Below are 57,671 nucleotides of genomic sequence, written 5' to 3'. Positions count from 1 at the left end.
TCCCAGCAGCCGGCGCCAGCACCAGGCGAAGACCACCGACCCGGCGGCCAGCAGCCCGACCAGCGCCCAGGAGCCGGGCGGGCGGCCGGTCACCTCGGCGAGGGCCCACAGCAGCAGCACCTGGGCGGTGTAGAGGGTCAGCGGCATGGCGCCGGCCGCCGCCAGCGGCGCGAGCAGCCGGCCCAGCCGCGGCACCACGGTGGTGAGCGCCACCAGCAGCAGCGCGCAGGCCAGACCCACCGCGACGTTGCCGGCCACGGTCAGGGAGGTGGCCACCGCGAGCCGCGGGACGCCCCGGGCGGCGGAGCCGACGGCCACCTCGGTCGGGGTGGCGAGCTGGGCCCCGGCAACCAGCCCGAGCACCGCGACCGCTGCCGCTCCCGCGGCGAGCCGGCCCACCCGCCGCACCCGGGTCAGGTCGAGCCGGGTCACCGCGACGCCGAGCAGCAGCACCGGGACCCAGACGGCCAGCGGGTAGGACCCGGTCACCGCCCACTCGACGAGGACGCCCCAGGGCTCCAGCCGCAGCGACCGCACGGCCGGGACGGTCGCCAGCGCGGCGGCCGCTCCGGGCAGCACCAGCACGCCGGCCAGCGCCAGCACCAGCAGCAGGCGGGTGGGCAGGAAGACCAGCGGCAGCACCAGCCAGAAGGCGAGGCCGTACTCGTCGAGGATCACCCGCACCGGCGGGTCGAGCAGGGTGAGCAGCGACCCCAGCACGAGCAGCAGCAGACCCCGGGCCGCGACGCGGTCGCGCAGCCGGCGACGGTCGTCGCGCCGGACGGCGCCGCCGGTCAGCAGCCCGAGACCCAGCCCGGCCGTGACGGCGAAGAGCAGCCGCGACCGCTCCGAGGCCGCCACCAGCAGCCAGGAGTCCCAGCCGTCGGCGGCTCCGCGCGGTGCCGCGTGGGCCACCACCATGCCGAGCAGCGCCACCGCCCGCGCCACGTCGACCCCCACCACCCGCGGGCGCGGCGGCGGCGTCCCCCCTCCTGCCGCTGCTGCCACGAGCCCCACTCTGCCCGCACGGAGCCACCGGCGCCCCACCCTCCGGAGCCGGCCGCGGCAGGGCCTTGAGCGGGAGCGACTCGGGGCATACCCTAGGGGGGTATCCATCGAGGAGGTTCCACGGATGAACGCACGCAACGCCATGGCCGCCAGCGCGACCCTGCACTGCCTCACCGGCTGCGCCATCGGCGAGATCACCGGGATGGTGGTCGGCACCGCGCTCGGGCTGGGCACCGCGGCCACCATCGCGCTCGCGGTCGGTCTGGCCTTCCTGTTCGGCTACACGCTCTCGACCTGGCCGCTGGTGCGGACGGGGCTGCGCTTCGGCGCCGCGCTCCGGCTCGTGCTGGCCGCCGACACCCTGTCCATCGCGGTGATGGAGGTCGTCGACAACCTGGTGATGGCGGTGGTCCCCGGCGCGATGCACGCCGGTCTGGTCAACCCGGTGTTCTGGATCGCGATGATCCTCGCCCTCGCCGCGGCCTTCGCCGCCGCCTTCCCGGTCAACCGGTACCTGATCGACCGGGGCCGGGGCCACGCGCTGACCCACCGCCACCACGCCGGGCACCACGGCCCGGACGAGCACGAGCACGCCGGGCACCAGCACCCGGACGAGCAGGGGCAGCCGGCCGACCCCGGGCACCCGGCCGACCCCGGGCACCCGGCCGACCACAGGCACCCGCACGACCACCAGCCGGACGGCCACGCCGCCCACCGACCCGAGGAGCACTGATGGACACCAAGACCCTGGCCGCCGCGCTGATCGGCTTCCTGCTGGGCGGGCTGACCGTCTCGGTCGCCGCCCAGCTGGAGGACGCCCCCGCGCCCGCCCACCAGACGGTCGACGCGCTGCGCCTCGGCGGCTGAGCGGCCGGCCCACCCGCCCACGTCCCCGCACCCCTCCGGGTGCGGGGACTCCGGGATCAGGCCGGCGGCCAGGTCAGCGTCGTGGCTGCCGCGCCCGTCGCGGAGGCCTCGGCCACCGGCTCGCCGCCCGCGCCGAGCACGACGACCCGCCAGGGCTGCTGGGTACCCCGGGCCGTCACGGTCAGCGCGCCGCCGGTGCGGGTGAGCACCCAGCGGGCGGCGTCCTCGCCGGTGGGGACGTCGACCACGGCCTGCTCGCCGTCGGCGAGCTCGCGCACCTCGAGGGTGAGGCCGTCGACGTGGTCGTAGTCGGGACGGTCGAGCACGGCCCCGCGCGGCAGCACCGCACCGGGACGGACGAACACCGGCAGCGAGTCGTTGCCGTACTGCTCGCGGTGCCAGCCCGGGCCCTGCCGCTTCTCACCGGTCAGCAGGTGGGTCCAGGTGCCGGCGGGCAGGTAGTAGTCGGCCCAGCCGTCGGCGTCGAACACCGGTGCCACCAGCACGTCGTCGCCGAGCATGTACTGGGTGTCGACGGTGACCGCGGCCTTGTCGTGCGGGTACTGCAGCACCATCGCCCGCATCATCGGCAGCCCGTCGGTCTGGGCCTCGCGGGCCAGTCGGGAGAGGTAGGGCATCAGCGACATCTTCAGCCGGGTGAAGCGGCGGGTGACGTCGACCGCCTCCTCGTCGAAGGCCCAGGGCACCCGGTAGGAGCTCGAGCCGTGCAGCCGCGAGTGCGAGGACAGCAGCCCGAAGGCCACCCACCGCTTGAACACGGTCGGGTCGGGCGTGCCCTCGAAGCCGCCGATGTCGTGCGACCAGTAGCCGAAGCCGGACAGCCCCAGCGACAGCCCGCCGCGCAGCGACTCCGCCATCGAGACGAAGGTCGACTCGCAGTCCCCGCCCCAGTGCACCGGGAACCGCTGGCCGCCGGCGGTGGCGGAGCGGGCGAAGAGCACCGCCTGGTCCTTGCCCCGCTGGCGCTCCAGCAGCTCGTGCACCGCCTGGTTGTACAGCTGGGCGTACCAGTTGTGCATCCGCTGCGGGTCCGAGCCGTCGTGCCAGCGCACCCCCTCGGTGGGGATCCGCTCGCCGAAGTCGGTCTTGAAGGCGTCGACGCCCTGGTCGAGCAGGGTCTTGAGCTTGGAGGTGTACCACTCGACCGCGTCGGGGTTGGTGAAGTCGACCAGCCCCATCCCGGCCTGCCACATGTCCCACTGCCAGACGTCGCCCTCGGTGGTGCGCAGCAGGTAGCCGTTCTCGGCCCCCTCGGCGAACAGCTCCGAGCGCTGGGCGATGTAGGGGTTGATCCAGGCCGAGACCCGCAGCCCCTTCTCCCGCAGCCGGGCCAGCATCCCCGGCGGGTCGGGGAACGTCGCCGGGTCCCAGACGAAGTCGCACCAGTGGAACTGGCGCATCCAGAAGCAGTCGAAGTGGAACACGCTCAGCGGCAGCTCGCGCTCGCGCATGCCGTCGATGAAGGAGGTGACGGTGGCCTCGTCGTACTCGGTGGTGAACGAGGTCGACAGCCACAACCCGAACGACCAGTCCGGCACGGCGGCCGGACGTCCGGTCAGCCGGGTGTAGCGGCGCAGCACGTCGGCCGGCGTGGGTCCGGCCACCACGTAGTACTGCAGGTGCTGCCCCTCGACGGAGAACTGGGTGCGTGAGACGACCTCGGTCCCCACCTCGAACCCGACCCGCTCGGGGTGGGCCACGAAGACGCCGTAGCCGCGGTCGCTGAGGTAGAAGGGGACGTTCTTGTAGGCCTGGTCCGACGAGGTGCCGCCGTCGGCGTTCCAGGTGTCGACCGACTGCCCGTTGCGGACGAAGGGCCCGAACCGCTCCCCCAGCCCGAACAGGTGCTCGCCCACCCCGATCGTCAGCTGCTCGTGCACGTGGTGGCGGCCCTCGCCGTCGGTGACCAGCCCGATGCTGCGGGGGGTGGAGCTCGTCAGCACCCGGCCGTCGGCCAGGAAGTCCATCCCCCACTCCCCGCCCAGACCCACCCGGGCGCTGAGCGGGCCGGAGGTGAAGGTCAGCGTCTGCTCGTCCTGCTCGACGCTGGTGGCGACCTCGGGGTCGGTGACCAGCTCGAACTCCGGGTGGCGCGGCCGCAGCCCGGTGAAGTGCTCGATGCGCACGCCGAGCACCCCCTCGGCCGGGGAGGTCAGCGTGACCGTCACCACCGGCCGGTTCAGGGTGTCGCCGCGGTGGCGCAGCGGCCCCGTCGGGCAGTGCAGCCGGACCCGGCCGTCGCCGACCTCGACCTGCTCCACCACCTTCGGGCGCAGCACGGTCATGCCCGGCAGCAGCTGCCAGTAGCCGTCGGTGAATCTCACAGGTCCTCCTTGGTCAGGACGCGCACGGCGTCGGGTTCGAGCTCGATCGAGCCGGCGTGGCGGGCACCGGTCAGCCGGTCGGTCATGGGCTCGGCCAGCCGGTAGCGGCGCGGGCCGTCGGCGTGGTTGAGCAGCAGCAGGTCGCCACCCCTGCGGACCACCTCGACGCCGTCGGGGTGCCCGGGGTCCGTGGCCGCGCCGGCCAGCCCCAGGCAGCGGGTGAGCACGGCGGCCAGCAGGGCGTCGTCGGGGACGCAGCCCAGGTAGGTGACCCGGCCCCGTCCCCAGCCGCGGCTGACGACCGCCGGCCCGCCGTCGGCCGGTCCGCCGGCGAAGCGCAGCCACACCTCGGCCTGCTCGGCGCGCAGCCACTCCGCCCACAGCAGCGCCCGGCCGGCGGGCAGCTCCGTGCCCGGCTCGGGGTGCAGCTCGACGGCCGCGTCGTCGGGCAGCGGCAGGTGCTCCTCGACCCGTGCGCCGAGCGGCCCGGCCAGCCCGGCCGGCACCGGCTCCTGCCAGAGCCGGGTGTGCTCGTCGACCACCCCGCTGAACGGTCCCAGCACCAGGTGGGCACCGCCCTCCACCGCCGCGGTCAGCCGCTCCCGGGTGGCGGCGTCGAGCAGGAACGCGGTCGGGGCGAGCAGCGCCCGGTAGCCAGCCAGGTCGTCCCCGCCGCCGCGCAGGTCGACCGTGGTGCCCTGCCGCCAGCAGACCTCGTACCAGCGCCGCAGCTGCTCCAGCGGACGCAGCCGGGCGCTGGGCAGACCCGCCTCGCTGTGGGCCCACCAGCTGGGCCAGTCGAAGAGGACGGCCACCTCGGCCGGCACCGCGCCGGGCAGCCGGCCGAGTGCGGCCACCTCGGCGCCCAGGGCACGGACGGCCCGGTGCTGGCGGGTGTCGGGGCCGGCGGTCGGCAGCAGCGCGGAGTGGAACCGCTCGGGTCCGTCCGCGGCCTGGCGCCACTGGAACCAGCACAGCCCGTCGGCGCCGCGGGCCAGCGCCTGGAAGGCCTCACGGCGCATCCGGGCGGGGCTCTTGGCCACGTTGTGCTCGCGCCAGCTGACGGTGCTCCAGGCCTGCTCCATCAGCATCCAGGGCCTGCCGTCGGCCAGCCCGCGCATCAGGTCGGCGGTCATCGCGCTGCCCACCACCGACGCCGGGTCGGCGGGGTCGGGGTAGGAGTCGTCGCTGACCACGTCCAGGTGGGGCGTCCAGCGGCGGTAGTCCACCCCGGCGAAGAACCCCATCGCGTTGGTGGTGATGGGGGTCGTCGGGTCGGCGGCGCGGATCAGCTCCTTCTGCTCCAGGTAGAGCTCGAGCAGCGCGTCGGAGGTCCAGCGGCGGAAGTCGAGCCGCTGGGCGGGGTTGACGACGTAGGGCGCGGCCCGCGGGGGCAGCACCTCCTCCCAGGCGGCGTAGCCCTGGCTCCACACCGCCGTCCCCCAGGCCCGGTTCAGCGTGTCGAGGTCGCCGTGGCGGCGCTGCAGCCAGCGCCGGAAGGCCTCGGCGCACAGGTCGCAGAAGCAGACCTGGCCGTACTCGTTGCCGACGTGCCACAGCGCCACCGCCGGGTGCCCGGCGCAGCGGCGGACCAGCTCGGCCACCACCGCCCGGCAGCGCTCCCGGTAGACCGGGGAGGAGGGGCAGAAGTGGTTGCGGGAGCCGTGGCTGAGCCGGACGCCGGTCTCGGTGACCGTGCGCGTCTCGGGCCAGCGCACCCCCAGCCAGGGCGGCGGCGAGGCGGTCGGGGTGGCCAGGTCGGCGTCGATCCCGTGCTCGGCGAGCAGGTCCAGCACCTCCACCAGCCAGTCCAGGGTGTACTTCCCGGGACGGGGCTCCAGGCTCGACCAGCTGAACACCCCCACGGTGGCCAGGTTGACCCCGGCGGCCACCATCAGCTCCACGTCGGTGCGCCACACCTCGCGGTCCCACTGCTCGGGGTTCCAGTCGGCGCCGAACCAGGTGCGGCCCGCCGTCCGGGCCTCCCGCGCGGCGTTCACCGACGTCCTCCGCGGCAGGAGACCCGCGCCGGGGCACCGGGTGCGCCGATAGAGTGCGGCCGGTGAGGACGAGCGCTCCCGGTGAGGGAGCCACCATCGGCGACGTCGCCCGGGCGGCCGGCGTCTCGGTGTCCACGGTGTCCTACGCGCTCAGCGGCAAGCGCCCCATCTCCGCCGCCACCCGGGCGCGGATCCAGGCGGCCGTCGAGCAGCTCGGCTACCGCCCGCACGCCGGCGCCCGGGCGCTGGCCTCGCGGCGCACCGACGTGCTGGCGCTGGTCGCCCCGCTGCGGGTGGACGTGAACGTCAGCGTCATCCTGCAGTTCGTGGCCGGGGTGGTGACCCGGGCCCGCAGCCACGACCTGGACGTGCTGCTGCTGACCAACGAGGACCCGCACAGCCTGGACCGGGTGGCGTCGGGGTCGATGGTCGACGGGGCGGTCGTGATGGACGTCGAGCGCGACGACCCGCGGCTGCCCGAGCTGGCGGCCGTGCGCCAGCCCGTGGTGCTGATCGGGCTGCCGGACGAGCCGGGCCGGCTGGGCTGCGTCGACCTCGACTTCGAGGCCGCCGGCCGCGAGGGTGTGCGGCACCTGGCCGCCGCGGGCCGTCGCCGGGTCGGGCTGGTCGGCTCTCCGCCCGCGGTGATGGCGCGGCGGACGTCCTTCGCCGAGCGGCTGCTGCGCGGCTACACCCAGGAGGCGGCCTCCCAGGACGGCGGTCCGCTGAGCACCTCGGCGACCTCGACCCGGGCCGGCGGCATGGCCGCGGTGGCCGAGCTGCTGCACCGGGCCCCCGACCTCGACGGGCTGCTGGTCCACAACGAGGGCGCGCTGGGCGGCGTGGTCGAGGGTCTGCGGCAGGCCGGGCGCGAGGACGTCGCGCTGGTGGTGGTCTCCCCGGCCGACGTGGTGCAGGCCCTGCCGGTGGACTGCACCTGGATCGAGATCCCCGCGGCCCGGATCGGCGAGATCGCCGTCGACATGGTGATCGAGCGGCTGGCCGGCCAGCCCGGCCCGGAGGTCCGGCTGGTGGCGCCGGAGCTGCGCACCCACCGCGCCGGGGCCTGAGGCGCGCGCACCCGCGCCCGCCGGGGCGTCATCCCTTGATGGCACCGAAGATGACCCCCTTGGTGAAGTGGCGCTGGACGAACGGGTAGACCAGCAGGATCGGCACCACCGCCAGCACCACCACGGCCATCTTGATCGGCAGCCCGGCCACCGCGCCGCTGACCGAGGAGGTCGGGTCGCCACCGCCCGGCAGCGCCACCCCCTGCAGCACGTAGGAGCGCAGCACCAGCTGCAGCGGCCACTTGGCGTTGTCGTTGATGTAGAGCACGGCGTTGAAGAAGGCGTTGAAGTAGCCCACGCCGTAGAACAGCGCCACCACGGCCAGCACGGCGCCGGACAGCGGGATGACGATGCGCAGCAGGATGCGCCACTCCCCCGCCCCGTCGATGCGGGCGGCGTCCAGGATGGAGCCGTCGATGCCCATGAAGAAGTTGCGCAGGATCAGCACGTTGAACGCCGACACCGCCCCGGGCAGGATCAGCGCCCAGTAGCTGTCGATGAGCCCCAGCCCGCTGACCAGCAGGTAGGTGGGGATCAGCCCGGCCCCGAAGAACATGGTGACCAGGAAGACGAACAGCAGCGGGGTGTGCAGCAGCGACCCCGGCCGGGACAGCCCGTAGGCCGCCATCACCGACACCACCATGGACAGCACCGTGCCCACCGCGGTGATGCCGACGCTGACCACCGCGGCCCGGGTGACCACGCCGCCGGAGAGGATCTGGCGGTAGGCCTCCAGGGTCAGCTCGCCGGGGACCACGACCAGCCCGCCGGTGCGGATGGTCTCGGCCTGGGTGGAGAAGCTGGTCAGCACCACGGTGTACAGCGGGAAGGCGACCGCCAGCACCACCAGCACCAGGACCAGCCCCTTCAGGGCCAGACCCAGCCGGCTCGGCGGCTCCTCCCACACCGGGCGGCCGGCCGGACGCCGGCGGCGTCGCGGCGAGGACGGGCCGACCCCGGCCCGTCGTGCGGCGGCGGTGACCGCCGCGGGGGCGGTGGACTCGCTCGTGCCGGTGCTCATCGCTGGTACACCCCTGACTCCCCGAAGACGTGTGCGAGCTTGTTGGCGCCCATCACCAGCGCGAGGCTGACCAGGCCCTTGACCAGGCCGGCGGCCGCGGCGAAGCTCCAGTCGCCGTAGACCACGCCCTGGTAGTAGACGAAGGTGTCGACGACCTCCGAGACCTCCGCACCCACCGCCTCACGCTGCAGGATCAGCTGCTCGAAGCCGACGGTGAGGGCGTCGCCCAGCCGCAGGATCAGCAGCAGGACGACCACCGGGCGCAGCGCCGGCAGGGTGATGTGCCACATCCGGCGCCAGCGCCCGGCCCCGTCGGAGGCGGCGGCCTCGTGCAGCGCCGGGTCGACGGTGCTGAGGGCGGCCAGGAAGATGATGATCCCCCAGCCGGCGTCCTTCCAGATCGACTGCATGGTGATCAGCAGCAGGAAGGTGTCGGGGTTGGTCATCAGGTCGAACCCGGAGTAGCCGTGGGCCCGCAGCGTCTGCGACACCAGGCCGGCGCCGCCCAGGATCTGCTGGAACACCGTCACCACCAGCACCCAGCTGAAGAAGTGCGGCAGGTAGACCACCGACTGCACCAGCACCCGCACCCGCGGCGAGATGACGCTGTTCAGCAGCAGCGCCAGCACGATCGGGACCGGGAAGTAGAAGACCAGCTGGAAGACCGTGATCGTCAGCGTGTTCACCACGGAGTTGAGGAACGCCGGGTTGGTGAAGACCCGGGCGAAGTTGCTGAAGCCCACCAGCGGGCTCTGCAGGAAGCCGGCGTAGGGCGAGTACTGCTGGAAGGCGGCGATGTTGCCCAGCATCGGCACGTAGGCGAACACCGCCAGCAGCGCCACCGCCGGCAGCGTCATGAGCACCAGCGAGCGGTCCCGGCGCCACCGGGTCCGCAGGGTGCGGCGCCGCTGCTGCGGGACCGGTGCGGAGCGGGCGCCCGGGCGCCGTCGCTGCGACGCGAGCTCCTCCTCGGCGCGGTCGACCTCGGCCGAGGCCTGCTCGAGGGAGGTGCTCACTGCTGGTCCAGCAGGTTCTGGTAGAAGGCGCGCAGCTCCTCACCGCCGGACGCCTTCCAGGTGGCGATGGCGTCGTCGAGGGCGCTGAGGGGCTTGCGGCCCCGCGGGATGTCGGCCTCGAGGTCGGTGAAGGGCTGGCCGATGGAGGCGTACTGGGCCGGCTCGGTGATCTGCATGCCGTACAGCGGCGGCTCCTGGGCGTGCTCGGCCACCTTCTGCATCCAGCCGCAGTACTCCTCGACGTAGCCGGGGTACTGCACCTTGGCCTCCACCACCGGCGGGTCGGCCAGGAAGATGTAGGTGGGCTGCAGCTCCTTGGGAGCCAGGTCGGTGGGCTTGGGCACCCCGCCCTCGCCGGCCTCCCAGTGCACGCCCTCGACGCCGTAGTTGATGGTCTGGAACTCCAGCGTGCCGAAAGGAGCGGCGAGCACGTCGGCGGCGGCCAGGATCTGCTCGATCATCGAGGTGTCGTCGGTCTTCTTGATGAAGGAGAACATCCCCGCGCCCGGCGACTTCCAGTACACGATCTCCCCGCCGGCGGTGGCCGGGAAGGGGTCGAAGGGGCGCTGGGAGTAGGTGGGGTTGCTGGCCAGGTTGTCGCGCAGCGCCTCGTGCCAGCCGCCGACGCCGTCGGGCATGATCAGCGAGCGGCCGGCCTGGAAGCGCTGCTTGGCCTCGCCGGTCTGACCGGCGACCGCGTCCGGGTGCACCGCGCCGGAGGCGAACAGCTTGGTCGTCCAGTCCAGGGCGGCACGGTACTGCTCGGTCTCGACCCGGTTGAGCAGCTTGCCGTCGACCAGCCCCCACTCCGGCACCACGCCGAACATCTGGGCGGCCGCGTTCCACATGTCCTCCGCACCCCAGCGGTTGCGGCTCGGGTCGGTCACCTCCTGGGCCAGCGCGAGCACGTCCTCGGCCGAGCCGACCGAGACGGTGATGCCGAGCTCCTCCATCAGGTCGTCGCGGTAGTAGATCGCGTCGCGGACGATGGAGTCGGGGTAGGGCAGGCCGTAGAGCTTGCCGTTGAAGACGCACATCTTCCAGGCGTCGGTGGGGATGTTGGCCAGGTGCGGGTACTTCTTCACCGCGTCGCCGGCCAGGTAGGGGGTCAGGTCGGCGAAGACGTTGCCGACGATCTCGGAGCCGAAGCGCGGCGGGAAGTTCCAGCCCGGGATGGACACCCAGTCCGGGACGTCGCGGGGCGAGGCCAGCACGGTGGCCAGCTTGTCGCCGTAGACGTTGCCGTCGGTGATCTGGAACTCGATCGTGTTCCCGATCAGCTCGTTGACGGCGGCGTAGTACTGGTTGCCCTCGGCGTCGGGGATGGTGCCCCACAGCGGCGTCATGGCCTTGATCGTGCGGCCGTCGCCGGGCGGGGTGGGCACGGCGCGGGTCACCGAGCTCGGCCAGGTGGTGTAGCCCGGGATCGAGCCCTTGACCGAGGGGATGTCGGGGGTGGCGTACTCCACCGGGACGTGGGTCGGCAGCACGGCCGAGCTCACCGAGGCCTCCTGCACCGGCACCGGCTCTGCCGAGCCGCACCCGCTGAGGCCGCCGACGGTGAGGGCGGAGGCTCCGACGCCCAGGGCACCGAGGAAGCCGCGACGACTGACGCCGCTCCGGACGAACGACGAGGATCCAGACATGCTCACTCCTTTGTGACGACCCGCGTCTCCGGGTCCGGACGGGCGCTCCGGGGTTGTCGTCGAAGCGCTTCGATGGTGGACTGTAACCCGCCGGCCGACACCCGGCAAGACCCTGCTCGACGAGGAGCCCCGAACGTGACCGAACCGTCTGCCCGCGTCCGCGCCGTGCTCGAGGCCCTCGACCCGGCCGGCCGGCTGCACCTGCTCCACCAGCGCGTCCCCGCCCTGGCGCAGGCTGACCTGGCCGCCTTCCACACCGGCAACGAGGCGCTGCACGGCGTCGCCTGGCTGGGCCGGGCCACCGTCTTCTGCCAGGCCGTCGGGCTCGGCGCCACCTGGGACGCCGCCCTGGTGCGCCGCGTCGGCGAGGCCGTGGGCACCGAGGCGCGCGCCATGCACAACGGCGACCCGGAGGTGGGGCTCAACGTCTGGGCGCCGGTGGTGGACCCGCTGCGCCACCCGGCCTGGGGCCGCAACGAAGAGGGCTACAGCGAGGACCCGCACCTCACCGCCGAGCTGGCCACCGCCTACGCCGCCGGCATGAAGGGCGACCACCCCCGCTGGTGGCGGGTCACCCCCACCCTCAAGCACCTGTGCGCCTACAACGTCGAGGACCACCGCGACGCCGTCTCGGTGCAGGTGCCGCCGCGGGTGCTGCACGAGTACGAGCTGCCGGCCTTCCTCGGCCCGCTCCGCGCCGGCGTGGTGGCGGCGGTGATGCCCTCCTACAACCTGGTCAACGGACGGGCGGCGCACCTGTCGGCCGACCTGCTCGACGCCGTCCGGGCGGCCTGCCCGCACCCGCTGGCCGTGGTCTCCGACGCCTACGCCCCCGGCAACGTGTTCCGGGTGCAGCGCCCCGAGCTGGACGAGGCAGAGGCGTTCGCGCTGGTGGTCCGTGCCGGGGTCGACTCGGTCACCGAGGACGACGCCCGCCCCGGGCCCACGCTGCGCCGGCTGGGCGAGGCCCTCGACCGCGGCCTGCTGGAGCAGGCCGACGTCGACCGCGCCGCGGCCCGGGTGCTGTCGCTGCGCGAGCTCACCGGCGAGCTCGACGAGGAGGACCCGTGGGCCGACCTCGGCGCCGAGCAGGTCGCCTCGGCCGAGCACGCCGCGCTGGCCCGCGAGGCCGCCACCGCGGCGGTGGTGGTGCTGAACGCCCCCGGCGGCACGCTGCCGCTGGATCCCGCCGCCCGCACCGGGGTGGTGGGACCGCTGGCCGACGAGGTGCTGACCGACTGGTACAGCGGCAGCCTGCCCTACCGGGTCTCCGTGGCCGACGCCGTCGCCGAGCTCGGCCCGCAGAACCCGCCGAGCGTCTCCGGCGACGACACCGTGCTGCTGCGGGTGGCCGGCTCTAAGCCGGCCCGCTGGCTGGGCACCGACCCGCGCTCGGCCGTCCGGGCCGTGCCGCGGGCCGCCGCGACGTCCTGGCAGCTGCGCGACTGGGGCCACGGGGTGCTCACCTTCCGGGCGCCGTCGGGGCTGCTGGGCTCCCCCGACGGCCGAGCCCTGCACGCCTCCGCGCAGCGGGTCGGCGGCTGGGAGGTGCAGGAGAGCTTCCGCGCCGAGCCGCACCCCGACGGCACGGTCTCGCTGCTGCACACCGGCACCGGACGCTGGGTGCACCTGCGCCCCGACGGGGTGGCCGAGGTCGGCGCCCGGACGGCGCAGACGGCGGCCCGCTTCGAGGTGGTGGTGCTGCGCTCCGGGCTGGACGAGGCCGCCCGGCTGGCCGAGCAGGTCGACACCGTGGTGGTGGCGCTGGGCAACGACCCGCACCTGAACGGGCGGGAGACGGCCGACCGTCCCGACCTGCGGCTGCCGCCCCGCCAGGTCGAGCTGGTCCGCACGCTGCGGGCCGGCGGCGCCCACGTGGTGGTCGTGGTCGTCTCCAGCTACCCCTACGTCCTCGACGACGACGTGGCGGAGCTGCCGCTGCTGTGGAGCAGCCACGGCGGCCAGGAGCTCGGCCACGCGGTGGTCGACGTGCTGACCGGCGCCGCCGAGCCACGTGGCCGGCTGCCGCAGCCGTGGCCCCGCCGGGCCGAGGACGCCGGCGACCGCTTCGACTACGACCTGGTGACCGCCCGGCAGACCTCGTGGTGGTCCCCGCACGCCCCCCGGTTCCCGCTGGGGCACGGGCTGCACTGGTCGGCCACCAGCTGGGCCGCGCCCGGCGTCGAGGTCGGCCCGGACGGGCTGCGGGTCCCGGTGCGGGTGGAGACGACCGGCGGGCGACCGGCACCGGAGGTGGTGCAGGTCTACGGCCGGGCGCTGGGCACCGAGGCGGCCCCGCGCCGGCTGCTCGGCCACGTCCGGGTCGACGTGGCGCCCGGGGGGTCCGCCGAGGTGACGGTGGAGGTGCCCTGGGAGCGGCTGGAGCTGTGGGACGTGACCAGCGACGGCTGGTGGCGCCCCGCCCGGCACCGGGTGGAGGTCGCCCGCTCGGCCACCGACGTGGTGGCTGCGTTCGAGGTGGAGGTGCCCGGACGCCCGCAGGGGCTGCACCGGCCCTCGGTCCGCCCGGTCCGGGCGGAGTGCTTCAGCAGCTGGTCCGGGCTGGAGCTGGTGGGCACCGGCGACCTCCGCGGCCACGCGCTCCGCGCGTCCGGGGCGGGCTCCGGCACGGTCCGCTACGACCGGCTCGACCTGACGGGGGCCCGGGCGCTGGTGCTGTGCCTGCGGCCCGGTTCGCCGCTGGTGCCCGGTCCGGCGTCGGTGAGGGCGCGGCTCGTCGACGCGCACGGCGAGGAGCGGGTCGCCGCCGCGACCGCCGAGCCGGGTGAGCTGGTGCTGGCGGTCGACGGCGGCGCGGGCCCGTACGAGCTGGTGGTGGAGCTGGCCGGGCCGCTGGAGCTGGTCGAGCTGGCCGCCCGCTGAGGCCGGCGGCGGGCGTCGGCTGCGGCGGGGGCGGAGGGGCCGGGCGGTCTAGGCTGGCCGGGTGAGCCGCCTCGTCCTGCTGCACCCGGTGGCGGCCGACGACCCGCAGCTGCCGGCCGCGCTGGCCGCGGCGCTGCGAGGCGGACGGCCGGTGGCCGTGCTGCCGGCCGAGGCAGCCGCCCGGGAGCGGTTCCTGGCCGTGCTGGCGCCCGAGGTGCCGGTCGGTGCCGACGTCGGCGTGGTGGTCGCCACCTCCGGCTCGACCGGTGAGCCGAAGGCGGTGGTGCTGCCCGTGTCGGCGCTGCAGGCGTCGGTGGCCGCGACCGCGGCACGGCTGGGCGGCCCGGGCAGCTGGACGCTGACGCTGCCGGCCTCCTCGGTGGCCGGGCTGATGGTGCTGGTGCGCGCCGTGGTCGGCGGCGGGGCGCTGCGCCGCCTCTCCTCCGACCTCTCCGACCCGGCTCTCGCCCCCGAGGGCGACGGCCCGCACTTCCTCTCCGTCGTCCCCACCCAGCTGCACCGGGTGGCCGACGACCCGGCCGCGGTGGAGCGGCTCGCCCGCTACGACACCGTGCTGGTCGGCGGCGCCGCCGCCGAGGACGGGCTGCTCGAGCGGTTCCGGGCCGGCGGCGTCCGGCTGGTCACCACCTACGGGATGAGCGAGACCTGCGGCGGCTGCGTCTACGACGGACGCCCGCTGGACGGCGTGCAGGTCTCGGTGGACCCGGCCGACCAGCGGATCACCCTCACCACGCCGACGGCCTTCGCCGGCTACCACCGCCGCCCCGAGCTGACCCGGGAGGTGCTCACCGGGCCCGGCCGGGTCCGCACCGCCGACCGCGGCCGCCTCGACGGGGGCCGGCTGACCGTGCTCGGCCGGGTCGACGACGTGGTGGTCTCCGGCGGCACCAACGTCGACCTCGCCCGGGTGGAGCGGCTGGTCCGTGCCGCGCTGGGCAGCGAGCAGGTCGCCGTCACCGCCCGGCCCGACGCGGAGTGGGGCGCCCGGGTGGTGCTGGTGCTGACCGCGGACGGCCCCGCTCCCACCCTGGCCGACGTCCGCGAGCTGCTGCGTCCCCGGGTCGAGCCGGCGGCGCTGCCGACCGAGGTGCTGCGGCTGCCGACGCTGCCGCTGCTGCCCGGCGGCAAGCTGGACCGGCTCTCGCTGCGCCGTGCCGCCGCGGACGTCCCCGCCACGACCGACCCCACCACGAGCGCCACCACGACCGGCCCCGCACTCCCGGAAGGACCTCGATGAGCAGCACCCCGACCTCCCCGGTGCCGGCCTCGGCGTGGGTGGCCGGTGCCCGTCCCCGCACCCTGCCCGCCGCGCTCGCCCCCGTGCTGGCCGGCACCGGCACCGCCCTGGCCGCCGGCTCGCCCCGCTGGGGGCTCGCCGCGCTGGCGCTGGTGGTGAGCCTGGCGCTGCAGGTCGGGGTGAACTACGCCAACGACTACTCCGACGGCATCCGCGGCACCGACGCCGACCGGGTCGGTCCGATGCGGCTGGTCGGCTCCGGCACCGCCCGCCCGGCCGCGGTGAAGCGGGCCGCGTTCGGCTGCTTCGCGGTGGCCGCCGTGGCCGGGCTCGTCCTGGTCGCGCTGTCGGGGCAGTGGTGGCTGCTGCTGGTCGGCGCCGCCTCCATCGCGGCCGCCTGGTACTACACCGGCGGCCGGCGGCCCTACGGCTACGCCGGCTGGGGCGAGGTGTTCGTCTTCGTCTTCTTCGGGCTGGTGGCGGTCTGCGGCACCACGCTGGTGCAGACCGGCGGCGTGGACGTCCCCACGGTGGCCGCGGCGGTGGCCGTCGGCGCGCTGGCCTGCGCGCTGCTGGTGGCCAACAACCTGCGCGACGTCCACGGCGACCGCGAGGTGGGCAAGCGGACGCTGGCCACGCGGCTGGGCGAGCGGGGGACCCGGCTGCTGTACCTGGGCCTGGTGCTGCTGGCGGTCGCCGGGGTGGTGGTCGTGGCGGCCACCACGACGTGGCTGGCGCTGCTGGGGCTGGGGTGCCTGGTGCTGCTGGTGCCGGCGCTGCGCGCCGTGCTCGGCGGCGCCACCGGTAGGGCCCTGGTGCCGGTGCTGCAGCGGACCGGGATGGCCGAGCTGCTGGCGGCGGTGGGGCTGTTCGCCGGGCTGGCGCTGGGCTGAACCCCGGACCGCGGCAGCGGTCGGGACTACACTTCGCCCATGGTGCGCTACCTGCCCGTCTTCATCGCGCTGGCGCTGATGGTCTACTGCATCGTGGACGTCGCCCAGACCCCCGGTGACGAGGTGCGCCGCGCGCCACGCTGGCTCTGGCTGACCGCCATCGTCATCGTCCCCGTGGTCGGACCCATCTGCTGGCTCGTGCTGGGTCGCCCCAGCGCCAGGGGCGGCGGCGGGTCGCCCAACCGTCCGCCGCGCTACCCCGACGACGACCCCGACTTCCTGCGCCGGCTCTGAGCCGCCCGCCCCGCACCCGCGCAGCACCCGCCAGGAGACGACGACACCCATGCTGGAGCCACTGGGGATCAGCACCGAGGCCGAGTCGCTGTACTCGCTGCTCGCACCCCTGGGCCAGGCCCGGCTGGACGAGCTCGGCGAGCGGGCGGGGCTGTCTCCCGCCCGGACCACCGCCGCGACCGCGGAGCTCGCCGCCCTGGGGCTGGTGGCCCCGCTGCCCGACGGGGAGCACCGGGCGCTGCCGCTGGGCATGGTGGTCACCGGGCTGCGGGAGGCCCGCCAGCACCAGCTGGACGCCGCCGTCCGCGCCGCGGAGGGGTTCGAGCAGCGCGTCACCGCCGCCCGGCTGTCGGCCGACGAGAACGGGTTCATCAGCGTGGTGGGCCGTGAGGCGATGCAGGCGGCCTCGGCCGACCTGTGCGACCGCGCCGTCCGCGAGATCTGCATCCTGGACCAGCCGCCCTACGCCACCGACGTCTCCCCCCACGAGGACGCCGCCGAGATGGAGCAGGAGTCCCCGGAGTTCCGGGCGCTGCGCCGCGGGGTCCGGATGCGGACGGTCTACCACCCGGGCTTCGACCCGCGCCGGATGGCGGTGATGCGCGAGTTCGCCGCCAACGGCGAGGAGGCGCGGATCGGCCGGGTGCCGTTGAAGATGCTGCTGATCGACGGCACCTACGCGATGATCCCGACGATGACCTCCTACACCGAGGAGGGCCCGGTCCGGGCGTCGGTGCTGAACAACCCGGCCCTGGCCGAGGCGCTGCAGTGGCTGTTCGAGCGGGCCTGGGAGGCGGCGGTCGTCGCGTTCTCCACGCCCACCTCCGAGGCCGGGGTGCAGGACCGCACCGAGCACCTGATCCAGCTGCTGATGACCGGCAGCACCGACCTGGCCATCGCCGGCCAGCTCGGGGTCAGCGAGCGGACGGTGCGCCGCTGGGTGTCGGAGCTGATGGACCAGCACGGCGTGCAGACCCGGCTGCAGCTCGGCGCCGCCCTGGTGCGGGCGGGCACCCGCGTCCCCTGAACCCGCGCCCTCCACCGGCCCGGGACGTGCGAGTGCCCCCGACCGGGGGAATCGGGGGCACTCGACTGGTGAGGGGGGCACCAGTCCGGACGACCGCGGCCGTTGCGGGACGGCTGCGGCGGGGGGTGTCCGGCTGGGGGGTGGTGCCCCCAGGTCTCAGCGGACCGGCAGCGCGGCCGCCACGGTGGCGTCCTCGGAGCCGGGGATGTCGGGGATGCCGGCCTCGCGACGGAGCTCGGCGACCATCTCGTTGGCCTCCTGCACCGACTCGGACTGCATCTTGAAGCCGCGCAGCTTGCCGTTCTTGTTCACGGTGCCGCCGACGTTGTAGGTGTAGATCTCACCCGGCAGCGGGACCCCCACGCAGGCGTTCCACTTCGACCGGGGCAGCTCGCCGTCCAGCAGCCAGGTCAGCGCCGGCTGGTCGACGCACTCGGTGCCGTAGGGGAACAGCCCGTGGCTGCCCTCGTTGTCGACCACGACGGCCTTCGAGCGGGTGAACTTGCGGATGGAGCGCTCGGCGCCCTCGTAGGCGGTGGCCGCGTCGAACTCCGACTGCAGGAAGAGCACGCCCGGCAGGTCCTTGTTCTTCAGCTCGGGGAAGCCCTCCTCCTGGGCGGGCCAGAAGGCGCACACCGGCACGGACTGGAACATCGCGGTCAGCGGCGCGTCCCGGAAGCCCTGCTCGAGCTTGGCCTCCCAGGTCTCGAGGTCGGTGGTCCACTGCCCGTCCTGGCAGCGGATGGCCTCGAAGGCGCCGGCGTCGGTGGCCAGCTGGGCCTCGGCGATCTGGCCCTCGGTGATCTGGCCCTCGCTGATCTGGCCCTCGGTGATCTGACCGTCCATGATCTGGCCGTCCAGGATCTGCCCGTCGAGGATCTGGCCGTCGATGATCTGGCCCTCGATCTGACCGTCGATCTGGCCGTCCGCGGCGTCGGCGTTGGTCACGTACTGCTGCAGCGCGTCGTCGAGCTCGGCCAGCACGGCCGCCTTGTCCTCGGCGGAGATGTCGAGGCCCTTCACGTGCTCCTCGATCTGGCCGAGGTAGTCCGGCACGGCCCGGACGGCGTCGGTGCCGTAGGGCAGCCGGAAGTCCTCGCGGACGCCGCCGGCGTTGACCTCGGCCAGCGCGGACAGCACCGCCGCGGCCTGCGGGTACAGCTCGGTGCTGTACATCGCGTTGATGACCGTGTTGAGCCCGATGATGATGTTGATGTAGTTGTCGAAGCCGCCGGCCTCCTCGAAGGCGCGACGGGCCTCCATCGCCGTGTCGCCCATGCCGTAGACGTCGTCGTGGCGGGCGATGTAGGGCATCAGCATGTCCTGCATCTGCCGGTCACGGGTGCCGGGCTGCAGGTCCCAGGTCTCCTCCAGCGTCCCCGAGGTCATGTCGGTGGCGGAGTCGAGGAGGAACCGGTCGGTCTTGGACGGGAAGGTGGCCGCGTAGCTGCCGCCCAGCCAGGTGCCGTAGGAGTAGCCGACGTAGCTCAGCTTCTTCTCACCCAGCAGGTAGCGGATGAAGTCCATGTCGAGCGTGGTCTGGCGGGTGGTGATGAACGGCGTCAGCGGGTTGCGCAGACAGCCCTCGGCGTAGTTGCGGGCGAACTCGACCTGGGTCTGGGCGGAGGCGTCGTACTCGCAGATCAGCTCGGTGCTCTCCCCCACCCCGCGGGGGTCGAAGCCGATGGTGTCGTAGACCTCGTGCACGTCGGGCGAGCGCAGCGCCATCGAGGCGCTCCAGGGCAGCCCCGAGCCGCCCGGTCCGCCCGGGTTGATCAGCATGACGCCACGGCGCCGGCTCTCGTCGGCCGCCGGCACCTTGGAGATCTCCACCTCGATGGTGTTGCCGTCCTTGGCGTGGTACCAGTCGCGCGGGACGACGACGGTGGCGCACTGCAGGCCCTCGACGGCCAGCAGGGTGCTGCGGGTGGGCTCGGCCACGTCGGGGAACTCGCAGTCCTCCCAGAGCAGCTGCTGCGTCCGCAGCGCGGCGGGGACCAGGTCCTGCACGACCGGTTCGGAGTGGACGGGGGGCTTGGCCTGGGCTGGCACGGCCAGGCCGGTGGCGCACAGCGCGCCGACCACCCCGGCTGCTGCCACGATCCTGCCGGTCCGGCGGATCGGTGACGGCAATGGAACCATGTGGACGAGGTCCTTTCTTGGGGCACGGAGTCCTGACGAACGGCCCGCCCCTGGGGGTGGGAGGGGCGGACCGTTCCCGAGATCCGGAGCGGAGACGCCGTTGTCCCGGCTCCTGTGAAAACCCAATCAGCCCTCGGGCGACCTTGCCAGGCAAAGGAGTGGCCGGAACCGGCCCTGGCCGGAACAGGACACCGCCTTGTGGAACACGCAGGGCCCCGGCACGCTGCCGGGGCCCTGCGGGTCGTGCTGGTCCAGCCGCGAGCTCAGCTGGCGGTGGTGGCGCTGTCCAGACCGGGACGCTCGGCGCGCGACCCGCGGTCGCCCTCCTCGCTGAAGCGGTCGACGATCCGGGTCAGGTCGACCCCGGTGCTGTTCTTGATCAGCTCCATCGCCTGGACGATGTTGCTGGTCACCTGCTTGGGCATCTCACCGGCGCCGTCGGTGCTGATGACGGTGAGCTTGTCGATGGAGGACATCGGCGCGGCCACCTCGCGGGCCACCTGCGGCAGCACCTCGATCAGCATCTGCAGCACGGCGGCGTCGTTGTACCGGGCGAAGGCGGCGGCCCGCTTGTCCATCGCCTCGGCCTCGGCCTGGCCCTTGGCCAGGATCGCGGCGGCCTCGGCCTCACCCTCGGCCCGGGTGGCCTCGGCCTCGGCGACACGGCGGGCCTTCTCGGCCTCACCGCGCTTGGCGCCCTCGATCGCCTCGGCCTCGGCCAGCGCCGAGCGCCGCGACTTGTCACCCTCACCGGTGAGCCGGGCCTTCTCGGCCTCGGCCTCGGCGGCGGCGATGGCGGCCTGGCGGCGGGCGTCGGCCTCGAGGATGGCCGACTGGCGGCGACCCTCGGCCTCGGTCTCCACCCGGTAGCGCTCGGCGTCGGCGGGCTTGCGGACCTCGGTGTCGAGCTGGCGGTCCTTCAGCGCCGCCTGCCGGACGGCCACCTTCTCCTGCTCGGTCAGGATGGCCTGGTCGCGGTCGGCCTGGGCCAGCGGACCGGCGGCCGCGGCCTGGGCGGCAGCGGCGTCGGTCTCGGCCTTGATCTCGGCCTGCTTCAGGTTCAGCGCGCGCTCGGAGATCGCGATCTCCTGCTCGGCGGCGAGGCGGGCCTGCTGGGCGGCCTGGGTGGCGTTGGCCTCGGCGATGGCCGCGACCTGCCCGACCCGGGCGGCCTCGGGACGTCCCAGGTCGGAGAGGTAGGTGCCGTCGTCGGTGATGTCCTGGATCTGGAAGGTGTCGAGCACCAGGCCCTGGCCGGTCAGCGAGGACTCCGACTCGTCGGCCACCCGCTGGGCGAAGGCGGCGCGGTCGCGGATGATCTGCTCCACCGACAGCGAGCCCACGATGGAGCGCAGCGAGCCGGCAAGCGTCTCCTGGGTGAAGGTCTCGATCTCCTCCTGCTGGCTCAGGAAGCGCTGCGCGGCGGCGCGGATGGAGTCCTCGTTGCCACCGACCTTGACGATGGCCACGCCGTCCAGGTTCAGCTTGACGCCCTGGCCGGAGACCGCGCCGCGGATCTGCACCATGATGCGGCGGCTGGAGAGGTCGAGGATGTGGAGCCGCTGCACGAACGGGATGACGAAGATGCCGCCGCCCATGACGACCTTCTGCCCGGACAGGTCGGTGGAGATCTCCCCGGTCTCGGGGTTCTTCACCTCCTTGCCCTTGCGCCCGGTGACGATGAAGGCCTCGTTGGGCCCGGCGACCTTGTAGCGGGTGGTGATCAGCAGGCCGATCAGCACCACCAGGACGATCAGTCCGATGATGGCGAGCAACGGCGTGCCCAGGAGATCGATCATGACTTCCTTCTCTGCGGCGCAGGCCCCAAGGACCTGCGCGCGGCGACGGAGCGGGAGGGGACGGTGGGGATCCTCTCATCTCCCGGGGTCGCCGGCCCCCGCCCGAGCCGGGGACCCGTCAGCGACGGTCCCCGTCGGGGTCCGGGTCGGCCCAGGGCGACCAGGTCGGGCCCGGCGGCGCGGTGAAGTCGGGGGCGCCCGAGGGACCGGGGGTGCCGTCCTGGGCGGCGGGCTCCGCGGCCGGTGACGGCGGGGGCGGCGGCACCTCGTCCAGGGCCACCTCGCTGGGCACCTGGGGCGCGACCGCGGTGGCCGGCTCGACCATCACCGCGGTGGCCGAGAGCACCTGGGTGATGGTGACGGTGGTGCCGGCCGGCAGCGGGGTGGCGGAGCGGGCGTTGAGCCGGGTGATGTGACCGGCGGCCACCAGGGTGATCTCGCCGAACCCGCCGGCGGGCACCGGCGTGCTGACCGAGCCGGCGCGGCCGACCAGGGAGGCCGTCCGGACGGTGGAGTCGTCGCTGCTGCGCTGCAGGAAGCGGGTCCCGAGCGCCACCAGCACGCCGATCAGCGCGCCGGCGCCGAGGCCGACCACCACGCCGACGGCCACGGACTCGCTCAGCTCGTAGGCCAGCGCCCCGGCGAAGCCGAAGGCGCCGATGAACCCGGCCAGGCCCGCCCCGGACAGCCACTCGCCGCCGATGCTGTCGAAGATCCCCTCGACCACCTCACCGGCGACCAGGGCCACCAGCAGCAGGGCCAGACCGACCACCCCGATGACGAAGAACGCGGTCATGTGTCCCCTCCTGTGGCTCGTCGCGGCAGTGTACCCACCTGCCGTGCCGGGAGGTGGTCCCCAGTTGTCCCCACGGGTTCCTGCGTTTCGTGGACGCCGTGAGGAGCGCTGCTCTACGGTGGGGACGGCTCGCCGCTCCACTCGGGGGAGGGGGCGGCGAGCCATCACCTGTCTGCTGGCCGGTCGTCGGCACCACATCTCCATGTCCCTGGCGCGGACCCACGGGTCCGCGGTGTCGGCCGTGCCCGTACGGCGCAGGAAGGCGGTCATGCGTCACATCTCCGGGGTCGTCACACCCGGACAGCTCCTCGCGATCATCATCGAGCACCCGCACCTGACCCGTGCCCAGCTGCTCGAGCTGACCGGCATCTCGCGGACCACCCTGCTCAGCCGGGTCGAGGCCCTCTTCAGCCTCGACCTGCTGGTGGAGGAGCCCAGCGGGGGCACCGGGCGCCCGGGCCGTCCGGCCGGCCAGCTGCGGGTCAAGGACGTGGAGCGCACCGTGCTGGTGGCCGACCTCGGCTCCACCCAGGCCCAGCTCGCGGTGACGACGGCGGCCGGCGAGGTGCTGGTGACCGAGGCCTACGACCACGACATCACCGACGGCCCCGACGTCGTGCTGGCCGAGGCGCTGGACCGGCTGGAGCGGATGCTCGCCGACTCCGGCCGCGGCGCGGACACCCTGTGCGGGATGGGCCTGGCCGTGCCGGGCCCGGTGTCGCCCACCACCCGGCGGGTCACCCGCAGCACCTGGCTGTCCAGCTGGAACGACGTGGACCTGACCGCCCTGGTGCAGCGGCGCTGGCCGGTCCCGCTGCTGGTCGACAACGACGCCAACGTGATGGCCGTCGGCGAGGTCGAGCTCAGCGGCTCCGACGCCCACGCGTCCGTGCTGCTCAAGGTCGGCAACGGCGTCGGTGCCGGCCTCGTGGTGGACGGGGAGCTGTACCACGGCGGCGCCTCGCTGGAGGGCGAGCTGGAGCACATCCGCGTCGACGGCTCCGACCGCGTCTGCGACTGCGGCCGGACGGGCTGCCTGTCGGCCCTGGTCAGCGGGCGCGCCCTGGCCGCCCTGCTGCGCGAGGACGGGCTCGACGCCCCCAACCCGCGGGCGGTCGCCGCCCACGTCCGCGACGGGAACGCCCTGGCGCGCCGGCTCGTGACCGAGGGCGGGGTCGCGCTCGGCCGGGCGCTGGCCACCGCGGTGGCCCTGCTGGACCCGGAGCGGGTGATGGTGGGCGGGGACCTCTCCGACACCGACGAGGTGCTCACCGACGCCATCCGCGAGGGTCTGCGGTGGGCGCTGCACACCCCCATGCACCGCGACATCGAGGTCTGGACCAGCAGCCAGGACGGCCGCTCGGCCATCCGCGGGGCGCTGCGGATGGTGCGTGCCGCGGTGTTCTCCCCCGACGCCGTGGACGCCGCCCTCGGCGAGCGGGACGCCGCCCCCGGCGGGTGAGACGCCTCCCCACGACCTTGCCCGGGCTTGCTTGACTGGCGTCGATGGCAGCCCCGCAGCACCGCGCCCGCACGGTCCTCGCCAGCGCCTTCGCGCTGGCGCTGCTCGCGCTCCCCTCGACCGCCACCGCCGAGGTCCCGCTGCTGCGCTGGCGCGAGACCGGCCCGCAGCCGTCGTCGGTGCTGGACGCCCCCTGCGCCGACCTGCTCTTCGTGGGCGCCCGCGGCTCCGGCGAGGCCACCCCCTACGGGGACACCGTCACCCGGGTCCGCGACGCCCTCGACGGCGCCGCACCGCCGGCCGGCGGCCGCACCCTGGACGTCCGCGAGGTGTGGCTGGACTTCCCCGCCGTCGACCCCCACACGCTGTCCTCGGTCGGGCTGGACCGGCTGCTGCTGGAGGAGGAGGTGCCTCCCACCGGCTACTTCCAGAGCGTCGGCATCGGCGTGCAGCAGCTGGGCCAGGTGCTCGACGACTCCGCCGCCCGCTGCCCCGGCGAGCGCTGGCTGCTCGCCGGGTTCTCCCAGGGCGCCCAGGTGGTGACCACCACGATGAGCCGCCGCGACGACGACTGGCGGCTGGCCGGCGCGGTGCTGGTCGGCGACCCCACCCTCCACCCTGGTCAGGCGGTGCGCCGGGAGGGCAGCGCACCGGAGACGTCGACGGGGCTGGTGGCCACCATGAGCTACGCCCGCGCCGCCGTCGCCGAGGCCCGCGGGAAGCCCGACGACCCGCGCGGGGTGCAGGCGATGGTGCGCTCGGTCTTCGAGATCGGCGCCGGGGAGCCCGACCCGACCCGGATGGCCGCGGCCGCCGCGGCCGACGACCTCGCGCTGACCGGCAACGGCGTCACCTTCTCCGTCTGCGACGCCGGCGACCTGGTGTGCGACGCCGGGCCCGGGCTCATCCGCGTGGCGACGGGCCAGAACGACCTGGCGCAGGAGTTCGAGCGCACCCGTCCGGTGCACGGCGGCTACCGGGCGAGCGACCTGGACCCGGTGGCGCAGGCCGTGGTCGCCGGGCTGCCCGGGCGGCTGCCGCCGCCGGAGCCGGTGCCGCCGGCGCCGGTGCTGGTGCGCGCCGACGCGGTCTGGTTCGTGGTGGCCGGCAGCTCGGCCCTGCTGGCCGGCGCGGGCGCCGGGGTGCTGTGGTGGTGGCGGCGCCGGTCGCGGCGCGAGGAGCGGGTCGGCCCGCCGGGCTCAGGCGTCGGCCTCCAGGGCGAGGTCGCGGCCGCGGGTCTCGGGCATCCGGATGGCGGTGACGAGCGTGACGGCCATGATCGCGGTCATGTACACGACCACGCCGATCCAGCCGGCGAACAGCTGCACCAGCAGCCCCGAGACGAAGGGCGCGATGCCGCCGCCGAGCACCGAGGAGAACTCGCGTCCCAGGGCCACGCCGGCGTAGCGGTGGCGCGAGCCGGACAGCTCGGCGAAGGCCGCCGCCTGCGACCCCACGGTGCCGTACGCGGCGAAGACGAAGCCCAGCACGATCACCAGCACGACCAGCGCCGGTCTGCCGGTGTCCAGCATCCAGAAGGCGGGCGCGGGTAGCACCAGCAGCACCGCGGCCACCGTGATGATCACCTGGCGCCGGCCGAAGCGGTCGGTCAGCGCACCGGTGACGAAGGCGGAGACGCAGCCGAACAGGGCCCCCACCAGCAGCGCCTGGGGCACCAGCTTGTCGTCCACCCCGACGGTGTTGATCAGGTAGCTGCCCATGAACACCTGGAAGATGTAGGAGTGGGTGTTGCCGCCGATGTTGAGCGCGAAGGTGCGCAGGAACGGCCGCAGCCCGGAGGTGAAGACGCTGGCGATCGGTGAGGGCAGGTGCTCGCGCTCGCGGGCCTGCTCCTCCTTGGCCCGCTCGAAGACGGGGGCGTCGCGGAGCTGGCGGCGCAGCAGGTAGGCGGCGAAGGTCACGAAGATGCTGGAGAAGAACACCGCCCGCCAGCCCCAGGAGAGCAGCTGGTCCTCGGGCAGCCGCTGGGCCAGGATCCACACCACCGCACCCAGCGCCGTCCCGGCCGAGGCGCCGACGAAGACCAGCGAGGCGTAGCGGCCACGGGCGTCCCGGGGCGCGACCTCGGTCAGCAGCACCACTCCCCCGGCCTGCTCCGCGCCCGCGCCGAAGCCCTGCAGCAGCCGGAGCACGACGAGCAGCGCCGGTGCCAGCAGCCCGGCCTGGTCGTAGGTGGGCAGGGCGCCGATCAGGAAGGTGGCGACACCCATCAGGAACAGGGTCGCCACCAGCACGAACTTGCGGCCCAGCCGGTCGCCGTACCGGGAGAAGAACAACCCGCCCAGCGGCCGGGCGGCGAACCCGACGGCGTAGGTGGCGAACCCGGCCAGCACCCCGACGGCCGGTGAGGCGCCGGTGAAGAAGATCTTGTTGAAGATGATCGCCGTCGCCGTGCCGTAGATGACGAAGTCGTACTGCTCCAGCGCCGTGCCCACCGTGCCGCCCCAGGCGGCGGTGTGCAGGTTGCGCCGGTCGACGGTGTTGCCGGAACCGTCGTCGAGCTGTGCCGGGGTCCGCTGCTCGCTCATCGGGTCGCCTCCTCGCGTGTCCGGGTTCCAGTCCTACACCGTCGCGGGCCGCCGGCGGCGGAGCGCGACGGTCGGCCGGTCGGCCGTGCCGGGTGGGAGAAAACCCGCACGACCGGAGAGCGCCCGCCCGCGGACCCGGGCGGGGAGCGGCCCGCGCGGGAGGCCGTGCGCGGTCGTGCGGGTTTTCTCCCGCCGGCCCCGCCCGCCCCCACCGGGTCCGCGGGCGGCTGCGATCATGGCCCTGCCGACCGGAGGAGCCCGCCGATGAGCCGCCCGCTGCAACCCCTGCTGCACGACGAGCTGGTGGTGCTCCGCGCGCCCGCCCAGGTCTGGTCCGGCCGCAGCGGCGAGGCCGGCCGGGCCACCGTCCACGGGGCCTACCTCGGCGACACCCGCTACCTGCGGGCGCTGTGGCTGCGGGTGGACGGGCTGCCCCCCGAGGCGGTCGCCGCGGTCCCCACCGGGGCGTCGGGGATCCGCTTCGAGGGCGTGCTGCGCACCCTGGGCGAAGGCGGCGGTCCGGACGTCCGGGTGCAGGTCGGCCGCGAGGTCGCCGAGGACGGCTTCGCCGAGCGGGTGCGGCTGGTGTCGCGGCTGCGGCGGCCGGTGGAGGTCGTGGTCGAGCTGTCGGTGGTCCCCGACGCGACGTCGATGGACCAGATCCGCGTCGGCGCGCCCGGGCCCGACGCCACTGACGTCGAGGTCGGCGGGGACGCGGCCCGCTGGCGGTCGGCCGGGATCGCCGTGTCGCTGCGGGCCGAGGGCGCCCGGGTCGACCTCGAGGTGGACACCGTGACCGCGCGCTGGGAGGTCACGGTGCCGGCCGGCGGGCAGGTGGAGGTCGGGATGGAGGTGCACGCCGACTCCCCCGGCGCCGTCGTGGTGGGTCCGGGCCGGCCGGCCCGGTTCGCCCGCCCGGAACCGGCGCCCGGCGACGACCGGCTGGCCCGCTGGCTCGACCGGGCGCTGGCCGACGTCGAGGCGCTGCGGCTGCGCCGCCCCGGCTCGGACGACGTCTTCGTGGCCGCCGGGGCGCCCTGGTTCCTCACCCTGTTCGGCCGCGACTCGCTGTGGACGGCCCGGTTCCTGCTGCCCCTGGACACCGACCTGGAGCTGGCCGGCGGGACGCTGCGCGTGCTGGCCGGTCTGCAGGGCACGCGGAGCGACCCCGCCACCGCCGAGCAGCCCGGCAAGATCATGCACGAGCTGCGCCAGCAGACGCTCACCGTGGCGGCCGAGGGTCTGCGCCTGCCGCCGCTGTACTACGGCACCGTCGACGCGACCGCGCTGTGGGTGTGCCTGCTGCACGACGCCTGGCGGTGGGGACTGCCCGAGGAGCAGGTGCAGGCGCTGCTGCCCGCCCTGGAGGCCGCGCTCACCTGGCTGCGCGAGCACGGCGACGCCGACGGGGACCAGCTGCTGGAGTACGTGGACGAGAGCGGGCACGGGCTGGCCAACCAGGGCTGGAAGGACAGCGCCGACAGCGTCCAGGACCGGGCGGGCAGGCTGGCCCGGGGACCCATCGCGCTGTGCGAGGTGCAGGCCTACGCCCACGAGGCTGCGGTGCACGGCGCCGACCTGCTGGACCGGTTCGGACGTCCCGGCGCGGCGGCGGCCCGGGAGTGGGCGGCGGCGCTGGCCGAGCGGTTCCGCTCCCGGTTCTGGGTCTCCGACGCCGAGGGCCGCTACCCCGCCATCGCCCTGGACGCCGCCAAGCGTCCGGTGGACGCGCTCAGCAGCAACATCGGGCACCTGCTGGGCACGGGGCTGCTGGACGCCGAGGAGGAACGGCTGGTGGCGCGGCGGCTGTTCAGCCCGGTGCTGGCGGACGGCTACGGGCTGCGGACGCTGGCCGCGGACGCCGCCGGCTTCTGGCCGCTGTCCTACCACTGCGGCTCGGTGTGGACCCACGACACCGCCATCGCCGTCGTCGGGCTGGCCCGGGCCGGGTTCGCCGCCGAGGCGGCGCAGCTCGCCGACGGGCTGCTGGCCGCGGCGCCCGCCTTCGACCACCGGATGCCCGAGCTGCACGGCGGTGACGCGCGGGCCGCCTCCTCCCGGCCGGTCCCCTACCCGGCGGCCTGCTTCCCGCAGGCCTGGTCGGCGGCCGCGGCGGTGGCCGTCTGGGCGGCCACGCACGGGGTGCGACCGCCCCGGGGCTAGGGTGCCCGGGTGGGTGAGCGGATCGCGGTGCTGTCGGACGTCCACGGGAACCTGACCGCCTACCGGGCGGTGCTGGACGACATAGAGCGCCGAGGCATCCGCCGGGTGCTCAACCTGGGCGACGTGGCGGGCAAGGGGCCGCGCGGTGCCGCCTGCGTCGAGCTCACCCGGGAGCGGTGCGAGACGACCGTGCGCGGCAACTGGGACACCTTCCTCACCGCCCCGGCCGAGGCGCTGTGGCCGTCGGCGCGGTGGTGGCGCGACGAGCTGGAGGCCGAGCAGCTGGCCTGGCTGGCCGCGCTGCCCGGCAGCACCGACCTGCTGCTGAGCGGGCGCCGGATCCGGCTGGTGCACGCCTCGGCCACCAGCGAGCTGGTCCGCGTGCACCGCGACCACAGCCCCGAGGAGTTCGAGGCCATGTTCGCCGTCACCGACTTCACCGCCGGCAGCCCGGTCCCCGACGTGGTCGGCTACGGCGACATCCACGAGGCCTACGTCGAGGTGCACGGCGAGCGGACGCTGTTCAACACCGGCAGCGTCGGGAACGCGCTGGACGAGCCCACCGCCGTCTACGCCGTGCTCGAGGGCGTGGCGGACTCCGCCGCGCCGGCGCCCTTCGCGCTCTCCTTCGTCCGCGTCCCCTACGACGTCGAGGCCGAGATCGCGGTGGCGGAGGCGCTCGGGATGCCCGAGACCGAGGCCTACGCGATCGAGCTGCGCACCGCGGTCTACCGCGGCCGGCACGCGGCGCTCGGTCTCACCGGCTGAGCCCGCCCGGAATAGTCCTCGCGGCCCTCCGGTTGGCCCGGACGTGCGAGCAGTGAGCTATTCGGAGTACGGAGACGTCGACGTCCTGACGGTGGGTGACCTGCCGGAGCCCAGGTTCGGCCCGAGCGAGGTCCTGGTGGAGGTGCGCCGCGCCTCGGTGAACCCGGTGGACTGGAAGCTGATGGCCGGTGGGCTGGACGCCATGATGGAGGTGCAGTTCCCCGTCGTGCCGGGCTGGGACGTGGCCGGTGTCGTCCGGGCGGTCGGCCCCGACACCCCGGAGTTCTCGGTCGGCGACGAGGTGCTGGCCTACGCCCGCAAGGACTGGGTCCACGGCGGCACCTTCGCCGAGCTGGTGACCGTGCCCGTGCGGGCGCTGGCCCGCAAGCCCGCCGAGCTGGGCTGGGACGCCGCCGCGGCGCTGCCGCTGGCCGGGCAGACCGCCTACCGGACCCTGAAGCGGCTGGGTGTGGGCAGCGGGGACACGGTGCTGGTGCACGCCGCGGCCGGCGGCGTCGGCCTGCTGGGGGTGCAGATCGCCCGCGAGCTGGGCGCCACCGTGATCGGCACCGCCTCGGAGGCCAACCACGACCGGCTACGCGAGCTCGGGGTGACGCCGGTGACCTACGGCGACGGGCTGGTCGAGCGGGTCCGGGAGCTCGCTCCCGACGGGGTCGACGCCGTGGCCGACTTCGTCGGCGGGGTGCGGGAGCAGACCCTGGCCGTGCTGGCCGACGGCGGCCGCCACGCCTCCGTGGCCGACCCCGGCGTGACCGAGCACGGCGGCACCTGGGTGTGGGTCCGCCCCGACGGGGCCGAGCTGCAGGAGCTGGCCGACCTGGCCGCCCGCGGCGCCCTGCAGGTCGACGTCGCGGGACGCTACGGGTTGGACGAGGTGGCCGACGCCTTCCGCCGCAGCCAGCAGGGCCACGTCCGCGGCAAGCTGGTCATCACCGTCAGCGACTGACCCGGTCGCTCTGGGCCGGGGCCGGCTGCCCGGCAGGAAGGAGCAGACGTGGTGGAGCCGTCCTCCGGCCGCTTCGTCGTGGTCGGGCAGGTCGCCCGCGACCTGGTGCTGCAGCTCGACGCCCTCCCCGGTCCCGGGCAGAGCACGACCGTCGACGGGCGCTCGGAGCTGCTCGGCGGCAAGGGCGCCAACATCGCCGTGGGGCTGGCCCAGCTCGGCGCCCCCGTCGACCTCGTCGGCGTGGTGGGCGAGGACACGGTGGGCCGCTGGCTGGTCGAGCAGGTGCGGCGGGACGGCATCGGCGCCGCGGCGTTCACCACCCGGGCCGGCACCGCGTCGGCGCTGATGGTGGACGCCGTGACCGGGGACGCCCAGCGCCACCAGCTCGAGTCGGTCCCGGACGAGGTGCTGCTCGACGTGGCGGACGTGGTCGCCGCCCGGCCCGTGCTGGCGGAGGCCACCACGCTGGTGCTGCAGCAGCAGCAGCCGGCGCAGGCCCTGCTGGCGGCCGCCGCGGCCGTGGACCGGGGACGCTGCCGGGTGGTGCTCGACGGGGTCGCCGAGGACGAGCGGCTCCGCGAGGAGCTGCTGGGCCGGGCCCACGTGGTGCGGATGGACGCCACCGAGACCGCGATCCTGGCCGGGCACCCGGTGGAGGACCCGGGCACGGCCCTCGACGTCGCCCGCCGGCTGCAGCGGCGCGGTCCGCGGGTGGTGGCCGTCGCGCTGGACGGGGTCGGCGACCTGGTCGTCGCCGACGACCGGGCCCACCTCGTCCCCTACGGCGACGCCACGGTGGTCGACACCACCGGCGCCGGTGACGCCTTCGTGGCCGCGCTCGCCTGGGCGCTCGCCGACGACCTGCCTGCCGAGCTGGCCGCCCGGACGGCCGCCGCGGCCGCCGGCCTCACCGTCGGTCACGCCGGAGGCCGGCCCCGGCTGTCCGCCGAGCGGGTGCGCCAGCAGGCCGACCGGCTGACCGCCCGGCAGCTGCGCTGACGCCGCGCCGGAGGCGCGACCGGGGCCGGAGCAGCCGTCATCGCGGCTCGGGCGGCGGTCCGCCGGTGCTCTCCCGCACGACCAGCCGGTGGCCGACGGTGAGCCCCTCGATCTCGCCGCCGTGCTCGATGCGGTGCAGCAGCCGGGTCACGGCGGCCTCGGCGACGGCGTCGACGTCGGGGGCCACCGAGGTGAGGGTCGGGTTGGCGTAGCGGCCGTCCTCGATGTCGTCCCAGCCCAGCACGGCGACGTCGTCGGGCACGCGCAGCCCGGCGAGCCGCAGCCCGTGCATCGCCCCCAGCGCCACGGTGTCGACGGCGCAGACCAGCGCGTCCACGTCGGTGCCGGCGGCGAGCAGCCGCCGCACGGCCGCCAGACCGCTGGCCCGGTCGTAGTGGTCGACGCCGACGACGTGCTCGGCGGGCACCTCCAGCCCGGCGGCGGCCATCGCGGCCCGGAAGCCCTGCTCGCGCAGGAACCCGGTGCCGTGCGGCCGGCCGGTGCTGCCGACGAAGGCCAGCCGGCGGCGTCCCTGCTGCAGCAGGTGCTCGACCGCCTCCCGGGCCGAGCCGGCGTTGTCGATCACCACCTGGTTGGCCTCCGAGCCGCCCTCGCGCTCGCCGATGAGGATGGTGGGGATGGCGCGGGCGCAGGAGCGCACCGTCTCGGGGTCGAGCGTGACCGGCATGAAGACGATCCCGTCGGCGAAGTGCAGCCGGGTCCCGCGCGCCACCTCCTCCTCCCGCTCCGGGTCCCCGCGGGTCTCCTGGATCACCACCAGGTGGTCGTGGCGACGGGCGTTCTCGATGATGCGGGTCGCCAGCTCGCCGAAGTAGGGCATGGTCGTCTCGGGGATGGCCAGGGCCAGCACCCGGGTCCGGCCCTCCTGCAGCTGGCGGGCGAACAGGTTGGTGCGGTAGCCGAGCGCGTCGATGGCCTCCTGCACCCGCGCCCTCGTCTGCGGCCGCACGTTGTCGCGGCCGTGGATGACGTTGGTGACGGTCTTCCAGGAGACCCCCGCCCGTTCGGCGACGTCCTTGATGCTGGGGCGTCCATGGGCTGCAGGCACCGTCACCTCCGTGGGGCTCGACTCGTCGGATTCTGCCGGACCTCTTGCGCACCGCAACCGGCTCCGTCATTCTAACGTTAGACGTTCTAACGTTAGACCTCACAAAGGAGTGACATGCAGATCACCCGCCGCACCCTGCTCGGGGTGGGCACCGGAACCGTCGCGGCCCTGGCTGCCGCAGGGTGCGGCGTGGGCGCCGCACCGAGCGCCTCCACCCCGGGCAGCCTGCGGGCGACCTGGTGGGGAGGCGACTCCGAGAACGGCGCGCTCAACGCCGCCCTCGACCGCTACACCGAGCGCACCGGCCTGCAGGTGCAGCGCGAGTCGCTGCCCTGGGACGGCTACTGGGACAAGCTGGCCACGCAGACCGCCGCCCGCAACGCGCCGGACCTGATCATGCAGGCCGGCAGCCAGATCCCCGACTACGCCGACCGCGGCGCCCTGCTCGACCTGTCCTCGCTGTCCGACCTCGACCCGTCGGTGGTGGACGAGGGCCTGCGCAGCTTCGGCGCGGTCGAGGACCAGCTGTTCGGGGTGGTCGCCGCCGCCAACGCCACCGGCCTGGTGAGCAGCGACGAGGTGGTCGAGGAGGCCGGGATCACCGTCCCCGAGCAGGCCTGGAGCTGGGACGAGCTGGCCGAGCTGGCGGACGAGGCCCACCGCGGTCTCGGCGACGACCGCTGGGGCGTGGCCGACGCGGGTGGGGACCTGATCGCCTTCATCCTCTACGTCCGCGACAGCGGCAAGGAGTTCTACGCCGACGACGGCACCCTGAACGCCACCCCCGAGGAGCTCACCGCCTGGCTGACGCTGTGGCACGAGCTGCGGGCCAGCGGCGGCGCGCCGCCCCCCGACGTCACCGCCGAGGGCGCCGGCTCGCTGCCCAGCAGCCCGCTGGGCCAGCACCGGGTGGCGATGGGGCTGGCCTGGACGCAGGACTTCGTCGCGCTGGCCGCGCTGGACGACCGCCCGCGCAGCATCTCGCTGCCCCCGCACAGCACCGAGAACCCGAGCCTGTGGATGAACGCGGCGAGCCTGTGGTCGGTCTCGGCCACGTCGCCCAGCAGCGCCGCCGCCGGCGAGCTGATCAGCTACCTGCTCACCGACACCGAGGCCATCACCGACCTCGGGGTGCGGCTGGGCATGCCGCCCACCCAGGCAGCCCGCGACCAGCTGGCCGGCAGCCTCGACCCCGCCCCGCAGGCCGCGATGGACTACATGAGCCTGGTCGCCACCACCTCCCGACCGCTGAACCGGCTGTGGCCCAGCGGCTTCGCCGAGCTGCGCACGCTGCTGTCGGAGATCAACGAGGCGGTGGCCTTCGAGAGCAGCAGCATCTCCGCCGGCGTGGAGCAGTTCTTCCAGGCGGCGGAGTCGGGCGAGTGAGCCTGGCCGTCCAGCGCGGGGCCCAGACCCCGGGGGCGTCGGCGGCCGGGCCCCGCCGGCGCCCCGTCGCGCGGCTCCGGCGCCGGCGGGAGGCCGTCACCGGCTACGCCTTCCTGCTCCCCTGGTTCGTCGGCCTGGTCGGGCTGGTGGTGGGACCGATGGCCATGTCGGCCTACCTGTCCTTCACCGAGTACGACCTGTTCACCGACGCCCGCTGGGTGGGGCTGGAGAACTACCGCCAGATCCTCACCGCCGACCCCGACTTCCGCCAGTCGCTCACCGTCACGGTGGTCTACGTGGTGGTGTCGGTGCCGCTGCGGCTGGCGCTCGCCCTCGGGCTGGCGCTGCTGATGAACCGGGCGCTGCGCGGCATCAGCGTCTACCGGGCGGTGATGTACCTGCCCTCGCTGCTGGGCGGCAGCGTCGCGGTGGCCCTGCTGTGGCGCCAGCTGTTCGGCCGCGACGGCGCGGTCAACCAGCTGCTCGCGCTGGTGGGCGTCGAGGGCCGGAACTGGATCGCCACCCCCGACACCGCCCTGAGCACCATCGTCGTGCTGGCCGTCTGGCAGTTCGGCTCGCCGATGATCATCTTCCTGGCCGGGCTGCAGAACCTGCCGCCGGAGCTGCACGAGGCGGCGACGGTGGACGGCGCCGGGCGGTGGCGACGCTTCCTCTGGATCACCCTGCCGCTGCTGACCCCGATCATCTTCTTCAACCTGATCATGCAGACGATCACCGCCTTCCAGGCCTTCACGCCGTCGTTCATCATCAGCAACGGCACCGGCGGGCCGGTCGGCTCGACCCTCTTCTACACGCTGTACCTGTACCAGCGGGCGTTCACCGAGTTCGACATGGGCTACGCCTCGGCGCTGGCCTGGATCCTGGTCGCGGTCATCGCCACCGTGACGGCGGTCAACTTCATCGCCTCCCGCCGCTGGGTCTTCTACTCCGACGAAGGACGATGACGATGGCCCTGCTGACGCGCCCCGGCCCGCTGCCCGTGACGGCTCCCACCGACCCGCCGCCGGAGCGGACCGCGGGCCGGACCTCCACCGTCCGACGGGTGCTGCTGCACCTGCTGCTGATCGCGGTCTGCGCGCTGACCGCCTACCCGCTGCTGTGGATGCTGCGGAGCAGCCTGGTGCCGACCGAGGAGATCTTCTCCAGCCCCTCGGTCGTCCCCACCACCGTGGACTGGGCGAACTACCCGGCCGGCTGGGAGGCCAACCCGCCCGGGATGGGACGGTTCCTGCTCAACTCGCTGGTGGTCTGCCTCGGGGCCGTGGTGGGCAACCTCGTGGCCTGCACGCTGACCGCCTACGCCTTCGCCCGGCTGCGCTTCCCGCTGCGCCGGCTGTGGTTCGCGCTGATGCTGGCCACCGTGATGCTGCCCGCGCACGCCACGCTGATCCCCCAGTACTCCCTGTTCACCGCCCTGGGGTGGGTGAACACCTACCTGCCGCTGATCGTGCCGAAGTTCCTGGCCACCGACGCCTTCTTCATCTTCCTGCTGGTCCAGTTCATGCGCAGCATCCCCCGCGAGCTGGACGAGGCGGCCGAGATCGACGGCTGCGGCCACGTCGGCATCTTCACCCGGATCATCCTGCCGCTGACCACCCCCGCCCTGGCCACCACGGCGGTGTTCACCTTCATCTGGACCTACGAGGACTTCATGGGCCCGCTCATCTACCTCAGCGACCTCAACAGCTACACGGTCCCGCTGGGGCTGCGGATGTTCGTCAACAGCATGGGCGAGTCCTCCTACGGCCAGCTGTTCGCGATGTCGGTGCTCAGCCTGGTGCCCGTCTTCGTCGTCTTCGTTCTCTTCCAGCGCCGGCTCATCGCCGGCATCGCCACCACCGGACTCAAGGGCTGACATGCACACCACCCCGACCACCACCCGTTCCGAGCACCACGACCTCGTCGTCTGCGGCGGCGGCCTCGCCGGCTTCACCGCCGCCGTGTCCGCGGCCCGCCTCGGCATCACCGTCTGCCTCGTGCAGGACCGCCCCGTGCTGGGCGGCAACAGCTCCTCGGAGGTCCGTGTCGTCCCCCGCGGCAGCACCACCTACCACGCCTGGGCCCGCGAGGGCGGCGTGCTGGCCGAGGCCATGGTGGGCGAGCGCGCCCGCAACCACGAGCCGATCTTCGAGAACGGCTGGACCAACAGCGTCTGGGACCTCGAGCTGTACGACATCTGCCAGCGCACCCCCGGGCTGACCCTGCACCTCAACACCGTCGTCGAGGGCGTCACGGTGGAGGACGGCAGCATCACCACGGTGCACTGCTGGACGCCCTCGGCCGAGACCCGGATCGACATCTCCGGGCGCACCTTCCTCGACGCCACCGGCGACGGCGTGGTGGCCTTCCGGGCCGGCTGCGAGATCCGGCAGGGCACCGAGGGCTTCGAGGAGTTCGGCGAGCCGCACGCCCCGGCGCAGGCCACCGACGAGGTGATGGGCAACTCGCTGCACTTCAAGACCAAGGACGTCGGCCGTCCGGTGGAGTACCAGCTGCCCGAGTGGGCCCACAGCTACGACGACCCCGACTTCTTCTACACCGGCGGCAGGCGCCCCCACGACGTCCGCGGCGGCTTCTGGTGGATCGAGCTGGGCACGCCGTGGGACACCATCGCCGACGCCGAGGTGCTGCGCCACGAGCTGACGCGCCACACCCTGGGCGTGTGGGACTGGATGAAGAACAAGGACCCCGCGCTGCGCGGCAAGGTCGAGAACCTGGCCCTGGACTGGATCGGCCAGGTGCCGGGCAAGCGGGAGAGCCGGCGGATCATGGGCCTGCACCTGATGACCGAGCACGACCTGCTCGACGAGGAGGGGCCCGCCGACGAGGTGGCCTACGGCGGCTGGAACATCGACCTGCACACCCCCGGCGGTCTGCTCGCCGCCACCAGCGAGCCGACGGCCGCCGAGGGGTACGTGCTGACCGGGCAGGCCTCCAGCCGGGCCTACGTGGGCCCCTTCGGGATCCCGCTGCGCAGCCTCATCGCCAAGGACGTGGACAACCTGCTGATGGCCGGGCGCAACGTCTCGGCCACCCACGTGGCCCTCGGGTCGGTGCGGGTGCAGTCGACCACGGCGCTGATGGGCCAGGCCGCGGGGACCGCGGCGGCGCTGGCGCTGCGCCACGACGTGCCGCTGCACAAGGTGCCGGTGGACCTGATCGGCGAGGTGCAGCAGCAGCTGCTCCGCGACGGGGTGCACCTGCCGCACGTGCTGCCCGCCGACGACGCCGACCTGGCCCGGCGGGCCACGGCCAGCGCGACCTCGAGCTGCCTGTTCGAGGGCGCCGGACCGGAGGACCGCTGGCCCGACGCCGGCCTGGGTGAGCACCGCCGGTTCGCCGTCGACGACCTCCCCCAGCGGCGCGGCCAGTGGCTGCCCGTCGAGGTGGGGCCCGATGCGGCCGGGCTGCGGCAGGTGTCGGTGCTGCTGCGCAACCGCACCGACCGGACCCGCGAGGTGGCGGCCCACCTGGTCGACGTCCGCCACGTCTGGGACTACCGGGTCGACCCCGCCACGGTGCTGGCCAGCACCACCCTGCGGGTGCCGCCGGGTGAGCACTGGGTGAGCTGGCCGGTGGACCTCGACCCGCAGCGGGTGCAGCGCGGCGCCGACGGGCCCGTCAGCTACCTGCGGCTGGACCTGGAGGCGGTCGAGGACGTCGAGTGGCCGCGCGCCGGCCGGGTGCTGCCCGGTTCGGTGTCGGCGTTCGAGATGGCGCCCGGGCGGATGCGCCGCTACGACGACGGCGTCACCATGAGCGTGCGGGTCGAGCCCGCGCAGCGGGTGCACCCGGCGGGCGCCGCCGTCTCGGGGGCGGCCCGACCCGGCGCGGCGCCGAACCTGTGGCTGTCTGGGGCCGACGACCCGGCGCCCGCGCTGACCCTGGAGTGGCCGGAGCCGGTGCGGCTCGGCTCGCTGCGGGTGACCTTCCCGGGGCACCAGCTCCGCGAGTACGACCGGACCCCGCCGCTGTGGAAGGACCCGCAGGTGGCCCGCGACTACGACGTCGAGGTGCTGGGGCGCGACGGCGGCTGGCAGCCGGCGCTGCGCGTCCGCGACAACATCCAGCCGCACCGGGTGCACCGGCTGGACTCCCCGGTGACCACCACGGCGCTGCGGCTGCGGGTGCTGAGCACCCACGGCGATCCCTGCGCGGGGGTCCACGAGCTGCGCTGCTACGCCCCCGAGGAGGACCGGGCCGAGCTGGACTGAGCCACGGCCACCAGGTCGCGCACGGGTCCGGCCGGCGGCTCGCCGCCGCCGACCCAGACCGCCCGGAAGGTCCGGGTCAGGTCGAGGCCGGTGGTGGGGACGACCACCAGCGCCCCGGTGGCGAGCTCGTGGGCCACGGTGCGGCGGCTCAGGAAGGCCGGCCCGCTGCCCGCCCGGACGGCCTCCCGGGCGCCGGTGGAGGTGGTCACCTCCACCGCCGGCGGCGCCAGCCGCAGCCCGTGGGCGGCGAGGGCCCGGTCCACGACCTCGCGGGTCCCCGACCCGGCCTCGCGGCTGGTCAGGCTCAGCCCGGCCAGCTGCGCCGGCTGCAGCGGTCGCCGTCGGCGGGCGAGCGGGTCGTCGCGGGCGACCACCAGCACCAGCTCGTCGGTGACCAGGTCGCGGCTGGCGAGCTGGTGCGGGACGTCGGCGCCCTCGACGAAACCCACGTCGGCGCGTCCCTCGGAGACGGCGGCCACCACGGCCTGGCTGTTGGTGGCGGTCAGGCTGACCGACAGCCCCGGACGACGCTGGCGTACGCCGGCCAGCCAGCCGGGCAGCAGGTGCTCGGCGATGGTCATGCTGGCCGCCACCCGCACCTCGCGGTCGCGGTGGTCGCGCAACGTGGCCAGCGCGGCGTCGACCTCGCCGGCGACCTGCAGCAGCCGGACCGCCCACTCGGTCACCACCGTCCCCGCCTCGGTCAGCTCCGAGCCCCGGGCGGCGCGGCGCAGCAGCGGCACGCCCACCTGCCGCTCGACCGCCCGCAGCCGCTCCGAGGCGGCCTGCTGGCTGATCCCCACCTCCCGCGCCGCGGCGCCGATGCTCCCCCGCCGGGCCACCGCGACCAGCAGCGCCAACGCGTCGAGGTCGGGCAGCCGGCTGCTGGGAGTCACAGGCGGAGACTAGTCCAGCCACAGGGCGGGCCTGTGGATGCACAGGGACGTGGCCGCTACCGGCGACGCCCGGGCCCGGACAGCATCGGAGCATGACCACCGCTCCCCTGCTGCCCCGACCGCCGGCCGTCACGACCCCGGGTCGCAGCGGTGCGGGTCGCAGCGGTCCGGGCACCCGGTTCCTGGCCGAGCTCGGCGACCAGCCGGTGCTGGGCCGGATCGGGCCGAACTGGTTCGCGGCGGTGATGGGCACCGGGATCGTGGCCAACGCCGCCGTCACGCTGCCCGTGCGGGTGCCGGGTCTGCTGGTGCTGGCCCGCCTGGTGTGGGTCCTCGACGTGCTGCTGCTGGCCGTGGTGGTCACCGCCACCGCCCTGCACTGGCTGCGGCACCCGGCCACGGCCCGGGGGCACCTGGCGGACCCGGTGATGTCCTGGTTCTACGGCGCACCCGCGATGGCGCTGATGACCGTGGGGGCGGGCGCCCTGCTGCTCGGCCAGCCGCTGGTCGGTGCCCGTGCGGCCCTCGCGGTCGCCGCCGCGCTCTGGGTGGCCGGCACGCTGCTGGGTCTCTGGACCGCGGTGGCCGTGCCGCTGCGGGCCTTCACCGGGCCTCCCGCCGGGCCGGCCGCGGCCTTCGGCGGGTGGCTGATGCCCGTCGTGCCGCCGATGGTGAGCGCGGCCACCGGCGCGCTGCTGGTGCCCCACCTGCCGCCCGGCGAGCCGCGGGGAACGATGCTCTACGGCTGCTACGCGATGTTCGGGCTCACCCTGGTCGCCAGCCTCGTCACCACCACGCTGGTCTGGCACCGGCTGGTGCACCACGGGGTGGGCGCGGCCGCCGCGGTGCCGACGCTGTGGATCGTGCTCGGTCCGCTGGGCCAGTCGGTGACGGCGGCGCACGCGCTCGGCGGGCAGGCCGCGCACCTCCTGCCGGCGCCGTACGGGTCCGCCTTCGCCGCCCTCGGGCTGGTCTACGGCGTCCCGGTGTGGGGCTTCGCCCTGCTGTGGCTGGCCCTGGCCGGCGCCGTCACGGTCCGCACCGCCCGTCGGGGCCTGCCGTTCACGCTGGCGTGGTGGTCCTTCACCTTCCCCGTCGGAACCGTCGTCACCGCGACCTCAGGGCTGGCCGCGGCCACCGGTCTGGCGCTGTTCACCGGGCTCGCGGTGCTGGGCTACGTCGGCCTGGTGCTGGCCTGGGTCGTCGTCGCCACCCGCACCGTGCGTGGAGTCTGCTCCGGTCGGCTGCTGCGCTGATCCCGCCGGTCCGGGCCCGGCTGCTCCGGCCGGCCGTGACCGGGGTCAGCGGCGGCGCAGCCGCCGGGCGCTCCGCCGGACGACCGCGTTCGCACCGAGGGCCAGGGCGGCGCCGCCGAGCCAGGGCGCGGCGACCAGGAACGGGTCGATCCAGGTGTGGGCGGTGTCGACCCGGCGGGCGTTGCGTCCGGTGCGGGAGCGGATCCCGCCGTACTTCAGCTCGGCCCGGATCCCGGTCTCGCTGATCGGGTTGTCCGGGTGCCCCTGCAGCAGCGCGGTGAGGCGTGACTCCGCGAACTCGACCCGGTCGGCCGCGATCAGCAGCAGCCAGTGCGCGGCACGGGCCTCGCTGAAGCGCTCGTAGGAGTAGCGCCGGATGGCCCCCGACACCCCGTGCAGGGGCTGCGCGGTGCCGAAGACGGGCGTCACGCCGGCGTGCTCGATGGAGTGCTCCCGCGGCCGCTCCTCCGGCTGGCGGTCGGGGAGCTCCCAGTGGGCCCCGCTGGCCTCGGGGTCGAAGCGCATCATCGGGGTGGAGGGCCGGTCGGCCGGGTCGAGGTCGACGCCCCAGCCCGGGATGCGGGCGCGCAGCTCCTCGGCGGGCGGGTTCGGGTGGGGGCGGTGGGCGGTGTAGGCCACGGGATCTCCTCGGTTCTCGCGTCGGGACTCGGGCCGTCAGGCCGCGTCGGGGACGACGACGACCTTCATGCAGTCGTCGAGCTTGGCCGAGAACATGTGGTAGCCCTCGGCGATGTGCTCCAGCGGGATGCGGTGGGTGATCAGCTCGCTGGGCTTGAGGTGGCCGTTGCGGATGTGCTCGAACAGCCGGGGCCACTGCCGCTTCACCGGCGCCTGGTTCATCCGCAGCGTCAGGCCCTTGTTCAGGGCGTCGCCGAACTTCACCGCGCTGAAGATCGGGCCGTAGGCGCCCATCACCGACACGGTGCCGCCCTTGCGCACCGAGTCGATGGCCCAGTTCAGGGCGGTCGGCGAGCCGCCCTGCAGGGTGAACTTGGCGGCCGCCAGGTGCTGGGTCAGGTTGCCGTCGGCCTCGGCACCGACGCAGTCGATCGCCACGTCGGCGCCGAGGTGGTCGGTGATCTTCTTCATGTGCACGACGATGTCGTCGTACTCGGCGAAGTTGTAGGTCTCGGCGTGGGCGAAGGTGCGGGCCCGTTCCAGCCGGTAGTCCAGGTGGTCGATGACGATGACCCGCCCGGCCCCCATGAACCAGGCCGACTTGGCCGCGTACAGCCCGACGGGGCCGGCGCCGAGCACCAGCACGGTGTCGCCCTCCACGATGTCGCCGAGCTGGGCGCCGAAGTAGCCGGTGGAGCAGGCGTCGGTGAGCATCAGGGCGTCCTCGTCGTCCATCCACTCCGGGATCACCGAGGGACCGACGTCGGCGAAGGGCACCCGGACGAACTCGGCCTGGCCGCCGTCGTAGCCGCCGGTGGTGTGGGAGTAGCCGTAGATGCCGCCCACGGCGGTGGCGTTGGGGTTGACGTTGTGGCAGTTGGAGTACAGCCCGCGGGAGCAGAACCAGCAGGAGCCGCAGTAGATGTTGAACGGCACCATCACCCGGTCACCGCGCTGCAGCCGCTGCACCGAGGGGCCCACCTCCTCGACCACGCCGATGAACTCGTGACCGAAGGTGTGCCCGATCCGGGTGTCGGGCATCATCCCGTGGTACAGGTGCAGGTCCGAGCCGCAGATCGAGGCCTTGGTCATCCGCACGACCGCGTCGTTGGGGTGCTCGATCCTGGGCATGTCCTTCTCCTGCACCCGCACCCGGTACGGGCCTCGGTACGTCATCGCCTTCATGGGTCCTCCTGGCCGGCTCAGCACGTTCGTCTCTGCTGGTGGCAGTACCCGCCTGAGCCGGCCGCACCCGCTCGACAGCCGGTGGTTGACAGCCGTGGGAGGCGGGCGGACGATCCAGGTATCGCCTCCTGGCGCTGCCGGAGGCGTCGTGATCGGGGGGATCATGGGACTTCGCGAGAGGCTGCTGGGCCGGCGACGACGCTGGTCGGAGTTCGAGGAGGCCGGGAGCGAGGTGGGTGACGCGGGCCGGACCCTCGGTGACGTGCTGCGCGGTCGCGGACTTCCCGAGCCGCGGTTGTGCGGGCGCTGCGGACGTCCTGTCAGGGGCCGGCTCCCGGTCTGCCCGACCGGTCACTGGGTCGGTCGGCGATGAGCGCCGACGGCACGGAGCAGAGCTCGACCAGCAAGCACGTGGCCGCCTTCCTCGGCGCACCGCTGGGCAGCGCCGTCCTGGCCTTCTTGGCCTGGGTGCTGCTGAGCGAGCCCTACCCGCTCGGTCCCCTGACCATCCAGTGCATCCCGATGGGCGCCGCCCAGCTCGGTGTCGACCAGGTGGCGATGATCGCCACGGTCGTCGCCGCACTCGGGGCCCTCCTGATCGAGGTCGCGAGCTAACGGCTCCCCCGGGGCGCCGACCTCCGGCGACGGTCGTCGCCGCGAGCCGGTGCGGTACCGTCGGCGCTGCGGACCCGCGGGTCCGTCGGAGCCGTCGGGCGGTCGCGCAGCAGAGTCGACGACGCCCCACGGCGGCTGCCGGGCCTCTAGCTCAACTGGCAGAGCAGCGGACTTTTAATCCGCGGGTTGTGGGTTCGATCCCCACGGGGCCCACTGAAACCGCACAACAGCGGGCATCCGAAGACCCGGCTGCACCCCTCATGGGGACTAGTCCGGGGACTGATGTGTTCACTTCGCCGGACGCGCCAGGTCGGGGTCGTAGGCCTCCAGGGCCACCGCATTGGGCGCGTTCGCAGCGCGACGACCCAGGTACACGTCCTGCGTCATCGACACCCGCGAGTGCCCGAGCTGGTCAGCGATCATCCGCGCCGTGGCGCCGCTCTCGTCGAGCAAAGTAGCGACTGTCTTGCGAAACGTGTGGGTCGTGACCCAATCGAAGTCGTCCCCGCGAACCCGGCGGAAGGCCTCGCCCACATTACCCCGGTCGCGCCACCCGCCGCGGCTGTCAGGAAACACCGGACCTTCGAACGCTCCGAGGCGTACCCGCCGCGCACGCAGCAGCGTCACGCACCACGCCGGCATGATGAGGCCCCGCTCCGACGCCTTGGACTTCACCCGCTTTGCCACCAGTCCCTGACCGGCCACGGGCACGATGGTTCGTTGCACCATCACGACCCCAGCGTCCAGATCCACGTCCGCCCACGTGACCCCGACCGCTTCGCCAACTCGGAGACCGGTAGCCAGCATGAACCACGCGAGCTCAGGGAGGTCATGACGGCGAGCGAACTCGTCACCGTCCAACCGGGCCAGCCAGCGCCGCACCTCCTCCAGGGTCAGCGCCTTCGCCGTCCGTCCACCCTCCAGTTCGATCGGCGTCAGGTCGCGGACGGAATTCGTCGAAAGGCCACCCTGGCGGACCAGCCAACCGCAAGCACCAGACAGCACCGCCCGACATAGCTTCGCAGTCGCCGGTCCCTTCTGGAGCAGGATTTCTTGCAGGAACCGATCCAGGGTCGGCGCGGTCAACTCCTCCAGCCGCAGCCCACCGATGGCGGGGATGGTCAGACGTCTGGTCACCCCGGCGTAGAGGTCACGGGACATCTGGTCCGCCGGCGGGACCCGGTCTGGGGCGAGCGCGGCACCGCCGCCCAGGCGAACCGGGACACCTTCGCCTACACCAACGCCGCCCCCCAGGCGGCCGGGTTCAACCAGTCCGACCAGCTGTGGCTCGGCCTGGAGAACTACCTCCTCGAAGCCGCCGATGCCACCAACCTCCGCCTCAGCACCCTCACCGGCTGCGTCTTCGACCCAAGCCGACCAGCGCTACCGCGGCATCCAACTACCCCGCCGGTTCTGGAAGGTGGCCGCCTGCGTCCAAGACGATGAGCTGCACAGCACCGGCTACCTGCTGGACCAGTCACCCGAGCTCGACGACATCGACCTCCAGGGTGCTGCCGCAGACCAGGAACCGTTGCTCGGGCCGTGGCGCACCTTCCAGGTGCCCGTGGCTGCCATCGCCGACATGACCGGGCTCGACTTCGGCTCGCTAGCCGTGGTGGACCGGCTGGACGTGAAGAGTGCGACCAGCGGCCGCTGGCGCCAGCTGGAGGGCTACGACGACATCGGGCTCTGAGACTCCCTAGGGCTGGCCGCTTGAAACCCATCGTCACCGAGCGACCACCCGCAAGGCCTCACACTGCCTGGCAGCATGGCCTGATGGCCGACTCCTTCGACGTGTCGTTTGCTCAGTTCACCTTCACGCTCCGGGAAGCACAGTTCGCGAGGCCGGACGAACTCGGCCAGTGGCGGGGCGCGAAGTGCATGCACTGCGCAGAGAGGATCCCGATCCACCCCGACGAGCGTGCCAGCACCTTCCTCCACCGCATCTACGGCCACGAGTGTGGCGCGCCGAACTAGTCGACAACGACCACAACCGTCAGCATCCGCTGGGGGTGCCCGGCGTCTATGCGGCAAGGTTTCATCTCAAGTGTCGGCGAGCTTGCTCAACCCTGCAGTGAGTTCACCGAGGCGACGAACCCCGACCCGGACCGCCTCCTGCTCGAGGCGAAGCCGCTCGGACGTTTCGGCCAGTTGCCCTGCTTCGCTGCGAGAGGCGGCGTCGCTGAGCAGGTTCTGCAACTCGCCGTGGCGGGCGTAGATACGGTCGACCAGTTCGAGTTCGTCGAGCTGGCGCGCCAGCCGCGCCGCTTCGACGTCGATGCTTCTTAGCTGCTGTAGCCGCGCCATCAGCGACCGCTCGATCCGGGCTTGGTCGAGCGCGAGCGGACGCAGCGCCTCGCGCGTCTCTGGGAGCAGGTCAGCTGTCAGTGGCATGTCCGCGGTCAACGTCCACAGCCAGTCGGCGTCGGCGGCGATCTGAGCGAGTTCGCGGTGCAGGTCGACGTGGCCAACAGCCATTTGAGCCTGGGCGTTCGACCACACTCGCCGCGACAGGATGCGTTGCACGAGGTCGTGCGCCACCACGATCACCCCAGCAGACCACGATGCCTGGTTGGTGCGGTGCAAGCACGCCACGAACAGCCCGACCGGATCGCTCTTCACAAGTCCGCCCTCGGTCTGTGGGCGCAGCTTTCGCCAGGCGCTGGCCCTCGCCCACGTCACTTGAGCCGCGATCAGCGTCCCCCCGATTGCGATCAGCGCCGTCCAGTCTGGCAGCAGGACGAGGCAGGCGAGTATGACGAGCGCACCCACAGCGCAGACCAGTTGGGTCAGGCGACGCTGCGCCCACACCCGTGCGGCAGGGATGGGAAGTTGGTCCCGCCGCCGCCGCTGCGTCGGTGGTCGTGCGGCCGCATCCGCGTCGGGCCACACGCTGACGCGTCGAACACGCATCACGAATGCCTCAGGCGTCAGCCGGTGGACATCGCGCACCCGTTGGGACAGGTCGTCGTCCCACTGCTTGTCCATCCGCGTCCCCTTCACCGGCACGTGCACCGTGCTGCCTGCATGCTAGAGCCTCCGTTTCGACGCTGCCGGCGTCGCTGCCACTTCGGGCCGGGTTGCCACCGCTCGGTGGCCCCCCGTGGTCGGGAACCTGCCGTCGTACCGATTACGTCGGCGTTGAGTTCTACACTTCTCGACAAGCCGGGGAGGGGACCCCGCATAGGTGAAGGTGGGCAATGGGCTTCTCTCGGTACGCGCTCGGCCTCATCGGCGCGACAGCAGTGGCCGCCGGGGTCAGTATTGGGGTGTCGCAAGCCGTTGAAGATCGTCACGTCATGGTGGTGCGCGTCATCGACGGCGACACCATCGAAGTCGACGAGGACGGTCAGACCGTGGTTGTGCGGCTGATGAACGTCGACACTCCGGAGACAAGACACCCCGACGAGCCAGTGGGGTGCCTTGGACCCGAGGCGACCAAGTTTCTTGAGCAACTCCTACCGGCCGGAACTGGCGTGGAGCTGCGCACCGACACCGTCGAGCTTGACCGCTACGGGCGTACCGTCGCCGGGGTGTTCCTCACCGACACGCTGATCAACGCCGAGATCGCCCGTGCCGGATTTGGTCGGGCGGTCACCTATGACGGCCAGGACGACTACTTCGACGAGGTCGCGGCCGCCGAAGCAGCAGCGCGCGATGCCGCTGTTGGCGGCTGGCACCCGACCCTGGAGTGCAGCCCAGTCACGCAGGTGGCGACCGTCGCCGACGATCTTGACGCCGCTGAGGCGGCCGCCGCGGCGGTCGCAGCAGAAGTGGATGTCGAGGACACCCTTGAGGTGGATGCGGTCATCGCCTTGCAAGAAGCCGCCGAGGCGCTCGCCGAAACCCTCAACGAGTCCAGCCGGCTCGACAACACCATGCGGGCCTCCTCGTGGATGTTCCGCGACGGAGACGCCGTCATAGCCAGCCGCGAGACGTTGGCCCGCCACCACAACGAGGCCGTCACCAGCTACGCCGAGTTGCTTGATGTCCGCGACGACGCCGCAGCAGTCATCGAAGAGCAGCAGCTGGCCGAGCGGCAGCGTCAGGTCGACGCCATCGTCAATGGCTGGTGGGACGACTTCGAGACCCGCCACGCCGCCCTTCTCCGTGAGGAAGCGGAAGCCGCCGCAGCCGCCGAGGAGGCTGCGCGTCAGGCTGCCGCCGAAGAGGACGAGCAGCAGTCCTACGACGACTCCTCTGAAGGCGCGAGCGGCAACGACAGCTACGACAGCGGCGACGGGCAATCCGGTGGTGGCGGCGGTCCCGGCTACACCGGCAACCGCTGCTACAACCCAGGCGGGAAGACCTACCGGCCATGTTGAGCACACCTCGACGCCGCCTCGCGGGCCTGTTCGTGGTCTGGGCCGTCGCTACCGTCGTTCTCACCGGCTGCAGCGGGCCGTCAATGGCTACCTCTGACCCAGCATTACCCGACGCCTCGGCTACTCCCAGTGCTACGACTCCGCTGGCGGAGATGCCGACGCGCTCGGCGCCAAACCTCGACGCGCTGACGGCGGTCGGCGATCCCTGGCAGGGCCTACCGGCCTCATCCGCCTGCAACGAGTACCAGACAGCGTTGGGCGCTTCACGTAGTCAAAGCACAGCCAGTGACCGGACGCTGCCTGGTACCGCCGTCACGCACGATTGTTTCCTCCAGGGAGTCGCTTCTGTCGAAGGGCATAACGCCTACATCGCAGAACTCGCGACCGACGACCCAACGTTCTGCCCTCGTCTATCCGGGATGGAAGCTGCCCCCGAACTCTCATCCGGTCCCGCCGAGGTTTGGCGCGGAACCGTCCCGGCTGATGATGACGATCCAGTTTCTGCCAATGAGAGCGTCGATGTGTATTCGATGTGCGTCACCGGCAAGGCTCTGTTGGTGAGGACCACGCCGGGCACCAAAGTCATCGAGCTCCTCGATCTCCTCGGTGATGGTTCGCAGCAAAGTAAGGGCGACACTAACCCCGACATGGTCACTTCCGAGGAGTGGCAAGAGCTGTACGGCGACGTCGATGGGGGACGTGGTGGTGGCTTCAAGACCCAAGACGGCACCATCGCTTGCCAGTTCGCACCTGCGGCAGAGAGCTCGATTGTGACGTGCACGAACTATTCAGAAGATTGGGTGGCGGAGGATCACGGGTGTGAGGGAGCCTCTTCGATCTACTGGGACACGTTGCAGCCGGCGAGTAGGGCATGCGTCGTCCCAGTGGACCCTGAGCAGGTCCCGGCCGTAGCAGAGCTTGGCTTCGTCACGACTGCACCTACGGACCTGGATGGGGGCGAGTACGGCACACCGTTGAGCTGTGAGATTTCAGCGACAGCCGTAGCGTGCTCGACTATTGATGGCTCGGGTGGCTTCCGCGTCTCGGGAGACGAGTTCACTGTCTATTGATTTGGGGGCACAGGCGGCCTTAGATCGGCTCCACCAAAGCACTTGCCGTTTGCCCCGGCTGCGGCTACGGTCACGAAGCCCTTGGTCTGCCAGGATTCAGAGGGACGACCCCACCCCGACCGGCACTGGCTGCCGCAGCGCCTAGCCGGACTTGTGAGCGGTGAGCCAGCGGCGCATCCTGACCCGATGAAGGTGCTGGCCAGCTCGTACGAGGGACTCCCCCGGTCGGTGGTCGTCGTCTTCCCCGACCCGACCGGCCCGCGCGACGTCAACAGCGGCCGCACCGTCCCGGGCCGGTGACCTACGAGGCGGTCGGCACGCTCACGTGCTGGCAGAACCGTAACGGTGAGTGGTGGGGCGCGGTGACCTGCAGCCACCCCACCCGCTTTAGCCCCGACAGCGACGTCGGCTTCGGCACCTACTCGGGTGGTTCCCTGCAACGCAGCTCCGCCCGATGGCCACCGATCACGCCACACCCGTCGCAATCTGAGCCGCCTACCCCATTTGTGGTCGAATAGTTCCTACCGATATCACCGATCGAATGGAGTGACCGAATGGCCCAGCGCGGGGAGATCCGCCTGACCGACGACCTGGACCAGGGGCCGGCGAACGAGACAGTCCAGTTCGGGCTGGACGGGGTCACCTACGAGATCGATCTGTCCTCCAGCAACGCTGAGGACCTGCGCGGCGCCTTCGTGGCCTGGGTCGGGCACGCCCGGCGGATCGCCGGCCGGCGCACCGGCCGGGCCACCTCCTCCTCGGCTCAGACCGGCCGGCCGAGCGGGTCTGAGGTGCGGGCCTGGGCGGCCGAGCAGGGCATGGAGGTCAGCGGCCGCGGCCGCGTGCCGGCCGAGGTACGCAAGGCCTACGACGCCGCCCACTGAACCCTCCGGTGCCGCGGACTCGTTCGCAGCGTCCGGCGCGACGGGCGCGCCAGCTCGAGCTGGTCAAGGCGGAGCTGCGCCGCGATCCGGGCACCACGGTGCCCGAGCTGACCCGGCTGCTGCAGGACCACGACCTGGGCGCGCGGACGGTGTACCGGTTCCGTGACGAGGCTCGCGCCGTGCTGCCCCCAGCCGCTCCTTCGCCGGAGTTGGCGGCGGGTTGGCCGTTGACGGTGGCCGCAGCGCGGCTCTCGATCAGGAGGGCCCGCCTGAGGCGAATGATCTCCGTGGCCGGGATCCCAGCGGCGCAGGTCGATCGAGCCACAGGCGCGCAGCGACGGCCCGAGGAGGATTGGCGGGCTTTGGAGGGCCGCTTCGAGGCTGCGGTGCTGCGCCGGCCCGCAGTGGTCGACCTATTCTCCCCCGGCCGTCCGAACACCGCTGGCCCGACGTTGCCTCCGCCGACGGGCCGGACCGGATACGGGTACTGGTGGTTCCCAGACGACGTCAGCGCCTGGGTGCGCAACGGTCGCGACCGACCTCCTCGTCGGGTCACGTGGTGGACCCGCGAGAGCCTCATTCAGCATCTACGGCTGCACCCCGCTGGGGTTGAGCGCCTGTGTGCTCTCCCGGGGTTCCCCGCTCCAGGCCCTCGGGGCCGTTGGGACGCCAGGCAGGTGCGGGCGTGGCTGCGCACACAGCCGACCTGGCGCGACCAGGTGGCCGGCGAGGCCACCCTCGACACGCGGGCGGCAGCCGCTCTCGTCGGGCTGAGCTACGACACCGTGCGCACGTACCGCACCGGCGGGATATGGCCTCCCCCGGACGGCTGGCACGGCCGCACACCGCGATGGTCGGCCAGCACTCTGACGGCCTGGAAGGCGTCGTCCGGCACGTCTGTGCGCCCAGTTCGCAGGTCTGTCGAATCTGCCTCTATCTAGTCAAGAGCGCGGCTCCGCCGCGCCACCGCTGCGGTCCGTGTCCTCGCTCGCTGGCGCTCGCTGCCGGCCGGTCCTTGCGGCAGTTAGGGTCCATAGGTGCGCATAACCATTCCCCCGTGGCAGGACCATCTAGGGCTGCTCGTCGGCTTCGCTGCGATCTTCGCCACCGCGATCAACGTGCTGGCGTTCAGTCGATGGCATCCCGAGGTCGCGCTCGCCGTCGTTCATAACGTAAGCACTTCGACCGTGCTGATAGGGGCGGCTATGGCCACCCTCCCGACTGTCCTAGCCATCTTGCTACAGGTGGCCTTGATGTACCTATTTGCTCGAATAGCTCGACGAGAAGGCACCAACCTTGTTATTGTGCTAACCACCTTTACATTGTTGCTGTTTGCAGTTGTCGCATTGCCCGTATTTCAGTTGGGTTTGGCCGTTCTAGCCGGTGCTTTGGCCGCCCTGTTGGCAAGATGGTTCGGTATTCCCTACAGCACAGACTCGGGGAAGTTCACTCTCACGCGCTACGAGTTTTTGTTTGTAGCACTACTGCCTCAGCTCGTCGGCGCAGCCATGGTTGGCATCGCTTGGATGCCAACAGAGAATCTCCGTTTCGAGAAGGGTTCCACCATTGTGGCTTACGTGCTCCGTGAAGGTGAAGGAGAGGCGGTGATACTTCTCGACAGGCCCCGCATAGTCCAATACGTCCGCAACAACAAGTTGCTGGACCGCGAAGTATGCAGCGGCCGGCAGGACTGGTACTTGCAAACTATGCCCGATGCCGTGACGCCTGAACGACTTCCTCCCTGCACCAGGCCATGACCTCGGTCGCGCAGTTCGCCCAGCGGAAGCATGGGCGGCGCTACGAACTGCTTGGCTTCCTCGGCTCACCTCCTGCCGGCCGCGACGATGACAACGAACTTTCCCCGTCCATCCGCGAGAGCTGCCTGCCCTGCAGCATGCGGGCTCTGTCGGTATCAAGATACTGACCGCCTTCGAAAGCCTCAAGATAGCTGGTGTAGAGCCGACGGATCATCTTCCAAAACAGAATGAGAGTGAAGCTCACGAGGAAGACGCAGACGGCAGTACCTGCAAGCAGAACTTGGTGTCGCCACGTCGCAATCAGTCCAGTGATCGGATCCACTCCGCTGCTTGAAGCAGTGAAAAGCGCAAGTACCGCGGACAGTAATGCCAATAGCAGAGAGCTTAGGGAAGCCAGGAGTAACCCACTAACCGATTCGCGAAAGTGAGACCTTAGGCGCCCATTGGAAGACAAACTTACGCTATCTGCAATGCGCGCCCGGATGGAGAAAAGTTGACCCACAGCGCCAAAGAGGGCGCCCGACAGCAATCCGGCTACGGGAGCCAAAAACTCCGGGCGGCCGATCTCCCAACCAATCACCCAGCTCACGGCGCCGGCGACTACAGGCACTCCCAGAAGCGCGAAGCGCGCTACCCAGTCAGGCCGCTCGTACCGTAAGTCCCACGTAGAACGAACGTGATCACGAAGCAACGGACCCACATTGAAGCGGTCCAGCATTGGTTATCCCTCCCGACGACCAGGTAGACAGCCTACTCCTCGAATCCTCTTCCGCAAGGGATTGCACGTCGGCTATTAGCTGCGCGCAAGCAGCCTCCGCCTCCCGAAAGAACACGTCATCGTCAACGAGGTCGTCGCCGAGAGAGTACGTGAACCGTGAATAATCGGTTCGCGGCGTTAGTCGTCTCTGCATGTTGCCGTCGTCTACCTCAACAGCAACATCATCAAAATCGATAGCCACTGTTTCGGTCAAGACGAACTGTTTCATAGCCTTCGCGACAGCTGAGGTTTTCTTGCCCGCTCCCAGCGTCGGCCAGGTCTTCAACTCGTTCCGCACCTTGGACAGAAAGCCCGAACTCATCTCCATGACCTTCAGCGACTTTCGCCTTGGAGGCTGGCGTTGCCCGTCACTTGCAATGCCGTACTCAAGAAACTCAATAGACTGTGGTTCAGCTCGCTCGATATAAGCCAGGACAGCGACCTTGTCCGCGACACCCTTATGCAATATCAAGGACCATGGAACGTCGCTGGCTTTCCGGAGCGCCCGTACTATCTGTTCTTTCGGGCAAAAGCGACCTCTTACCTCAACTGCCAGCAGCCCCCTGTTGTCATCATCTCGCGCGTACAGCACGGCTCGGTACCCGTGTAGTTCGCAAGACCCCTCATCGGCACGTCGGGCTGTGATCCGGTGGGGTCCGCCAGAACACCATCACCGCACGGTCGGTGCATCGTCGCCCGTCTCGTCGCTTGTCTTGCCAAAAGCGAAGGTACTGCTTGCGGCGGAGGCTACATCTGCGCAAATTTGATCACGATAGTCCACGTTAGGACGCGGCGTTACAATCGCGCAGCTGCGTCGGAGAACTTCTGCGGCTTCCGAACCTGCCCGTCATGCAACGACACCAAGAATAGTCGAAAAGAGTTAGTGGGCACGCCTGCAACCTCCTGTGGCCTTGCGTTGCAGCATACGAGACGCGCACGGTTCAGCGCGGCGCCTGGGTCGCGTCGCCACTGAACCATCGAGCTCGGCGTCACCACCGGCACTGTGCGGTCCCGGCCGCGTCCCCCAGATGGTTCGCGCTGACAGCAACGGTGACAGCCACGGCTGACGGACCCATGGACTCAGGCAGACGATCACGAGCGCGGAGCAGGGCCAAATAGGCGAGGGCAAACGCTCACGAGCGCTTCTTCGACCTACGGATCAGGTGGTCGCTTCGCGCATCGGTCTCACTTTGGTCTCAGTCGTCGGCGTTCAGCACCGTTCGCCCGGACACACGGCGCCGCCTGGACCTGCGTATACGGCACCGCACAGGCACCTACGGAGTTGGAAAGCGAGGGGGCACCAATTCGTAACGCCTGCGGTGAGGTTTCCCCCGGTCGGGGGGCCAGCCCTCCTGTCCAAGGCGTCGGCAACTTCCAGTGACTTCAACCTGGTGTATCGCCTGCTGGCAGCGACGACAGCTGGCGTTCAAGACCCGTCGGCTCCTCATGAGCCGGGTGGAGGACGTGCGCCGCCGCTGTCATTCGCCTCTCAGTAGCGGCCGTCCTGCTCCCGGGCCGCCCCTAGCATTAGGCTCTTGCGTCATGGCGCTCGCAGACTTGTCCGACCCCGAAGCCGTTCGTCACGCGATAGCGGAGTTCGAGGAGAGCGGCCGAGATGCGTTCCTCAAGAAGTATGGCTTCGCGCCCGCCAAGGAGTACTTCGTGGTATTCGAGAACAAGCAGTACGACTCGAAGGCGGTGGCGGGTGTCGCTCACCTTTACCAGCACGGCGTGCTGTTGAAGGCTGACGCCTTCTCGGGCGGTGACAGCACCGTCGCCAACCGTCTCGAGAGGCTCGGGTTCCGCGTCACCCGTCCAGTCAGCCTGCCCGACTGGTCCATCGACGAGCTGATGCTCGCTCTCGACCTGTACCTACGCACTCGAGGCCGGATCTCCTACAGCCCCACAACCAAGGTCGTCACCGACCTCAGCACGGAACTCCGATCGCTCCGCGTCTTCCCCGCCACGATTCGGGCCCGACCGCGCTTCCGCAACCCCTTGGGCGTCGCGCTCAAGCTTCACAACTTCTCCTCGATCGACCCATCGCGCCAGAGTCGGGGCATGGACCACGGTGGGCCCGCGACAAGAAGGTCTGGACAGACTGGTCCCAGCGGCCGGACGAGCTGGCGCACGCGGTGGCCCTCATACGGGTCAAAGGTGCGACCGACGATGCCCCGACAGACACCGGCGAAGAGGAGGAGTACGAGGCTCCGGAGGGGCGCATCCTGTTCCGAGAGCACCGTCGCTACGAACGGGACCGCAAGTTGGTCGCCAAGAAGGGGGCAGCAGTCCTCAGGACGACCGGTCGCCTCGCCTGCGAGGTCTGCGACTTCGACTCATCGGAGGCCTACGGCATCGAGGGCGTAATCGATGTCCACCACGTCGTACCACTACACCAGCTCGGCGAAAGCGTCACTGGCTTGAACGACCTCGCCCTCCTCTGCCCTACTTGCCACCGGGTCTTACACCAACACCGCCCGATCATCAGCCCAGATGAACTGAGGGCGAAGCGTTTTGGTTCGTAAGCGCGCCCTTGACCGCCCGGTCGCTCGTGGCTCAACCCACCAACCTCGTGGGGACTCATGTGGGGACTAATGCACGTCAACTGAGGTCACCCTGGACCGAACGGGGCAGGCACTCACCCGCAGATTGCTTCGGAGGTCGCCAGTGGCCCTAGGCGCAGCAACAGATCCGCGGGTTGTGGGTTCCATCCCCACGGGGCCCACCACGACCGGATTCCCACACCGCCGGTCATCAGCGCCCTGCTGGCACCGAGGCGTCCGGCGGCCGGGCAGGCGCTCGCCGGAGCGGGCACTGGATCGGGTCAGGTACTCTTCCGGATCGCAAGGGGAGTACTCCAGCTCGGTCGGCTCGTCACTACGGATGTGCGCATCGCATCCCGGGCCGCCGGTCTCCGGTCGCACGGGGACGGGGAAGACCTTGGCGCTGACCACAACGCCAGGAGTCTTGTTGAACGTCACCCTGCTCGTCTGGGCCGTCACCATCGCCGTCACGATCGCCTTCTTCGTCTACGAGTTCTACGCCCACGTCCGCAAGCCGCACGAACCCACGCTGGGTGAGTCCGCCCGCTGGTCGGTCTTCTACATCGGTCTGGCCCTGCTGTTCGGCGTCGGGGTCGGCGTCGTCTCGGGCTGGACCTACGGCGGGGAGTACTTCGCCGGCTACCTCACCGAGAAGGCCCTGTCGGTCGACAACCTCTTCGTGTTTCTCATCGTCATGAGCGCCTTCGCGGTCCCGCGGATGTACCAGCAGAAGGTGCTGATGATCGGCATCGTCATCGCGCTCATCATGCGCGGCGCGTTCATCGCCGTCGGCGCCGCGCTGATCGAGAACTTCTCGTGGGTCTTCTACATCTTCGGCGGGTTCCTGCTGCTGCTGGCCGTCCAGCAGGCGAGAGGTGGCCACCAGGGCAACCCCGCCGACAGCCGGCTGATGCACCTCGTCCGGCGCGTGCTGCCCGTCACCGAGGAGTACCACGGGGACCGGCTCACGGTCCGTCAGGACGGTCGGCGGTGGGCCACCCCCCTGCTGCTCACCATCATCGCCATCGGCTTCGTCGACCTCGTCTTCGCCCTCGACTCCATCCCCGCCATCTACGGGCTCACCAGCGAGGCCTACATCGTCTTCACCGCCAACGCGTTCGCCCTGATGGGGCTGCGGCAGCTGTACTTCCTCATCGGCGGGCTGCTCGAGCGCCTGGTCTACCTGGCCCAGGGGCTGGCGGTCATCCTCGCCTTCATCGGGGTGAAGCTCGTCCTGCACGCGCTGCACGTCAACGAGCTGTCCTTCCTCAACGGCGGCCAGCCGTTCGGGTGGGCGCCCGAGATCCCCATCTGGTTCTCGCTGCTCTTCATCGCCGCGACCATCACCGTCGCCACCGTGGCCAGCCTGCTGAAGACCCGTGGGGACCAGCAGCGTCCCGACACCGACCACACCGACCAGATCCGCGACACCGAGAAGGAGCTGTCATGAGCAGCACCGGCTCCTCCGGGTCCCCTGCGGCCGCCTCGATGATGTCGTCGATCGACGTGTCCACGACCGGGTAGCGGGAGGAGGTGCAGCCGCAGGCCCTGCCCTACCGACTCGGCGATGCTGGTGGTCTCGTCCAGCGGCCCTTTGCGAACCCTGGAAGACCTCGTGGAGGACGTGTCGGCGAGATCTTCCCCACGAGTACGGCACCGCCGCCGACCCGGCCTCGGCCGGAGGGGTCCTTCCACAGCCGGGGACGACGGCCAACGCCCGTCCGACGCCATTCTGCCCAGCGACCCGCCGAGTCTTGGCAAGGACTCCCGGGCGGTGACAGAGTGTGCTCGCCCGAGCCGACCGGCGCGGGCGTGGACTGGGCGGGGGCCTGACACGGAAGTGGGCTCCATGCTGTCCAGAAGCACTCGTTCCCGCCGTCGAGCCGTCGCCCGCCGGGGGGTGGCCGGCACGCTCGCGGTCCTGCTCGCCGGCCTCACCGTGCTGGTCGGCGCGGCACCGCAGGCGGAGGCCGCGGTCGCCACCGGCGGCGCCGGACGCTTCCTGGAGGCCATCGACTGGGTGGTCTGGGGCAGCAACAACCAGAACCTGCCCAACGGGGGCTTCACGGGCACCAGCAGCCGCATCGTGGGCGGCCAGCCGCTGGTGGTGACCTGCACCACCAGCCGCATCACCAGCACCCAGCCCGGCCAGACCTCGCCCTTCCTGCAGGCCTACCGGCCCGGCAACTGGGGAGGCGACGCCCTGGACGAGATGTACAACGTCGGCGGCACCGGAGCCAGCAACACCCTGGTCAACGCCCTGTCCAACTGGGCACAGGGCGCCCTGGTCGAGTTCGACTTCAGCTGCTCGGCCACGCTTTCCGGCACGCCGGTACCGCTGGCCGGTCTCGTCGTGGCCGACGCCGAGCAGAGTGGAGGCGCCGAGTACGTCACCGCCGACCCGGTCGGTGACGCCACCTGGCGGATCATCGACCGCTACCGCACCCCCGGCTGCACCGCCTCCACGGTGGCGACCCGCAGTGCCACGAACGAGCTCACCCTGGCCGGACCCGCCACCGCGCTCTGCACCAGCGGCCCGGCCGCGGTCGCCTTCATGGAGGGCTCGACCAGCGCCCGGGTCGGGCTGCGCGGTGGCGGCAAGTCCGCCGTCGCCCTCGGTGTCGTGCTCGCCGCCGACCACGGCGACGCCCCGGCCAACTACGGCGACGCCGCCCACCTGGGATCCTTCGGCTTCAACGGCGGCACCCTCGCGGCGGGCGTCCCCACGCGGGTGTCCGACACCACCTTCGCGCTAGGCACCGCGGCCCCGCCGGCGATCCGGATGGGGGCGAACCTCGACCCCGAGACCGCCGCCTCATCCTCGGCCGACGCCACCGGTGACGACGCCAGCGGCAACGGAGTGTTCGGGCCTGCCGACGACGAGGACGGCCTGCGCAGCGGCACGTCCGTCACCGGCGCGGTCGGGTCCTCCTACTCCGCCACCGTCGCCTGCGGACCGGCCGGCGGTTCGGTGGCCGGGTGGATCGACTGGAACGTCGACGGCGACTTCCTGGACGCCGGGGAGCGCTCCGGCACCAGCACCTGCGCCGGCGGGACCGCCACGGTGACCTGGCCGAGCATCCCCGACTCCGTGGTCGGCCAGCCGGTCGGCTCCTCGACCTTCATGCGGCTCCGGCTCGCCCAGGACCCGGCCGACCTGGCCGGGCCGACGTCCCTGGCCCGCTCCGGCGAGGTCGAGGACCACCGGGTGACCCTCGACCTCGGCCCGACGCTCCAGGTGACCAAGAACCTCCGCTCGCGGGCCTACCCCGGCGACCAGTTCGCCGTCAGCATCTCCCTCGGCCCGCTCACCGTCGCCTCGGCGACCACCAGCGGGACCGCCAGCGGGGTCAGCACCCGTCAGGTGATCGCAGCCCCCGGCATCAACTACACGGTCTCGGAGCGGCTGGCCGCCGGGCCGGGGACGCTCGCGGACTACCAGGCCCCGCAGATCATCTGCAGCAACACCGTCACCGGGGTGGCCGTGCCGGTGATGGGCACGGCACCCAGCTGGACCCTGCCCACGGCGGGTCGGGGCGACCGCTACGCCTGCACCATCACCAACGAGGCCCTGACCCCCGGCATCGCCCTGACCAAGTCCGTCAGCGAGGTGGTCGACCTCGACGGCGACGGCCCCGACGCCGGCGACCAGGTCAGCTACTCCTTCCAGGTGCGCAACACCGGTGACGCCCCGCTGAGCGGCGTCGAGGTCGTCGAGGAGCAGTTCTCCGGCACCGGCACCGCGCCCGTCGCGTCCTGCCCGGGCAGCCCGGTGTCCCTGGCCCCGGGGGCCGAGGTCGTCTGCACCGCGACCTACACCCTCACCCAGGCCGACGTCGACGCCGGCGAGGTGACCAACACCGCCACCTACACCCTCACCCAGGCCGACATCGACGCCGGTGAGGTGACCAACACCGTCACCGCCACCGGCACGCCACCTCCGGGCACCGAGCTGCCCGACCCGACCCCCTCGACCGCCGTCGTGCCCACGCCGCAGGACCCCGAGCTCACGCTCACCAAGTCGGTCTCACCCGCCCAGGGGGTGGAGGTCGGGGACGAGGTCACCTACTCGTTCCTGATC

At 72.4% G+C, this 57,671-nt stretch carries 47 protein-coding genes, 1 tRNA gene and 1 pseudogene (1 of these 49 running past the window's edge); 32 read left to right on the top strand and 17 right to left on the bottom strand.

Going from position 1 to position 57,671, the window contains the following annotated elements; translation table 11 throughout:
- Positions 1-1,008, bottom strand: the 5' portion of a protein-coding gene (locus GC722_RS05650; protein WP_197429838.1) for a DUF418 domain-containing protein. 42 nt of this gene lie to the left of the window's left edge; the window shows 1,008 of its 1,050 coding nt (coding positions 1-1,008); it begins with the start codon at positions 1,006-1,008; its stop codon lies beyond the left edge, outside the window.
- A gap of 124 nt (positions 1,009-1,132) precedes the next feature.
- On the opposite strand from GC722_RS05650, the gene GC722_RS05645 reads away from it, so the two are divergent.
- Both GC722_RS05645 and GC722_RS18885 read left to right on the top strand, forming a co-directional pair.
- On the top strand, positions 1,133-1,741 hold the full coding sequence (locus GC722_RS05645) for a DUF4396 domain-containing protein (RefSeq protein ID WP_231747394.1): 609 nt from the start codon (positions 1,133-1,135) through the stop codon (positions 1,739-1,741).
- On the top strand, positions 1,741-1,875 hold the full coding sequence (locus GC722_RS18885) for a hypothetical protein (protein WP_269449712.1): 135 nt from the start codon (positions 1,741-1,743) through the stop codon (positions 1,873-1,875). Before GC722_RS05645 ends, GC722_RS18885 begins: the two co-directional genes overlap by 1 nt.
- A gap of 56 nt (positions 1,876-1,931) precedes the next feature.
- Here GC722_RS18885 and yicI read toward each other — a convergent pair whose 3' ends face one another.
- Both yicI and GC722_RS05635 read right to left on the bottom strand, forming a co-directional pair.
- Positions 1,932-4,220, bottom strand: coding sequence for an alpha-xylosidase (yicI, locus tag GC722_RS05640; RefSeq protein WP_331714414.1), 2,289 nt, complete (start codon positions 4,218-4,220; stop codon positions 1,932-1,934).
- Entirely contained in the window at positions 4,217-6,220 is a 2,004-nt protein-coding gene (locus tag GC722_RS05635) for a beta-galactosidase (protein ID WP_197429837.1), read from the bottom strand. Before GC722_RS05635 ends, yicI begins: the two co-directional genes overlap by 4 nt.
- A 62-nt stretch (positions 6,221-6,282) precedes the next feature.
- Here GC722_RS05635 and GC722_RS05630 point away from each other — a divergent pair, with 62 nt between their 5' ends.
- Entirely contained in the window at positions 6,283-7,290 is a 1,008-nt protein-coding gene (locus GC722_RS05630) for a LacI family DNA-binding transcriptional regulator (protein WP_331714413.1), read from the top strand.
- Positions 7,291-7,318: 28 nt separating this feature from the next.
- Here the strand turns inward: GC722_RS05630 and GC722_RS05625 are convergent, their stop codons facing one another.
- Genes GC722_RS05625 through GC722_RS05615 form a run of 3 tightly spaced genes read right to left on the bottom strand, consistent with a single transcriptional unit; the run spans position 7,319 to position 10,973 of the window.
- Positions 7,319-8,311: a carbohydrate ABC transporter permease gene (locus GC722_RS05625; protein ID WP_156608625.1), complete on the bottom strand. Its 993-nt coding sequence runs from the start codon at positions 8,309-8,311 to the stop codon at positions 7,319-7,321.
- Positions 8,308-9,327 carry an ABC transporter permease gene (locus tag GC722_RS05620; RefSeq protein WP_331714412.1) on the bottom strand — a complete coding sequence of 340 codons (1,020 nt, stop codon included), beginning with the start codon at positions 9,325-9,327 and terminating at the stop codon, positions 8,308-8,310. The genes GC722_RS05625 and GC722_RS05620 overlap by 4 nt, the downstream gene beginning before the upstream one ends.
- Positions 9,324-10,973, bottom strand: a complete 1,650-nt coding sequence (locus GC722_RS05615; protein ID WP_156608624.1) for a twin-arginine translocation signal domain-containing protein — start codon at positions 10,971-10,973, stop codon at positions 9,324-9,326. Before GC722_RS05615 ends, GC722_RS05620 begins: the two co-directional genes overlap by 4 nt.
- A gap of 135 nt (positions 10,974-11,108) precedes the next feature.
- Here GC722_RS05615 and GC722_RS05610 point away from each other — a divergent pair, with 135 nt between their 5' ends.
- The 5 genes from GC722_RS05610 (at position 11,109) to GC722_RS05590 (ending at position 17,328) form a co-directional block, all read left to right on the top strand.
- On the top strand, positions 11,109-13,856 hold the full coding sequence (locus tag GC722_RS05610; RefSeq protein WP_197429836.1) for a glycoside hydrolase family 3 C-terminal domain-containing protein: 2,748 nt from the start codon (positions 11,109-11,111) through the stop codon (positions 13,854-13,856).
- Positions 13,857-13,917: 61 nt separating this feature from the next.
- Positions 13,918-15,114 carry an AMP-binding protein gene (locus GC722_RS05605; RefSeq protein ID WP_197429835.1) on the top strand — a complete coding sequence of 399 codons (1,197 nt, stop codon included), beginning with the start codon at positions 13,918-13,920 and terminating at the stop codon, positions 15,112-15,114.
- A complete protein-coding gene (locus GC722_RS05600) occupies positions 15,111-16,007 on the top strand; it encodes a 1,4-dihydroxy-2-naphthoate polyprenyltransferase (RefSeq protein WP_156608620.1) in 897 nt (298 codons plus the stop codon). Before GC722_RS05605 ends, GC722_RS05600 begins: the two co-directional genes overlap by 4 nt.
- 39 nt (positions 16,008-16,046) lie before the next feature.
- The gene (locus GC722_RS05595) at positions 16,047-16,301 is read left to right on the top strand and encodes a PLD nuclease N-terminal domain-containing protein (protein ID WP_156608618.1); all 255 of its coding nucleotides are present in this window, start codon (positions 16,047-16,049) and stop codon (positions 16,299-16,301) included.
- Positions 16,302-16,350: 49 nt separating this feature from the next.
- Positions 16,351-17,328, top strand: a complete 978-nt coding sequence (locus GC722_RS05590; RefSeq protein ID WP_156608616.1) for a helix-turn-helix domain-containing protein — start codon at positions 16,351-16,353, stop codon at positions 17,326-17,328.
- Between the two features lie 156 nt (positions 17,329-17,484).
- Here GC722_RS05590 and GC722_RS05585 read toward each other — a convergent pair whose 3' ends face one another.
- From GC722_RS05585 to GC722_RS17675, 3 genes are all read right to left on the bottom strand, one after another.
- Positions 17,485-19,428 (bottom strand): alpha/beta hydrolase, encoded by a 1,944-nt coding sequence (locus tag GC722_RS05585; RefSeq protein ID WP_197429834.1) that lies wholly within the window; start codon positions 19,426-19,428, stop codon positions 17,485-17,487.
- A 305-nt stretch (positions 19,429-19,733) separates the two neighbouring features.
- Positions 19,734-21,269: a flotillin family protein gene (locus GC722_RS05580; RefSeq protein WP_197429833.1), complete on the bottom strand. Its 1,536-nt coding sequence runs from the start codon at positions 21,267-21,269 to the stop codon at positions 19,734-19,736.
- A 118-nt stretch (positions 21,270-21,387) separates the two neighbouring features.
- Entirely contained in the window at positions 21,388-22,065 is a 678-nt protein-coding gene (locus tag GC722_RS17675) for an NfeD family protein (protein ID WP_197429832.1), read from the bottom strand.
- 268 nt (positions 22,066-22,333) lie between these two features.
- On the opposite strand from GC722_RS17675, the gene GC722_RS05575 reads away from it, so the two are divergent.
- Both GC722_RS05575 and GC722_RS18180 read left to right on the top strand, forming a co-directional pair.
- On the top strand, positions 22,334-23,527 hold the full coding sequence (locus GC722_RS05575; RefSeq protein WP_197429831.1) for an ROK family protein: 1,194 nt from the start codon (positions 22,334-22,336) through the stop codon (positions 23,525-23,527).
- Between the two features lie 44 nt (positions 23,528-23,571).
- A pseudogene (locus GC722_RS18180) lies at positions 23,572-24,411 on the top strand (cutinase family protein); the annotation flags it as partial.
- 315 nt (positions 24,412-24,726) lie between these two features.
- Here GC722_RS18180 and GC722_RS18175 read toward each other — a convergent pair.
- Positions 24,727-26,076 (bottom strand): MFS transporter, encoded by a 1,350-nt coding sequence (locus GC722_RS18175; RefSeq protein WP_156608608.1) that lies wholly within the window; start codon positions 26,074-26,076, stop codon positions 24,727-24,729.
- Positions 26,077-26,340: 264 nt separating this feature from the next.
- Here GC722_RS18175 and GC722_RS05560 point away from each other — a divergent pair, with 264 nt between their 5' ends.
- From GC722_RS05560 to GC722_RS05545, 4 genes are read left to right on the top strand one after another with little or no spacing between them, the layout of a single operon-like run.
- Entirely contained in the window at positions 26,341-28,239 is a 1,899-nt protein-coding gene (locus GC722_RS05560) for a glycogen debranching N-terminal domain-containing protein (RefSeq protein WP_156608606.1), read from the top strand.
- Positions 28,240-28,248: 9 nt separating this feature from the next.
- A complete protein-coding gene (locus GC722_RS05555; RefSeq protein WP_331714411.1) occupies positions 28,249-29,007 on the top strand; it encodes a metallophosphoesterase family protein in 759 nt (252 codons plus the stop codon).
- Between the two features lie 52 nt (positions 29,008-29,059).
- The gene (locus tag GC722_RS05550; RefSeq protein ID WP_331714410.1) at positions 29,060-29,974 is read left to right on the top strand and encodes an NADP-dependent oxidoreductase; all 915 of its coding nucleotides are present in this window, start codon (positions 29,060-29,062) and stop codon (positions 29,972-29,974) included.
- 48 nt (positions 29,975-30,022) lie between these two features.
- Positions 30,023-30,973: a PfkB family carbohydrate kinase gene (locus GC722_RS05545; RefSeq protein WP_156608604.1), complete on the top strand. Its 951-nt coding sequence runs from the start codon at positions 30,023-30,025 to the stop codon at positions 30,971-30,973.
- Positions 30,974-31,010: 37 nt separating this feature from the next.
- Here GC722_RS05545 and GC722_RS05540 read toward each other — a convergent pair whose 3' ends face one another.
- A complete protein-coding gene (locus tag GC722_RS05540; RefSeq protein WP_197429830.1) occupies positions 31,011-32,042 on the bottom strand; it encodes a LacI family DNA-binding transcriptional regulator in 1,032 nt (343 codons plus the stop codon).
- 114 nt (positions 32,043-32,156) lie between these two features.
- Here GC722_RS05540 and GC722_RS05535 point away from each other — a divergent pair, with 114 nt between their 5' ends.
- Genes GC722_RS05535 through GC722_RS05520 form a run of 4 tightly spaced genes read left to right on the top strand, consistent with a single transcriptional unit; the run spans position 32,157 to position 37,663 of the window.
- Complete coding sequence (locus GC722_RS05535) at positions 32,157-33,428, top strand: ABC transporter substrate-binding protein (protein WP_156608600.1); 1,272 nt, start codon at positions 32,157-32,159, stop codon at positions 33,426-33,428.
- Positions 33,425-34,393 (top strand): carbohydrate ABC transporter permease, encoded by a 969-nt coding sequence (locus GC722_RS05530; RefSeq protein WP_331714409.1) that lies wholly within the window; start codon positions 33,425-33,427, stop codon positions 34,391-34,393. Before GC722_RS05535 ends, GC722_RS05530 begins: the two co-directional genes overlap by 4 nt.
- Positions 34,394-34,395: 2 nt before the next feature.
- Complete coding sequence (locus tag GC722_RS05525; protein WP_156608598.1) at positions 34,396-35,304, top strand: carbohydrate ABC transporter permease; 909 nt, start codon at positions 34,396-34,398, stop codon at positions 35,302-35,304.
- 1 nt (position 35,305) lies between these two features.
- Positions 35,306-37,663 (top strand): FAD-dependent oxidoreductase, encoded by a 2,358-nt coding sequence (locus GC722_RS05520; RefSeq protein WP_156608596.1) that lies wholly within the window; start codon positions 35,306-35,308, stop codon positions 37,661-37,663.
- Here GC722_RS05520 and GC722_RS05515 read toward each other — a convergent pair.
- The gene (locus GC722_RS05515) at positions 37,627-38,559 is read right to left on the bottom strand and encodes a LysR family transcriptional regulator (protein ID WP_331714408.1); all 933 of its coding nucleotides are present in this window, start codon (positions 38,557-38,559) and stop codon (positions 37,627-37,629) included. The two genes, GC722_RS05520 and GC722_RS05515, sit on opposite strands and share 37 nt — an antisense overlap.
- Positions 38,560-38,651: 92 nt before the next feature.
- Here GC722_RS05515 and GC722_RS05510 point away from each other — a divergent pair, with 92 nt between their 5' ends.
- Positions 38,652-39,815, top strand: a complete 1,164-nt coding sequence (locus GC722_RS05510) for a TDT family transporter (protein WP_156608594.1) — start codon at positions 38,652-38,654, stop codon at positions 39,813-39,815.
- 45 nt (positions 39,816-39,860) lie between these two features.
- On the opposite strand, the gene GC722_RS05505 is transcribed toward GC722_RS05510, so the two are convergent.
- Together GC722_RS05505 and GC722_RS05500 are read right to left on the bottom strand one after the other, a co-directional pair.
- Complete coding sequence (locus GC722_RS05505) at positions 39,861-40,454, bottom strand: hypothetical protein (protein WP_197429829.1); 594 nt, start codon at positions 40,452-40,454, stop codon at positions 39,861-39,863.
- A 36-nt stretch (positions 40,455-40,490) separates the two neighbouring features.
- Positions 40,491-41,639, bottom strand: a complete 1,149-nt coding sequence (locus GC722_RS05500; RefSeq protein ID WP_156608592.1) for a zinc-dependent alcohol dehydrogenase — start codon at positions 41,637-41,639, stop codon at positions 40,491-40,493.
- 369 nt (positions 41,640-42,008) lie between these two features.
- Here GC722_RS05500 and GC722_RS05495 point away from each other — a divergent pair, with 369 nt between their 5' ends.
- Entirely contained in the window at positions 42,009-42,254 is a 246-nt protein-coding gene (locus GC722_RS05495; RefSeq protein WP_156608590.1) for a hypothetical protein, read from the top strand.
- Between the two features lie 140 nt (positions 42,255-42,394).
- Positions 42,395-42,467: transfer RNA gene (locus GC722_RS05490), tRNA-Lys, on the top strand.
- A 75-nt stretch (positions 42,468-42,542) separates the two neighbouring features.
- Here the strand turns inward: GC722_RS05490 and GC722_RS05485 are convergent.
- Positions 42,543-43,415, bottom strand: coding sequence for a tyrosine-type recombinase/integrase (locus GC722_RS05485; RefSeq protein ID WP_156608588.1), 873 nt, complete (start codon positions 43,413-43,415; stop codon positions 42,543-42,545).
- Between GC722_RS05485 and GC722_RS19460 the strand changes: the two genes are divergently transcribed.
- The 3 genes from GC722_RS19460 to GC722_RS05475 all read left to right on the top strand — a co-directional run bounded on the left by GC722_RS19460 (position 43,308) and on the right by GC722_RS05475 (position 44,231).
- Positions 43,308-43,700, top strand: a complete 393-nt coding sequence (locus tag GC722_RS19460) for a DNA/RNA non-specific endonuclease (RefSeq protein ID WP_197429828.1) — start codon at positions 43,308-43,310, stop codon at positions 43,698-43,700. The genes GC722_RS05485 and GC722_RS19460 overlap by 108 nt on opposite strands.
- Positions 43,648-43,947 carry a DNA/RNA non-specific endonuclease gene (locus tag GC722_RS17665; protein ID WP_408609295.1) on the top strand — a complete coding sequence of 100 codons (300 nt, stop codon included), beginning with the start codon at positions 43,648-43,650 and terminating at the stop codon, positions 43,945-43,947. The genes GC722_RS19460 and GC722_RS17665 overlap by 53 nt, the downstream gene beginning before the upstream one ends.
- Before the next feature lie 83 nt (positions 43,948-44,030).
- A complete protein-coding gene (locus GC722_RS05475; RefSeq protein ID WP_156608586.1) occupies positions 44,031-44,231 on the top strand; it encodes a hypothetical protein in 201 nt (66 codons plus the stop codon).
- 66 nt (positions 44,232-44,297) lie between these two features.
- Here the strand turns inward: GC722_RS05475 and GC722_RS05470 are convergent, their stop codons facing one another.
- Positions 44,298-45,242 carry a hypothetical protein gene (locus GC722_RS05470; protein ID WP_156608584.1) on the bottom strand — a complete coding sequence of 315 codons (945 nt, stop codon included), beginning with the start codon at positions 45,240-45,242 and terminating at the stop codon, positions 44,298-44,300.
- 212 nt (positions 45,243-45,454) lie between these two features.
- Here GC722_RS05470 and GC722_RS05465 point away from each other — a divergent pair, with 212 nt between their 5' ends.
- The 4 genes from GC722_RS05465 (at position 45,455) to GC722_RS05450 (ending at position 50,290) form a co-directional block, all read left to right on the top strand.
- Positions 45,455-46,579: a thermonuclease family protein gene (locus GC722_RS05465; RefSeq protein ID WP_156608582.1), complete on the top strand. Its 1,125-nt coding sequence runs from the start codon at positions 45,455-45,457 to the stop codon at positions 46,577-46,579.
- Between the two features lie 152 nt (positions 46,580-46,731).
- A complete protein-coding gene (locus GC722_RS05460) occupies positions 46,732-47,649 on the top strand; it encodes a hypothetical protein (protein WP_156608580.1) in 918 nt (305 codons plus the stop codon).
- A gap of 554 nt (positions 47,650-48,203) precedes the next feature.
- Positions 48,204-48,533, top strand: a complete 330-nt coding sequence (locus GC722_RS05455; protein ID WP_156608578.1) for a histone-like nucleoid-structuring protein Lsr2 — start codon at positions 48,204-48,206, stop codon at positions 48,531-48,533.
- Positions 48,534-49,570: 1,037 nt separating this feature from the next.
- Complete coding sequence (locus tag GC722_RS05450) at positions 49,571-50,290, top strand: hypothetical protein (protein ID WP_156608576.1); 720 nt, start codon at positions 49,571-49,573, stop codon at positions 50,288-50,290.
- 680 nt (positions 50,291-50,970) lie between these two features.
- Here the strand turns inward: GC722_RS05450 and GC722_RS05445 are convergent.
- Positions 50,971-51,639 carry a hypothetical protein gene (locus tag GC722_RS05445; RefSeq protein WP_156608572.1) on the bottom strand — a complete coding sequence of 223 codons (669 nt, stop codon included), beginning with the start codon at positions 51,637-51,639 and terminating at the stop codon, positions 50,971-50,973.
- A gap of 950 nt (positions 51,640-52,589) precedes the next feature.
- Here GC722_RS05445 and GC722_RS18170 point away from each other — a divergent pair.
- The 4 genes from GC722_RS18170 to GC722_RS18875 form a co-directional block, all read left to right on the top strand.
- A complete protein-coding gene (locus GC722_RS18170; protein WP_231747392.1) occupies positions 52,590-53,414 on the top strand; it encodes a hypothetical protein in 825 nt (274 codons plus the stop codon).
- On the top strand, positions 53,312-53,572 hold the full coding sequence (locus GC722_RS19455) for an HNH endonuclease (RefSeq protein WP_408609294.1): 261 nt from the start codon (positions 53,312-53,314) through the stop codon (positions 53,570-53,572). Before GC722_RS18170 ends, GC722_RS19455 begins: the two co-directional genes overlap by 103 nt.
- A gap of 445 nt (positions 53,573-54,017) precedes the next feature.
- Positions 54,018-55,040 (top strand): TerC family protein, encoded by a 1,023-nt coding sequence (locus GC722_RS05435; protein ID WP_156608570.1) that lies wholly within the window; start codon positions 54,018-54,020, stop codon positions 55,038-55,040.
- 450 nt (positions 55,041-55,490) lie between these two features.
- A partial coding sequence (locus GC722_RS18875) for a CshA/CshB family fibrillar adhesin-related protein (RefSeq protein ID WP_197429825.1) occupies positions 55,491-57,671 on the top strand: 2,181 nt, incomplete at its 3' end.

Source organism: Auraticoccus cholistanensis (assembly GCF_009742705.1).
In the GTDB taxonomy this organism is placed as follows: Bacteria; Actinomycetota; Actinomycetes; order Propionibacteriales; family Propionibacteriaceae; genus Auraticoccus; species Auraticoccus cholistanensis.
This window is presented reverse-complemented; position numbering and strand designations above follow the sequence as displayed.

Excerpts from the sequence above, each read along its gene's own strand:
- GC722_RS05615 (WP_156608624.1), bottom strand. The coding sequence starts at position 10,973 with ATGTCTGGATCCTCGTCGTTCGTCCGGAGCGGCGTCAGTCGTCGCGGC.
- GC722_RS05465 (WP_156608582.1), top strand. The coding sequence starts at position 45,455 with ATGGGCTTCTCTCGGTACGCGCTCGGCCTCATCGGCGCGACAGCAGTG.
- GC722_RS18885 (WP_269449712.1), top strand. The coding sequence starts at position 1,741 with ATGGACACCAAGACCCTGGCCGCCGCGCTGATCGGCTTCCTGCTGGGC.
- GC722_RS05500 (WP_156608592.1), bottom strand. The coding sequence starts at position 41,639 with ATGAAGGCGATGACGTACCGAGGCCCGTACCGGGTGCGGGTGCAGGAG.
- GC722_RS05590 (WP_156608616.1), top strand. The coding sequence starts at position 16,351 with ATGCTGGAGCCACTGGGGATCAGCACCGAGGCCGAGTCGCTGTACTCG.
- GC722_RS05475 (WP_156608586.1), top strand. The coding sequence starts at position 44,031 with ATGGCCGACTCCTTCGACGTGTCGTTTGCTCAGTTCACCTTCACGCTC.
- GC722_RS05520 (WP_156608596.1), top strand. The coding sequence starts at position 35,306 with ATGCACACCACCCCGACCACCACCCGTTCCGAGCACCACGACCTCGTC.
- GC722_RS05455 (WP_156608578.1), top strand. The coding sequence starts at position 48,204 with ATGGCCCAGCGCGGGGAGATCCGCCTGACCGACGACCTGGACCAGGGG.
- GC722_RS05595 (WP_156608618.1), top strand. The coding sequence starts at position 16,047 with ATGGTGCGCTACCTGCCCGTCTTCATCGCGCTGGCGCTGATGGTCTAC.
- GC722_RS05470 (WP_156608584.1), bottom strand. The coding sequence starts at position 45,242 with ATGGACAAGCAGTGGGACGACGACCTGTCCCAACGGGTGCGCGATGTC.
- GC722_RS05460 (WP_156608580.1), top strand. The coding sequence starts at position 46,732 with ATGCCGACGCGCTCGGCGCCAAACCTCGACGCGCTGACGGCGGTCGGC.
- GC722_RS05535 (WP_156608600.1), top strand. The coding sequence starts at position 32,157 with ATGCAGATCACCCGCCGCACCCTGCTCGGGGTGGGCACCGGAACCGTC.
- GC722_RS05600 (WP_156608620.1), top strand. The coding sequence starts at position 15,111 with ATGAGCAGCACCCCGACCTCCCCGGTGCCGGCCTCGGCGTGGGTGGCC.
- GC722_RS05525 (WP_156608598.1), top strand. The coding sequence starts at position 34,396 with ATGGCCCTGCTGACGCGCCCCGGCCCGCTGCCCGTGACGGCTCCCACC.
- GC722_RS18170 (WP_231747392.1), top strand. The coding sequence starts at position 52,590 with ATGGCGCTCGCAGACTTGTCCGACCCCGAAGCCGTTCGTCACGCGATA.
- GC722_RS05645 (WP_231747394.1), top strand. The coding sequence starts at position 1,133 with ATGAACGCACGCAACGCCATGGCCGCCAGCGCGACCCTGCACTGCCTC.
- GC722_RS05580 (WP_197429833.1), bottom strand. The coding sequence starts at position 21,269 with ATGATCGATCTCCTGGGCACGCCGTTGCTCGCCATCATCGGACTGATC.
- GC722_RS17675 (WP_197429832.1), bottom strand. The coding sequence starts at position 22,065 with ATGACCGCGTTCTTCGTCATCGGGGTGGTCGGTCTGGCCCTGCTGCTG.
- GC722_RS05625 (WP_156608625.1), bottom strand. The coding sequence starts at position 8,311 with ATGAGCACCGGCACGAGCGAGTCCACCGCCCCCGCGGCGGTCACCGCC.
- GC722_RS05485 (WP_156608588.1), bottom strand. The coding sequence starts at position 43,415 with ATGTCCCGTGACCTCTACGCCGGGGTGACCAGACGTCTGACCATCCCC.
- GC722_RS05575 (WP_197429831.1), top strand. The coding sequence starts at position 22,334 with ATGCGTCACATCTCCGGGGTCGTCACACCCGGACAGCTCCTCGCGATC.
- GC722_RS18175 (WP_156608608.1), bottom strand. The coding sequence starts at position 26,076 with ATGAGCGAGCAGCGGACCCCGGCACAGCTCGACGACGGTTCCGGCAAC.
- GC722_RS05495 (WP_156608590.1), top strand. The coding sequence starts at position 42,009 with ATGAGCGCCGACGGCACGGAGCAGAGCTCGACCAGCAAGCACGTGGCC.
- GC722_RS05560 (WP_156608606.1), top strand. The coding sequence starts at position 26,341 with ATGAGCCGCCCGCTGCAACCCCTGCTGCACGACGAGCTGGTGGTGCTC.
- GC722_RS05510 (WP_156608594.1), top strand. The coding sequence starts at position 38,652 with ATGACCACCGCTCCCCTGCTGCCCCGACCGCCGGCCGTCACGACCCCG.